52 protein-coding genes and 3 tRNA genes (2 of these 55 running past the window's edge) are annotated in these 57,671 nt (G+C 34.3%); 40 read left to right on the top strand and 15 right to left on the bottom strand.

Features of this window, described 5'->3' with window-relative positions; all coding sequences use genetic code 11:
• On the top strand, positions 1–597 hold the 3' portion of the coding sequence (gene fsa / locus H600_RS0102070; protein WP_026727220.1) for a fructose-6-phosphate aldolase. The gene continues 60 nt to the left of window position 1, outside the view; only the last 597 of its 657 coding nucleotides appear in the window; its start codon lies off the left edge, out of view; its stop codon occupies positions 595–597.
• A 449-nt stretch (positions 598–1,046) separates the two neighbouring features.
• Here fsa and H600_RS0102065 read toward each other — a convergent pair whose 3' ends face one another.
• Positions 1,047–1,736, bottom strand: a complete 690-nt coding sequence (locus tag H600_RS0102065; protein WP_026727219.1) for an NUDIX hydrolase — start codon at positions 1,734–1,736, stop codon at positions 1,047–1,049.
• A 557-nt stretch (positions 1,737–2,293) separates the two neighbouring features.
• Here H600_RS0102065 and H600_RS21770 point away from each other — a divergent pair.
• The 13 genes from H600_RS21770 to H600_RS0101995 all read left to right on the top strand — a co-directional run bounded on the left by H600_RS21770 (position 2,294) and on the right by H600_RS0101995 (position 22,857).
• On the top strand, positions 2,294–5,338 hold the full coding sequence (locus tag H600_RS21770) for a SusC/RagA family TonB-linked outer membrane protein (RefSeq protein WP_051234346.1): 3,045 nt from the start codon (positions 2,294–2,296) through the stop codon (positions 5,336–5,338).
• 30 nt (positions 5,339–5,368) lie between these two features.
• Positions 5,369–6,931 (top strand): RagB/SusD family nutrient uptake outer membrane protein, encoded by a 1,563-nt coding sequence (locus H600_RS0102050; protein ID WP_026727218.1) that lies wholly within the window; start codon positions 5,369–5,371, stop codon positions 6,929–6,931.
• Between the two features lie 148 nt (positions 6,932–7,079).
• A complete protein-coding gene (locus H600_RS0102045; protein ID WP_026727217.1) occupies positions 7,080–8,627 on the top strand; it encodes an alpha-N-arabinofuranosidase in 1,548 nt (515 codons plus the stop codon).
• Between the two features lie 11 nt (positions 8,628–8,638).
• Positions 8,639–10,264: an arabinan endo-1,5-alpha-L-arabinosidase gene (locus H600_RS0102040; protein WP_026727216.1), complete on the top strand. Its 1,626-nt coding sequence runs from the start codon at positions 8,639–8,641 to the stop codon at positions 10,262–10,264.
• Between the two features lie 183 nt (positions 10,265–10,447).
• Positions 10,448–11,392 (top strand): glycoside hydrolase family 43 protein, encoded by a 945-nt coding sequence (locus H600_RS0102035; RefSeq protein ID WP_026727215.1) that lies wholly within the window; start codon positions 10,448–10,450, stop codon positions 11,390–11,392.
• A 142-nt stretch (positions 11,393–11,534) separates the two neighbouring features.
• Positions 11,535–12,515 (top strand): arabinan endo-1,5-alpha-L-arabinosidase, encoded by a 981-nt coding sequence (locus tag H600_RS0102030; protein ID WP_035108254.1) that lies wholly within the window; start codon positions 11,535–11,537, stop codon positions 12,513–12,515.
• Between the two features lie 14 nt (positions 12,516–12,529).
• Positions 12,530–14,515 (top strand): glycoside hydrolase family 127 protein, encoded by a 1,986-nt coding sequence (locus tag H600_RS0102025; RefSeq protein ID WP_026727213.1) that lies wholly within the window; start codon positions 12,530–12,532, stop codon positions 14,513–14,515.
• Between the two features lie 174 nt (positions 14,516–14,689).
• Positions 14,690–16,675 (top strand): alpha-L-arabinofuranosidase C-terminal domain-containing protein, encoded by a 1,986-nt coding sequence (locus tag H600_RS0102020; RefSeq protein ID WP_026727212.1) that lies wholly within the window; start codon positions 14,690–14,692, stop codon positions 16,673–16,675.
• Positions 16,676–16,842: 167 nt separating this feature from the next.
• Positions 16,843–18,534, top strand: a complete 1,692-nt coding sequence (locus H600_RS0102015) for a ribulokinase (protein ID WP_026727211.1) — start codon at positions 16,843–16,845, stop codon at positions 18,532–18,534.
• A complete protein-coding gene (locus tag H600_RS0102010; protein WP_026727210.1) occupies positions 18,518–19,219 on the top strand; it encodes an L-ribulose-5-phosphate 4-epimerase in 702 nt (233 codons plus the stop codon). The genes H600_RS0102015 and H600_RS0102010 overlap by 17 nt, the downstream gene beginning before the upstream one ends.
• Positions 19,220–19,356: 137 nt before the next feature.
• Positions 19,357–20,865, top strand: a complete 1,509-nt coding sequence (gene araA / locus H600_RS0102005) for an L-arabinose isomerase (RefSeq protein ID WP_026727209.1) — start codon at positions 19,357–19,359, stop codon at positions 20,863–20,865.
• A 114-nt stretch (positions 20,866–20,979) separates the two neighbouring features.
• Positions 20,980–22,164 carry an aldose epimerase family protein gene (locus tag H600_RS0102000; protein ID WP_026727208.1) on the top strand — a complete coding sequence of 395 codons (1,185 nt, stop codon included), beginning with the start codon at positions 20,980–20,982 and terminating at the stop codon, positions 22,162–22,164.
• Between the two features lie 222 nt (positions 22,165–22,386).
• Entirely contained in the window at positions 22,387–22,857 is a 471-nt protein-coding gene (locus H600_RS0101995) for an OsmC family protein (RefSeq protein ID WP_026727207.1), read from the top strand.
• Positions 22,858–22,977: 120 nt separating this feature from the next.
• Here H600_RS0101995 and H600_RS0101990 read toward each other — a convergent pair.
• Positions 22,978–23,057 (bottom strand) — tRNA-Leu (locus H600_RS0101990).
• A gap of 286 nt (positions 23,058–23,343) precedes the next feature.
• On the opposite strand from H600_RS0101990, the gene H600_RS0101985 reads away from it, so the two are divergent.
• From H600_RS0101985 to H600_RS0101970, 4 genes are all read left to right on the top strand, one after another.
• The gene (locus H600_RS0101985; RefSeq protein WP_026727206.1) at positions 23,344–24,285 is read left to right on the top strand and encodes a ribose-phosphate pyrophosphokinase; all 942 of its coding nucleotides are present in this window, start codon (positions 23,344–23,346) and stop codon (positions 24,283–24,285) included.
• Positions 24,286–24,336: 51 nt separating this feature from the next.
• The gene (locus H600_RS0101980; protein WP_026727205.1) at positions 24,337–24,948 is read left to right on the top strand and encodes a 50S ribosomal protein L25/general stress protein Ctc; all 612 of its coding nucleotides are present in this window, start codon (positions 24,337–24,339) and stop codon (positions 24,946–24,948) included.
• 509 nt (positions 24,949–25,457) lie between these two features.
• Positions 25,458–26,087, top strand: coding sequence for an aminoacyl-tRNA hydrolase (gene pth / locus H600_RS0101975; protein ID WP_026727204.1), 630 nt, complete (start codon positions 25,458–25,460; stop codon positions 26,085–26,087).
• Between the two features lie 139 nt (positions 26,088–26,226).
• On the top strand, positions 26,227–26,838 hold the full coding sequence (locus H600_RS0101970; protein ID WP_012023214.1) for a superoxide dismutase: 612 nt from the start codon (positions 26,227–26,229) through the stop codon (positions 26,836–26,838).
• A gap of 758 nt (positions 26,839–27,596) precedes the next feature.
• Here H600_RS0101970 and H600_RS0101960 read toward each other — a convergent pair.
• Positions 27,597–29,495 carry an amidophosphoribosyltransferase gene (locus H600_RS0101960; protein ID WP_026727202.1) on the bottom strand — a complete coding sequence of 633 codons (1,899 nt, stop codon included), beginning with the start codon at positions 29,493–29,495 and terminating at the stop codon, positions 27,597–27,599.
• An 81-nt stretch (positions 29,496–29,576) separates the two neighbouring features.
• Positions 29,577–30,500, bottom strand: coding sequence for a PfkB family carbohydrate kinase (locus H600_RS0101955; protein ID WP_026727201.1), 924 nt, complete (start codon positions 30,498–30,500; stop codon positions 29,577–29,579).
• A 244-nt stretch (positions 30,501–30,744) separates the two neighbouring features.
• Between H600_RS0101955 and H600_RS0101950 the strand changes: the two genes are divergently transcribed.
• Positions 30,745–31,320: a hypothetical protein gene (locus H600_RS0101950; RefSeq protein ID WP_026727200.1), complete on the top strand. Its 576-nt coding sequence runs from the start codon at positions 30,745–30,747 to the stop codon at positions 31,318–31,320.
• A 5-nt stretch (positions 31,321–31,325) separates the two neighbouring features.
• Here the strand turns inward: H600_RS0101950 and H600_RS0101945 are convergent, their stop codons facing one another.
• Positions 31,326–31,721: a hypothetical protein gene (locus tag H600_RS0101945; RefSeq protein ID WP_026727199.1), complete on the bottom strand. Its 396-nt coding sequence runs from the start codon at positions 31,719–31,721 to the stop codon at positions 31,326–31,328.
• Entirely contained in the window at positions 31,705–32,292 is a 588-nt protein-coding gene (locus tag H600_RS0101940; protein ID WP_026727198.1) for an RNA polymerase sigma factor, read from the bottom strand. Before H600_RS0101940 ends, H600_RS0101945 begins: the two co-directional genes overlap by 17 nt.
• Before the next feature lie 284 nt (positions 32,293–32,576).
• Between H600_RS0101940 and H600_RS0101935 the strand changes: the two genes are divergently transcribed.
• On the top strand, positions 32,577–32,927 hold the full coding sequence (locus tag H600_RS0101935; protein WP_026727197.1) for a DUF6249 domain-containing protein: 351 nt from the start codon (positions 32,577–32,579) through the stop codon (positions 32,925–32,927).
• A gap of 48 nt (positions 32,928–32,975) precedes the next feature.
• Here H600_RS0101935 and rnhA read toward each other — a convergent pair whose 3' ends face one another.
• Positions 32,976–33,452, bottom strand: coding sequence for a ribonuclease HI (rnhA, locus tag H600_RS0101930; RefSeq protein ID WP_026727196.1), 477 nt, complete (start codon positions 33,450–33,452; stop codon positions 32,976–32,978).
• Positions 33,453–33,577: 125 nt separating this feature from the next.
• The gene (gene purN, locus H600_RS0101925; RefSeq protein ID WP_026727195.1) at positions 33,578–34,156 is read right to left on the bottom strand and encodes a phosphoribosylglycinamide formyltransferase; all 579 of its coding nucleotides are present in this window, start codon (positions 34,154–34,156) and stop codon (positions 33,578–33,580) included.
• A 175-nt stretch (positions 34,157–34,331) separates the two neighbouring features.
• Here purN and H600_RS0101920 point away from each other — a divergent pair, with 175 nt between their 5' ends.
• From H600_RS0101920 to H600_RS0101850, 13 genes are all read left to right on the top strand, one after another.
• The gene (locus H600_RS0101920; RefSeq protein ID WP_007137004.1) at positions 34,332–34,568 is read left to right on the top strand and encodes an acyl carrier protein; all 237 of its coding nucleotides are present in this window, start codon (positions 34,332–34,334) and stop codon (positions 34,566–34,568) included.
• A 237-nt stretch (positions 34,569–34,805) separates the two neighbouring features.
• Positions 34,806–36,059: a beta-ketoacyl-ACP synthase II gene (fabF, locus tag H600_RS0101910; protein ID WP_026727194.1), complete on the top strand. Its 1,254-nt coding sequence runs from the start codon at positions 34,806–34,808 to the stop codon at positions 36,057–36,059.
• A 9-nt stretch (positions 36,060–36,068) separates the two neighbouring features.
• Positions 36,069–36,809 (top strand): ribonuclease III, encoded by a 741-nt coding sequence (gene rnc, locus H600_RS0101905; RefSeq protein WP_026727193.1) that lies wholly within the window; start codon positions 36,069–36,071, stop codon positions 36,807–36,809.
• A 125-nt stretch (positions 36,810–36,934) separates the two neighbouring features.
• Entirely contained in the window at positions 36,935–37,423 is a 489-nt protein-coding gene (locus tag H600_RS0101900) for an IPExxxVDY family protein (protein WP_026727192.1), read from the top strand.
• A gap of 5 nt (positions 37,424–37,428) precedes the next feature.
• On the top strand, positions 37,429–38,862 hold the full coding sequence (gene pyk / locus H600_RS0101895) for a pyruvate kinase (RefSeq protein ID WP_026727191.1): 1,434 nt from the start codon (positions 37,429–37,431) through the stop codon (positions 38,860–38,862).
• A gap of 491 nt (positions 38,863–39,353) precedes the next feature.
• A complete protein-coding gene (locus H600_RS0101890) occupies positions 39,354–40,994 on the top strand; it encodes an arylsulfatase (RefSeq protein WP_245176530.1) in 1,641 nt (546 codons plus the stop codon).
• Between the two features lie 66 nt (positions 40,995–41,060).
• The gene (locus H600_RS0101885) at positions 41,061–42,077 is read left to right on the top strand and encodes an HAD family hydrolase (RefSeq protein WP_026727189.1); all 1,017 of its coding nucleotides are present in this window, start codon (positions 41,061–41,063) and stop codon (positions 42,075–42,077) included.
• A 39-nt stretch (positions 42,078–42,116) separates the two neighbouring features.
• The gene (locus tag H600_RS0101880; protein WP_026727188.1) at positions 42,117–42,947 is read left to right on the top strand and encodes a hypothetical protein; all 831 of its coding nucleotides are present in this window, start codon (positions 42,117–42,119) and stop codon (positions 42,945–42,947) included.
• Positions 42,948–42,959: 12 nt separating this feature from the next.
• Positions 42,960–44,360 (top strand): DUF2252 domain-containing protein, encoded by a 1,401-nt coding sequence (locus H600_RS0101875; RefSeq protein WP_026727187.1) that lies wholly within the window; start codon positions 42,960–42,962, stop codon positions 44,358–44,360.
• A 265-nt stretch (positions 44,361–44,625) separates the two neighbouring features.
• A complete protein-coding gene (locus tag H600_RS0101865; protein WP_026727186.1) occupies positions 44,626–45,207 on the top strand; it encodes a DUF4136 domain-containing protein in 582 nt (193 codons plus the stop codon).
• 350 nt (positions 45,208–45,557) lie between these two features.
• Positions 45,558–46,529 carry a helix-turn-helix domain-containing protein gene (locus H600_RS0101860; RefSeq protein ID WP_245176529.1) on the top strand — a complete coding sequence of 324 codons (972 nt, stop codon included), beginning with the start codon at positions 45,558–45,560 and terminating at the stop codon, positions 46,527–46,529.
• 75 nt (positions 46,530–46,604) lie between these two features.
• Positions 46,605–47,582 (top strand): SphA family protein, encoded by a 978-nt coding sequence (locus H600_RS0101855; RefSeq protein WP_026727184.1) that lies wholly within the window; start codon positions 46,605–46,607, stop codon positions 47,580–47,582.
• A gap of 33 nt (positions 47,583–47,615) precedes the next feature.
• Positions 47,616–48,818 (top strand): BamA/TamA family outer membrane protein, encoded by a 1,203-nt coding sequence (locus tag H600_RS0101850; RefSeq protein ID WP_245176528.1) that lies wholly within the window; start codon positions 47,616–47,618, stop codon positions 48,816–48,818.
• A gap of 350 nt (positions 48,819–49,168) precedes the next feature.
• Here H600_RS0101850 and H600_RS21765 read toward each other — a convergent pair whose 3' ends face one another.
• The 3 genes from H600_RS21765 to H600_RS0101835 form a co-directional block, all read right to left on the bottom strand.
• On the bottom strand, positions 49,169–49,780 hold the full coding sequence (locus tag H600_RS21765; RefSeq protein WP_051234345.1) for a CPBP family intramembrane glutamic endopeptidase: 612 nt from the start codon (positions 49,778–49,780) through the stop codon (positions 49,169–49,171).
• 78 nt (positions 49,781–49,858) lie between these two features.
• Complete coding sequence (locus tag H600_RS0101840; RefSeq protein WP_167330290.1) at positions 49,859–50,143, bottom strand: helix-turn-helix transcriptional regulator; 285 nt, start codon at positions 50,141–50,143, stop codon at positions 49,859–49,861.
• Positions 50,144–50,185: 42 nt separating this feature from the next.
• Entirely contained in the window at positions 50,186–50,656 is a 471-nt protein-coding gene (locus tag H600_RS0101835; RefSeq protein ID WP_026727181.1) for an AraC family ligand binding domain-containing protein, read from the bottom strand.
• Between the two features lie 233 nt (positions 50,657–50,889).
• Between H600_RS0101835 and H600_RS0101830 the strand changes: the two genes are divergently transcribed.
• On the top strand, positions 50,890–52,086 hold the full coding sequence (locus tag H600_RS0101830; RefSeq protein WP_026727180.1) for a C1 family peptidase: 1,197 nt from the start codon (positions 50,890–50,892) through the stop codon (positions 52,084–52,086).
• Between the two features lie 202 nt (positions 52,087–52,288).
• Positions 52,289–52,981, top strand: a complete 693-nt coding sequence (locus H600_RS0101825; protein WP_026727179.1) for a hypothetical protein — start codon at positions 52,289–52,291, stop codon at positions 52,979–52,981.
• Between the two features lie 136 nt (positions 52,982–53,117).
• Here the strand turns inward: H600_RS0101825 and H600_RS0101820 are convergent, their stop codons facing one another.
• From H600_RS0101820 to rseP, 4 genes are all read right to left on the bottom strand, one after another.
• The gene (locus tag H600_RS0101820; RefSeq protein ID WP_026727178.1) at positions 53,118–53,414 is read right to left on the bottom strand and encodes a GIY-YIG nuclease family protein; all 297 of its coding nucleotides are present in this window, start codon (positions 53,412–53,414) and stop codon (positions 53,118–53,120) included.
• 50 nt (positions 53,415–53,464) lie between these two features.
• A tRNA-Asn gene (locus tag H600_RS0101815) sits at positions 53,465–53,538 on the bottom strand.
• 38 nt (positions 53,539–53,576) lie between these two features.
• A tRNA-Asn gene (locus tag H600_RS0101810) sits at positions 53,577–53,650 on the bottom strand.
• A gap of 86 nt (positions 53,651–53,736) precedes the next feature.
• The gene (rseP, locus tag H600_RS0101805; RefSeq protein ID WP_026727177.1) at positions 53,737–55,083 is read right to left on the bottom strand and encodes an RIP metalloprotease RseP; all 1,347 of its coding nucleotides are present in this window, start codon (positions 55,081–55,083) and stop codon (positions 53,737–53,739) included.
• 344 nt (positions 55,084–55,427) lie between these two features.
• On the opposite strand from rseP, the gene H600_RS0101795 reads away from it, so the two are divergent.
• The 5 genes from H600_RS0101795 to H600_RS0101775 all read left to right on the top strand — a co-directional run.
• The gene (locus H600_RS0101795) at positions 55,428–55,748 is read left to right on the top strand and encodes a hypothetical protein (RefSeq protein WP_035108249.1); all 321 of its coding nucleotides are present in this window, start codon (positions 55,428–55,430) and stop codon (positions 55,746–55,748) included.
• A gap of 66 nt (positions 55,749–55,814) precedes the next feature.
• A complete protein-coding gene (locus H600_RS22665; RefSeq protein WP_084157331.1) occupies positions 55,815–55,952 on the top strand; it encodes a class IIb bacteriocin, lactobin A/cerein 7B family in 138 nt (45 codons plus the stop codon).
• 58 nt (positions 55,953–56,010) lie between these two features.
• Positions 56,011–56,916: a hypothetical protein gene (locus H600_RS0101785; RefSeq protein ID WP_026727174.1), complete on the top strand. Its 906-nt coding sequence runs from the start codon at positions 56,011–56,013 to the stop codon at positions 56,914–56,916.
• Entirely contained in the window at positions 56,903–57,544 is a 642-nt protein-coding gene (locus H600_RS0101780; RefSeq protein ID WP_026727173.1) for an ATP-binding cassette domain-containing protein, read from the top strand. Before H600_RS0101785 ends, H600_RS0101780 begins: the two co-directional genes overlap by 14 nt.
• A gap of 12 nt (positions 57,545–57,556) precedes the next feature.
• Positions 57,557–57,671: the start of an HlyD family secretion protein gene (locus H600_RS0101775; protein ID WP_026727172.1), read on the top strand. Its footprint extends 1,022 nt past the window's final position; 115 of the gene's 1,137 nt are visible here — the first part of the coding sequence; the start codon lies at positions 57,557–57,559; its stop codon lies off the right edge, out of view.

Raw genomic sequence — 57,671 nt, 5'->3', positions numbered from 1 at the left:
GTTTTAGACGGTGTAACCACAAATCCGTCATTGATGGCAAAAGAAGGAATTACAGGGGCTCAGAATATTTTGGATCATTATGTGAAAATCTGCGAATTGGTAGATGGTGATGTAAGTGCGGAGGTAATTTCGACCAATTTTGAAGGAATGATTGCTGAAGGAGAAAAATTAGCGGCTTTGCATCCTCAGATCGTGGTTAAAATCCCGATGATAAAAGATGGCGTAAAAGCAATCAAATATTTTTCGAGTAAAGGAATTAGAACCAATTGTACTTTGGTGTTTTCATCTGGTCAAGCACTATTGGCTGCAAAAGCTGGAGCTACTTATGTTTCTCCGTTTATTGGGCGTTTGGATGATGTTTCGACCGATGGAATGAATCTTATTGAAGAAATCAGATTGATTTATGACAACTTCGGATTTGAAACTCAAATCCTGGCAGCTTCAGTTCGCAACGTAATGCACATTATCAATTGCGCAAAAATAGGATCTGATGTTATTACTGGACCACTAAGTGCAATTGAAGGTTTGTTGAAACATCCGTTGACAGACATTGGTTTAGCACAATTTTTAGCAGATTATCAAAAAGGGAATAGCTAAAAATTTTTAGACCACAGATTTTACAGATCAAGCGGATGAAAACGGAGTGATTTGTAAAAAAATGTTTCCCGCAGATTTAGCAGATTTAGCAGAAAAAATCCCTTAAATCTGCCAGATCTGCGAGAGATTATTTTTAAAATGAAAATTTGTTTAGTTTTTTAATAGTAGTTTTATTGAAGTAAAAACCCTGAAAGTTTGTGGCTTTCAGGGTTTTGGTTTTATGGCTCGCTGATATTTCGTATAAAACGGATTCACGCGGTTTTTGTTTTTTCGGAATAAGTTTCCCGCAGATCCAACAGATTTAGCAGAAAAAATCCCTTAAATCTGCCAGATCTGCGAGAGATTTTAAATAAAAAGAAGCCCTGAAAATTTATTTTTTTCAAGGCTTCTTTTTTATAAATGTCTAGATAAAAATCATTTTAATCTGTGAAATCTGTGGCTAAACTTTTTTATAAATTCAGCACAAAATCGTTGAGTAATTTTTCTTCATATTTTTCTTTGTTGAAAGTATAGAGATAAGAACCTTTTCGAGAAGATCCCATATCTTTTTCATCGAGTTTGTTCAAGATTTCCAACGAATTGATTTTGCTGATGAAATTTCGCTTGTCCAATTCTTTGCTCAAAATGGCTTCATACAATTCTAATAATTGGCGCATAGTGAATTTCTCCGGAAGCAACTCGAATCCGATTGGTTTTATTGAAGTTCTGTAACGAAGTCTTCTGATAGCGTGTTCAACCATTTCGTTGTGGTCAAAAATCAAGTTTGGCGCATCGGTAATACTAAACCATTGTGCGTGATAATTTTTGATCAATTCGGCATTATGATTTTCGATATTAATCAAAGCATAATAGGAAACCGAAATGGTTCTTTCAACAGGGTCACGATCAATTTCAGAGTAAGCGTACAGCTGCTCCATATAGATATCGTTTAAACCGGTGTATGTATTTAAAATTCTTATCGCGGCATTGTCTAGTACTTCATCACGTTTCAAAAATCCCCCAATCAACGACCATTTGCCTTTTTCTGGCTCAAAGTCCCTTTTAATTAAAAGTATTTTCAAACCTTGATTGTCGAAACCAAAAATGATACAATCTACTGCTAATAACGCTTTATCAGCAGAGCTATAACTGTTTAGCATAATCAATATTTTGATGGTAAATATATAAACTTCCTAATACGTTTCATAATTTATTAATGTAGATTTTACACTTAAATCAAAAAAATATCAAAAAATGAAGTTACAAAAAGGAAATGAAAACATCAATCTAACGTCTTTTTAATCATTTTCAAACGTTTTCGGAACAAAAATAAGCTGTTTTTTTAAAATTAAGAGCAATTTGGTCATAAAAAGTAAATTTTATAAACAAGATTTTATTTACAAATAATTTTTTTTTCATGCTCAAATTATTCTAAAACAGCTCATTTATAATTTTTTTTCAAAAGCCATTTTTTTGCTTAAAAAGAGGCTTTTTGATAAAAAGTGTAGATTTTACACAAATAACTCTTAAAAAAGACTCTTTTTTTGAAAAAAACGTCGATTTATTAATGTAAATTTCACACTTAATTTATGATATATATTTTTTTTCAGCGTTTTTTTTATGATATTAATTTGTTTTTGAGGTTTTTTTTTAGTTAAATTTACAAATGTAAAATTAACACTTATAATTATTACACTAACCAACTTAATTAAACCTTATGATAACAAACCAACGATTATTTTTTTATTGCAATTTTTTATTGCCAAAAAAAGAATGGATTTTAGCATTAATGATGCTGTTTTTTTCTGTTAATCAAATGTCGGCTCAAGGCAAAACGATTAATGGAGTTGTTACCTCAGCTCAGGACAAACTGCCTTTGCCGGGTGTTAATATTATGATAAAAGGAACCAAGACCGTAACCACCACCGGTTTTGATGGAGAGTATTCAATTAAAGCATCTCCAAATGATGTTTTAGTTTTTTCATTTATAGGATTTCAAAATCAGGAAGTCACAGTAGGAAATCAATCAAAAATTGACTTAGCATTAGGAGAAGACACAAATAAACTTAATGAAGTAGTAGTTGTAGGTTACGGTACTCAAAAGAAAGGTGATCTTACCGGATCAATTGGTGTTGTAGATATGGAAGCTGCTAAGAAAACAGTAACTTATGATCCAGCCAAAATGCTTCAAGGACAAGTTGCAGGGGTAACAGTACAATCATCTGGAGAACCTGGAGGATTTGTAAATGTTAAAATTAGAGGTATCAATTCATTTACAAACAATAATCCATTGTTTGTAATTGACGGAATGATTGTATCAAGCCCAAATGATTTTGCGCCAGGTGATATTGAGTCTATGCAAGTTTTAAAAGATGCATCGGCGGCAGCTATTTATGGTGTTCAAGGAGCAAACGGGGTTGTTATTATTACGACTAAAAAAGGAAAAAGTGGTAAATTAGACATTAAATATAAGTCGCTTGTAGGTTTCCAAAATGTAGCTAAAACATGGGATGTAACGGATCGTGTGGGGTATCAAAAAATCACATCAGCAGCTGAACAAAATGCTGGATTAGCGATTGCTCCAGGAAACGATCCAAACAGTCCTTCGTACATTAATAATGTTGATACAAATTGGCAAAAAGAAGCTTTCGAAACAGGTCTTATTCAAAACCATTCACTTACTTTTAGTGGTGGAGCTGAAACTTTAGGATATAATTTGAATACGGACTATTTTAAAAATACAAGTTATTTGAATTCGCCTCAAGACTATGAAAGATATTCTATGAATTTGAATTTATACGGTAAAAAAGGAAAATTCAAATACGGTTCTAAAATTGGATATACCAAATCGGGTAAAGAAAACTTTAATGAATACAATGCTGGACAATCTGCAATTGTTGATTTGTTAGGTGCAGTTCCAACAATGCCTGTTTATGATGAAAATAGACTTGGTGGATACGGGGGAACTGATAACTTAACGCAGAGAGCAATCTCGATGAACGTTATTGGTTACAATAACTTGATTACAAATAATGGGCAAAGAAGCCGTTTTATTGGAGATATTTGGGGAGAACTTGAAATCATCAAAGGCTTGAAATATAAATTAGATTTAAGCTACGATAGATTAGATTTTCAAAACAGAAAATTCATTCCGCCAAGTGATTTAGGATGGTATTATATTACTACAAATGATGAAGCTTCTTTAGATGTTGATAATGGAAACCAACAAAGAACATTCGTAAACAACTTATTGACTTACGAAATTACTTTAGACAAACATAAAATCGATGCTTTAGGAGGATGGATTCAAGAAAGAAATGACTACTACAGACATTGGTCAAGAGGTGTTGGATATACTCCAGGCGAAATCAGCCAAATCCAATATGCTGATGCTACTAGCGCAGGTGAATACAAAAATACACTTACAAATATTTCATACTTAAGCCGTTTGAACTATTCTTATGATGATCGTTATTTCATTACAGGAAACTTCAGACAAGATAAAACATCACTTTTTAGTGAAGACAATAACACGGCTAATTTCTACTCTTTCTCAGGAGCATGGAAATTAAGCAACGAAAAATTCATCCATTTGCCAGATTGGTTTAACACAATCAAATTAAGAGGAGGCTATGGAGAATTAGGAAATAACACACTTGGAGTTTATGCCTATTCACCAACTATCAATGCTTTTGCAGGATATGACTTTAATAACGCATTAGCTCCTGGAACAACAGTAGTTAGTGCTATTGATCCGAATGTACACTGGGAAAAGACAGCGACTTCAAACGTTGCAGTTGAGCTTGGATTCTTAGATAATGATTTACAAATTACTGCTGAATATTATCAGAAAAAATCAACAGATTTATTGATTGGAGTTCCATTGCCATATTCAACTGGAGCATTCCCAGCAAGTATTACAACAAATGCAGGTGCGGTTAAAAACAGTGGTTTTGAGTTTACAGCAACGTACAACAACAATCACCACGAATTTAAATACAACATTTCGGCAAACTTAGGAACCCTAAAAAATGAGGTTTTACAAATTGGTCTTGATGGAAACCCAATTTATGGAGCAGCTTCAAAAACAGAAGTTGGAAGATCAATTGGAGAACTTTATACATATGAAGTTGCAGGAATTTTTCAAAATGCGGCTGATTTAGCTTCTTCGCCAACTCAGACTAACGCGGGTGTTGGAGATCTTAAATTCAGCGATTTAAATGGTGATGGACAAATCACAGATGCTGATAGAAAGTTTATGGGAGTTACAATTCCGAAATACAGCTACGGAATCAACTTTGGTGCAAATTATAAAAATTGGGATTTCTCTATGTTCTGGCAAGGTTCAGGAGGAAACAAAGTATTCAACGGATTGTATCGTAACTTAATGACAGAGCAATATGGAAATCATAGTGTTGATGCTTTGAACTATTGGACACCAACAAATACAAATACAAACGTTCCTCGTCCAATTATTGGAGATCCAAATGGAAATGCAAGAGACTCTGACAGATTTATCGAAAGCGGTGATTATATCAAATTACAGACATTGGAAATTGGATATTCACTTCCATTGCCAAAAGATTTGTTTATTCAGAGAGCGAAAGTATATGTAAATGGTCAAAACTTATGGATTATTAGCAAATACAGAGGTTACGATCCAGATTTTAATTACAATGACGGATTATTTTCTAGAGGATATGATGCAGGATCATTCCCAAATCCAAGAACAATTTCTTTGGGTGTTGAAGTAACTTTTTAATCTATCCTAACCAATTAAAAACGAATTAAAATGAAATATAAAGTATTTAATTATATAACAGTTTTCTTTTCACTAGCTCTTGTAACTACAAGTTGTGTTGATAATGAAGACTTGCTTCAAGTGGATCCTAACGTTGAAACCGCAGGTTCATTTTGGAAAACAGATCAAGACGCTATCGAAGGAGTGAATGCCGCTTACGGAAGTTTGCTTACAGATGGAACTTATATGAGAAGCACGCCGTTGCTATTAGATTTAAAAGGTGATGATACTCGTAGTAATAGCCCCTGGGGAGCGATGTACAATGTAGGGCGTTTCAATTCAAACCCTACAGATCCAGCAATTTATGGCTGGGCTTTTGAGACATACTATCAAGGAATTTATCGTGCAAATCAAGTTTTGACAAATGTGCCAGGAATTGCATTTGAAGACGCAGCACTTAAAAATAGAATTTTAGGACAAGCTTATTTCTTAAGAGGTTTATACTTGTTTCACGCTGTAAACATGTTTAAAAATGTGCCACTTCCAACAGAAATTAAATTGTATACACCTCAAAAATCAGAAGCTGATGGATGGGCACAGGTTATTGCTGATTTTAAAGCTGCAGCAGAATTGTTGCCTAATACATATGTTGGACTTTCAGGCCTTGATGCTGGTCAAAAAGGACGTGCTACAAAAGGTGCCGCTCTAGGATATTTAGGAAAAGCATATTTGTTTACTAAAGATTTTGCAAACGCAAGAACAACTTTCAAACAAGTAATTGACTTAGGCGTTTATTCATTAGTTTCAAACTATCGCGATAACTTTACTACAGCAAATGAAAACAATTCTGAATCTCTTTTTGAAGTTCAATTCAGCAGAGATGCAGGTGGTGTTGATTTAGGATGGGGTGGTGCTCCAGCTTCAGGATGGGGAAAAACATCTGCTCGTGCTATTACTTATGCGCCAAGAGCTTTTGGATGGACAGATGTGCAACCAACTTGGACATTGTTTAATGAATATCAGCAGGAAAAAACAAAAACAGGAGATGTTGACCCTCGTTTAGATGCTACGATTTTTTATAATAAACCAGGCGGAATGCAATTGTATGGTAAAGATTTTGCCACTTTTTATGCTACGAGCCCTGCAGATTTAAACGATATCTTCTGTAGAAAATATCAAAATTCAGACGGTCAATTTGCTGACGAGTACGATTGGAGATCAGGAATTAACGAGCGTTTATTGCGATATGCAGATATTTTATTGATGTATGCAGAAACGTTAAATGAAACTGGAGATACTCCTGGAGCATATACTTACATTCAAATGGTAAGAAACAGAGTTAATTTGCCTGATTTAGCGACAGCAAAACCTGGAATGACTCAAGCTCAGATGAGAGAACAAATTGGACATGAAAGATTCTTGGAATTTCCGCTTGAAGGACACCGTTTTGATGATATTCGTCGTTGGGGATGGTTGCAAGATGCAACAAAATTGGCTTGGCTGAAAGCGAGAGATGTAGAGTTTAATTCTTACGCGCCAGGAAGAGAATTTTTCCCAATTCCACAGTTAGAAATGGATAATAATCCGGGAACAAAACAGAATGATAGTTATTAAAAAAGTTTTCAATCTCGGTTTCAGTCTCAGTATATAGTGAGACTGGGACTGAAAACGGAGACTAAGAATAAATTTGAATTAGTTCAGAATACCAGATATCATGTGGAGGCTTAAAAATCTTCACATGATATTATAACATTAAAACATTATGAAAAAAGCACTTTTAGTTACCTTTTTAATTACGCTTTGTAGTCAGGTTAATTTTGCCCAAAATCAAACCACAGTTGTAACCATAAAAAATAATGCTGATGCTCCAGTGATCAACAAAAATATTTACGGGCATTTTGCTGAACACTTAGGGCGCTGTATCTATGGAGGATTTTTTGTTGGAGATACTTCAAAAATACCAAACACAAACGGAGTTAGAAATGACATTATTACTGCTTTAAAAGATTTGAAAATTCCGAATTTAAGATGGCCGGGAGGTTGTTTTGCTGATACGTACCATTGGAAGGACGGAATTGGACCAAAAGAGCAAAGACCAACAATTGTAAACAAATGGTGGGGCGGCGTGACTGAAGACAACAGTTTTGGAACACATGATTTCCTAAATATGTGTGAGCTTTTGGGAGCTGAACCGTATTTGTCCGGAAATGTTGGAAGCGGAACCGTTCAAGAATTAGCGGATTGGGTGCAGTACACCAATTTTGGAGGTAAAAGTCCGATGAGCGATTTGCGTCAAAAAAACGGAAGAAAAGAACCTTGGAAAGTTAAATTCTGGGGAATTGGAAATGAGGCTTGGGGATGCGGTGGAAATATGACTGCAGAATACTATGCAGGAGAATACCGCAAATTTGCAACGTTCATGTCGGATTGGGAAAATACAGGAGGATTGACACGCATCGCATCAGGTTCAAACAGTGCTGATTATAATTGGACAGAAGTTTTAATGAAAAACATTCCAACAAATATGTTAGGTGGACTTGGAGTACATCATTATGCTGTAATCGAATGGGCTAAAAAAGGTGATGACAGAGATTTTACAGAAGAAGGTTATTTCAAAACCATGAAATCGGCTTTGAAAATGGAAGAGCTTGTTACAAAACATGCTGCGATAATGGATAAATACGATCCACAAAAAAAAGTAGCCATGATGGTTGACGAATGGGGAGGTTGGTACGAAGTGGAGAAAGGAACAAATCCTGGATTTTTATATCAGCAAAATACAATGCGTGATGCAGTTTTGGCTGGAGCAACTCTTAATATTTTCAATAACCACGCAGATCGTGTTCGTATGGCAAACTTGGCACAATGCGTTAATGTTTTGCAAGCAGTTATTTTAACAGATAAGGCAAAAATGATCACTACGCCAACGTATCATGTAATGAAAATGTACAGCGTGCACCAGGATGCAAAATTATTGCCAGTAAGTTTCAATTCTCCAAATTACACTTTTAACGGAGAAACACTTCCTGCAGTTTCAGCATCAGCTTCAAAAGATAAAAACGGTGCAGTTCATATTTCTTTAGTAAATGTTGATGCTAAAAACAAAAACAAAGTAGAGATTGATGTAAACGAACTTGGTCTTAAAAATTTCACAGGAATAGTTTTAACATCAGCAAAATTACAAGATTACAATTCGTTCGATACCCCAAATAAAATTGTTCCAACAGTTTTTAAAGGTTTCGAAAACAAAAAAGGAAAACTTGAAATCACAATTCCTCCTTTCTCAGTTGTTGTTTTAGAAGGAAAATAAAAAGATAAAACATGAAAAAATCGAATTCCATTCTAAAAACACTGCCGTATATCGGAATGTTTTTAGGCGCGTTATTGGTGTTTGGCTGTTCAAGCGACAGTCCTGATACACCTGTAACTCCAGATCCGCCGGTAGTGGTTGATCCGCCAGTGATTACACCGGCTTTTCCGGGGCCAACTTATGCAGATAATTATACTTCAATTTCAAGTTGGGGAAGCAGATCGCAATGGAATTTGGCCAACGTACATGATCCATCGGTCGAAAAATCTGGAGACTATTATTATATGTACCAAACCGATGCTTCTTATGGAAATGCACACGAAGGAAACGGACATTTCTTTTACAGAAGATCAAAAGATTTAATCAATTGGGAATTCATGGGATCTTCAATGACTACAGCTCCGGCTTGGGTTAAGGATTCTTTGAATAATAAAAGAGCAAGAATGAATCCGGCCCTTCCTCCAATCACAAATCCGAGTTACGGATATTGGGCGCCTTGCGTTCGTAAAGTGGGCAACAAATTTAGAATGTATTATAGCATTGTTGTTACTAATCCAATTGTGGGAACAGACACCAATACTTCATGGTCAGAACGCGCTTTTATTGGTTTGGCCGAAACAGATGATTTGGCTTCAAATAATTGGGTTGATAAAGGAATGGTAGTTTGCTCTGAACCAGATGGTGTAAAAAGTTATGTTCGAAACGGAGGAAACGATTGGGATGCTTATTTTAAATTCAACGCCATCGATCCAAGTTTTATTCAGACTCCCGAAGGTGATCAATATTTAATTTATGGTTCTTGGCATTCTGGAATTGCAGCTTTAAAACTGGATCCGGCAACAGGAAAACCAGCTAAATTAAAAACCATCGACGATTACGGAACCCGAATTGCAGGCCGAGGAAACATCAGTACAAATCGTTGGCAAGCACTTGAAGGACCAGAAATCATCTATAATCCAGACACACAGTATTATTATTTGTTCTTGGCTTATGATGAATTATCAGTTGCGTATAACACGCGTGTGGCTCGTTCAAAAAATATTCTCGGACCTTATTTGACCATCAGCGGAAGCAGTATTACAAATGGTGCTGAATGTTATCCAATGGTAACACATCCGTACCAATTTAAAAATCATACGGGTTGGGTTGGGTTTGCACATTGTGCCGTTTTCCAAAATCCAGAGACAAAACAATGGTATTATGCATCTCAGGCACGTTTGCCAGAAGGTGTTCCTGGAATTGCAGTTTCAAATGCCGTAATGATGGGACATGTTCGTGCCATTCAGTGGACCGAAGATGGTTGGCCAGTTGTTGAAGCTGAGCGTTATGCAGGAGTTCCCGCAACGACTATAAGTGACGCAAATTTCATTGGAACTTGGGAACAGATTACAATGAATTACCAATACAAAACCATGCAAAAATCAGGAACAATTTATTTGACTGCCGATAAAAAAGTAAGCGGCGATGCAACAGGAACGTGGTCATACGACAGTACTAAAAAAGTATTAACGGTTAACGGAGTAAAATGCAACGTTTCTGATTCTTGGGATTGGGAATTAGCCACAAGAAAAGTAACCTTGAGTTATTCTGGATACACCGCAGCTGGATTGCCTGTTTGGGGTAAAAAGATTAATTAGAAAATTAGAAAATTAGAAAATTAGAAAATTAGAAAATTACAATTTTTTAAAATTCTAGAATAAAAATCTGCTCAATCTGCGAGAGAAAAAATAAGCCACGAATTGTACAAATTCCAACAAATTAAAATTCGAGAAAATTTGTGCATCCCGATAGCTATCGGGAGTGGCAAAAAAAAAATGATAATGAAGAACCTATTTACAAGCCTTTCTATTTTATTCTTATCGATAGCAGGAAATGCACAATCGGTAAAATTCAATAATCCAATTATTAAGGATCAATATACAGGTGATCCTGCGGCATTGGTTTATAAAGACAAAGTGTATTTATACGCCGGTCATGATGAAGCGCCAAATGATTTTAATTTTTATAAGATGAACGAATGGGTTGTCTATTCTTCGTCGGACATGAAAAAATGGGAATCGCATCCCGTACCTTTAAAAGTAACCGATTTTAAATGGGCAAAAAGTGATGCATGGGCTTCGCAAGTAATTGAAAGAAATGGGAAGTTTTATTGGTACGTAACGGTTGAACACGGAACAATTCATGGAAAATCTATTGGTGTTGCGGTTTCAGATAGCCCAATTGGACCTTTTAAAGATGCTTTAGGAAAAGCCTTGATTACAAATGATATGACCAAATATACCGATATAAGCTGGGATGATATTGATCCTACGGTTTATATCGATAATGACGGACAAGCTTATTTGTTTTGGGGAAATACAGCCTGCCATTATGCAAAATTAAAAGAAAATATGACGGAAATCGACGGAGAAATTCATCACATAAAATTGCCAAATTTTACAGAAGCGCCGTGGATTCACAAACATAAAGACTGGTATTATTTGTCATACGCTTACGAATTTCCAGAAAAAATTGCCTATGCGATGAGCAAATCAATTACTGGGCCATGGGAATTTAAAGGGATTTTGAATGAATTAGCCGGAAACAGCAACACAAATCATCAATCGATAATTGATTTTAAAGGGCAGTCGTATTTCATTTATCACAACGGAGCGTCAATTCCACACGGAGGAAGTTTTAGAAGATCAGTTTGTGTAGACAAATTATATTATAACAAAGACGGAACAATGAAACGTGTTGTAATGACATCTGAAGGAATTCAGTAGTTAGTGTTCAGTGTTCAGGTTTTTAGTATTCAGTCACAGTCGCAGTTTACAGTTTTAGCTTATATGATTTAAAAAAGTTTTCAGTCAACACAAAACTTAAATTTCCTTACATCACTTATATGGTGAAAAAATATTAATAAATATGGTTTACAAAAATATAAAACATACAATTTCTGGTTTTTTGATGCTGATTGCTTCAGTCTCTTTTGCACAGGAAATTGTAGTTCACGATCCGGTTGTTATCAAGCAAAAAGACACCTATTATTTGTATTGCACTGGAAACGGAATTAGTGTTTTCAGCTCAAAAGATTTAAAAAAATGGGACAAACAGCCTCAGGTTTTCAAAGAAAAACCAGTTTGGGCAGATGGCGTTGCAGCCGATTTCAAAAATCATATTTGGGCGCCGGATATTTCATTTCATAACAATGTTTATTACCTGTATTATTCGGTTTCGGCTTTCGCCAAAAATACTTCGGCGATTGGTGTTGCGACCAATACGACTTTAGATCCAAAGGATAAAAATTACAAATGGGTCGATCAGGGAATTGTTATTCAGTCACAGCCAAACCGTGATATGTGGAATGCCATTGATCCGAATTTAATCTTCGATGAAAACAATACGCCTTGGCTTTCATTCGGTTCTTTTTGGGAAGGATTAAAAATGGTAAAATTAAATCCCGATTTAAAGTCGATTGCTCAGCCTCAGGAATGGCATACAATTTCAAAACGTAAAAGAACTTTTGAATTAGCCGATTCTGATCCGGGTGATGGCGCGCTCGAAGCTCCATTTATCTTTAAGAAAAACGGTTATTATTATCAATTTCTTTCTTGGGATTTATGTTGCCGTGGAGAAAAAAGCACGTATAAAGTTGTCGTTGGAAGATCCAAAAATGCAACAGGACCTTATGTCGATAAAGATGGAAAATTATTAACCGAAGGCGGTGGAAGTATTGTAGTTCAAGGCGATGAAAATTACTTTGGCGTAGGCCATAACAGTGCTTATACGTTTGATGGCAAAGATTATATTTTCTATCATGCTTATGAAAAAAAATCAAACGGAACACCAAGATTAGTAGTCAAAGAAATGCAATGGGATGCTGATTTATGGCCCGTTTTAAAATAGAATAATCCAATACAATGAAAAAATTTACCTTTCCAATTACTACCATTTTCCTCTCGGTTTTGATTTTGGTTTCCTGTAAAGAAACCAAAAACAATTCTGTACAGCCGTCGGATAAAACTTCGGTATTAAAAGCAGGATATCAAATTGAACCAGTCAACATCCAAAATGTAAAATTGAACGATTCTTTTTGGTTGCCAATTATTAAGAGAGTGCAGGAAGTTACAATTGCTTACGCTATTCAAAAATGTAATGAAGAAGGTCGTTTTGAGAATTTCTTAATCGCAGGAAAACAAAAAACGGGAACAGTAAGAGGCGAAATGCCTTTTGATGATACCGATGTTTACAAAATAATTGAAGGCGCATCGAATACTTTAATTTCTGCTCCAAATCCGAAACTGGAAAGAGTTCTAGATTCGTTGATTGCCATTGTAAAAATTGGCCAAGAAGCTGATGGTTATTTGACAACTTGGAGAACAATCAATCCTGCAAAACCGCCAGCAACGTGGGTTCCTGTTATTGAAGGAAAACGTTGGGAATCATTACAAATTAGTCACGAATGTTATAATGCAGGACATTTAATTGAAGCTGCGGTGGTACATTATGAAGCAACTGGAAAAAGAAATTTCCTTGACATTGCGATCAAAAATGCCGATTTGTTTGTGAAAACTTTTGGCGACGGTCCAGGTCAGGTAAAAGGTGTTCCAGGACATCAGATTATTGAAACAGGTTTGATCAAATTGTATCAAATTACCGGAAAAGAAGATTATTTAAAATTGGCGAAATACTTTTTAGACAATCGCGGAAATCCGAACAATCATAAATTATACGGTGAATATGCACAGGATCATATTCCAGTAATTCAGCAAAACGAAGTGGTTGGTCATGCAGTTCGCGCGGTGTATATGTACGCTGGAATGACAGATATCGCTGCGATGACAAAAGACAAATCATATGAAAATGCCGTAAATAATTTATGGAATAATATGGTGAACAAAAAAATGTACATCACAGGCGGAATCGGTTCAAGACATGACGGCGAAGCTTTTGGAACTAATTATGAGCTTCCAAACTTAACAGCTTACAACGAAACTTGTGCCGCAATTGGCGATGTATATTGGAACCACAGATTACATAGTTTGTATGGTAAATCTCAATACTTTGATGTGATTGAAAGAACGATGTACAACGGATTAATTTCAGGAATTTCATTGACTGGAAAAGAGTTTTTCTATCCAAACGCGCTTGAAGCCGATGGCGTTTATAAATCAAACAGGGGTTCTTGCACACGTCAGGCTTGGTTCGACTGTTCTTGCTGTCCTACGAATTTGATTCGTTTTATTCCGTCAATTCCGGGATTGATTTATTCTAAAACAAATGATGTTTTATACGTAAATTTATATGCTTCAAGCAATTCAGCTTTCAAATTAGGAAAAACCGATTTACAGATTTCACAACAGACTTCTTATCCTTGGAATGGAAAAGTTGGAATCTCGGTTAACCCTAAAAAAGAAGGCCAATTTACGATCAAACTACGCGTTCCTGGCTGGGCAAGAAATGAAGTGCTGCCGGGGGATTTATACACCTATAAAAAAGCCTCAACTCAAAGAGCAACAATTACAATAAACGGAGAAGCGGTAGCAGTGCAGCAACAAGACGGCTATTTCACCATCAATAGAAATTGGAAAAAAGGAGACAAAATTGCGCTTAATTTCCCAATGGAAGTTCAGGAAGTTCAAACCAATTCTAAAGTTGAAACGAATAAAAATAAAGTTTCTCTAGAATACGGCCCAATCGTTTACGCAGTGGAAGAAATCGACAACAAAACCAATTTTGATAAAATAAATGTAGCTTCTGGAGATTCTTTCAAAGTAAAAAAAGAAGTGAATTTGTTGAATGGTGTGAACGTAATCGAAAACGAAAAATTCAAAGCAATTCCATACTATTCTTGGTCAAATCGAGGCGTAGGAAAAATGAAGGTTTGGTTGGATTATAAGAATTAAGAATATAGATAAAAGAGGCAAGAAGCAAGATTTAAAAAAGTTCCAGAGGAACGTTTCATATTGTAGGGCCGGATTTCAATCCGGTTTAACGTAAGGAAATAAAGATAAACAAAAATAAAACCCGTTTTATCCGCGTCATCAGCGTGCCATAAAACACATTTAAATAAATAAAAAATGAAGTCCAATTTAATTACAAAAATGACCCTTTGCGGTTTATTGCTGAGCGGCGTTTATGCATCGGCACAAAAAAATAATCTTCAAGTTGATGTTGCAAAAACAGTAACAAAAATTGAACCTACCATGTACGGAGTATTTTTTGAAGATATCAATTTTGCAGCCGATGGCGGTTTGTATGCCGAAATGATTAAAAACAGATCATTCGAATTTCAGTTTCCAATGATGGGATGGAATGAGCCAAACAGCGACCGTCATAAATTAAATACGCAATCAGGAATTGCAAATGTGATCCAGTATTCTCAAAAAGGGACAAATCATAATTACTGCAGAGTTACCATAAACGATGCAAATGGTTATGAGTTGATTAATGAAGGCTTTAGAGGAATGGGGCTTAAAAAAGATTTGAAATACAATTTGTCTTTGAAAGCATCCAAAATTTCTGGAAACATTTCAAAAATTAAATTCCAATTTATTGATAAAAACAACAAAGTTTTGGGCGAAACTTCAATTGTTCCAACTTCTAAGGATTGGTCAAATTATACGGCTCAATTAACATCTTCAGCAACGGAAGCAAAAGGAAAATTGAAAATTACTTTTGAAGGAAATGGAGTGATCGATTTAGATAATATTTCGCTTTTTCCTGAAGATACTTGGAAAGGAAGAAAAAATGGAATGCGTGCTGATTTAGTGCAATTATTATACGATTTGAAACCTGGATTTTTGCGTTTTCCTGGTGGCTGTATTGTTGAAGGAAGAACTTTAGCAGAGCGTTACCAATGGAAAAAATCAGTTGGAAATGTTGAAGACAGAGAAACAGCAGTTAACCGTTGGAACATGGAATTCAAACACAGACCAGCACCAGACTATTTCCAAAGCTTTGGTCTAGGATTTTTTGAATATTTCCAACTTGCTGAAGATATTGGAGCTTCTCCGCTTCCAATTTTGAGCTGTGGAATGGCATGTCAATTCAATACGGGAGAATTAGTTCCGATGGATCAAATCGATCCATACGTGCAGGATGCTTTGGACTTGATCGAATTTGCAAATGGAGATGTTACAACAGCTTGGGGTAAATTAAGATCAGATATGGGACATCCAAAACCATTCAATTTAAAACTTATCGGAGTTGGAAATGAGCAATGGGGGCCAGATTATATTGAGCGTTTTAAAGTATTCCAAAAAGCAATTAAAGCTAAATATCCAAACATTACGATTGTTTCTGGAACAGGCCCATTTCCTGACGGAGATTATTTCGATTACGGCATGAAAGAACTAAAAAGCCTAAATGCTGAAATCGTTGACGAGCATTATTACAAAGATCCAGCTTGGTTCCGCAAAAACGTGACGCGTTATGACAATTACGACCGTAAAGGACCAAAAATTTTCGCAGGAGAATATGCGGCACAAAGTGTTGCCATTGCAAGTCCGGAGAATAAAAACAACTGGGAATGTGCTTTCTCTGAGGCGGCTTTCATGACCGGAATGGAGCGTAATGCAGAGGTAGTTCATTTGACATCTTATGCACCTTTATTGGCACATGTTGACGGGTGGCAATGGACACCAGACATGATTTGGTTCAACAATTTGCAGTCATACGGAACGCCAAATTATTATGTACAAAAATTGTTTTCTAATAATAAAGGAACCGATTTAATCAACATTACAAAAGATGGAAAAGCAGTAATTGGTCAAAATGATTTGTTTGCTTCGGCAGTAAAAGATGTGAATACGAAAGAAGTAATCTTGAAAATTGTAAATACATCAAGTTCGACTCAAAACGTTTCTATCGACTTAAAAGGAGCAAAATTAGAGGCAAAAGGAAAGGCAGTTACATTAAAAGGTGATGGAATAAATGATGAGAATTCTTTTGAAGCCCCAACCAAAATTAGCCCAAAAGAAAGCGAATTTAAAGTAAGTGGAAACAAAGTTCAATATGATTTTCCTGCGTACTCAGTGACAGTTTTGAAAATTAAGATGAAATAATCGTAAGATAATAAGTGTAAATCACACGTTTGTTGATTTTTTGGATTCAAAATACTTGATTTTGATGCATTATTTGTAAAAATAAAGAAGCTTGTTTTTATTAAGTGTTTTTTATACACTTATAAATTAATTATATTTATATTTGTGAACAATAAAACAAATTTAGAATGAAAAATTACGTAATAGGATTGGACTACGGAACAGATTCTGTTCGAGCGGTGCTTATTGACACTGAAAATGGGCAAGAGCTGGCATCGAATGTTTCTCATTATAAAAGATGGAAAAACAAACAATATTGCGATGCATCGATCAATCAGTTTCGTCAGCATCCTTTAGATCATATTGAAGGTTTAGAAATTACAATTCAGAATGTTGTAAAAGAAAGTAATGTCGATCCGAAATTGGTTCGCGGCATCTGTATTGATACAACAGGATCTTCTCCAGTTCCAGTTACTGCAGACGGAACACCATTAGCATTAACAAAAGGTTTCGAAGAAAACCCAAATGCAATGATGGTTTTATGGAAAGATCATACTTCTATAAATGAAGCAAACGAAATCAACGAACTAGCAGTAAGCTGGGGCGGAGAAGACGTTACCAAATATGTTGGCGGAATTTATTCATCAGAATGGTTTTGGGCAAAAATCCTTCACATTGCAAGACAAGATGAAGCGGTTCGAAATGCAGCCCATACTTGGATGGAACACTGTGATTTAATGACGTATTTATTAATTGAAGATAAAGATTTAAAAACCTTCAAAAGAAGCCGTTGCGCAGCAGGTCACAAAGCAATGTGGCACACCGACTGGAACGGACTTCCTCCCGTTGAATTCTTAGAAAAATTACATCCGTATTTGGCGCAACTTCGCGGAAACTTATACGATGAAACGTATACATCTGATTTAGTTGCAGGAAATTTAAGCAAAGAATGGGCAGAGCGTTTAGGACTTTCGACAGATACGGTTGTAGCTGTTGGAACTTTCGACGCACATTCTGGAGCTGTTGGAGCAAAAATTGGAGAAAACACTTTAGTTCGTGTTATGGGAACTTCAACTTGTGATATTCTAGTTGGTTCGTATGATGAAGTCGGAACTAAAACTGTTAGAGGAATCTGCGGACAAGTTGATGGTTCAGTAATTCCAGGTTTTATTGGTCTTGAAGCAGGACAATCTGCTTTTGGCGATTTATTGGCTTGGTACAAAGAATTATTAATGTGGCCAACGGAACATTTGTTAGGTGCTTTATCACTTTTAAATGATGCTCAAAAAGAACAATTAAGAGAAGAATTCAGCGATAAATTAATTGTGGAATTGACCAAAGAAGCGGAGAAAATTCCGGTTTCAGAAAGTCTTCCAATTGCTTTAGACTGGATCAACGGACGTAGAACTCCAGATGCCAATCAGGAAGTAAAAAGTGCCATTTCAAACCTTTCTTTAGGAACAAAAGCGCCTCATATTTTTAAAGCTTTAGTAAACGCAATCTGTTTTGGAGCAAAGAAAATCGTAGATCGTTTTGAAGAAGAAGGAGTAAAAATCGACAGCGTTATCGGTATTGGTGGCGTTGCTCGCAAGTCTCCTTTTATCATGCAGACTTTGGCGAATGTTTTAAACAAGCCAATTAAAGTTGCGGCTTCAGATCAAACACCTGCTTTAGGAGCGGCAATTTACGCAGCAGTTGCAGCCGGAATTTATCCAAACGTAATCGAAGCGAGCCAAAAAATCGGAAGCGATTTTGACGGAGAATACTTCCCTCAATTAGATAAAGTAGCGGCTTATAACAAACTGCTTGTAGGATACGAACAATTAAGTGCTTTTGCAGATCCAACTATTAAAATTTCTCAAAATGAGTTCTCAGTATAAAGATTTAAAACAAGAATGTTACGAAGCCAACATGCAGTTGAATGCATTGAATTTGGTTGTCTATACTTTCGGAAATGTGAGTGCCGTGGACAGAAAAAACGGTGTTTTTGCCATTAAACCAAGCGGTGTTCCTTACGAAGATTTAAAACCAGAAGATATTGTAATTGTCGATTTTGACAATAATGTTATTGAAGGAACGATGCGTCCGTCATCTGACACGAAAACGCATGCTTATTTATATAAAAACTGGCCAAACATTGGAGGAGTGGCGCATACACACGCGACCTATTCTGTGGCTTGGGCGCAGTCACAACAAGATATTCCAATTTTTGGAACAACACATGCTGATCATTTGACAGCTGACATTCCGTGCGCGCCCCCGATGGCAGATGCTCTAATTGAAGGAAACTACGAACACAATACGGGAATTCAGATTCTAGATTGTTTCAAAGAAAAAAATCTTTCATACGAAGAAGTAGAAATGATTTTGATAGGAAACCACGGTCCATTTGCCTGGGGAAAAAACGCGGCAAAAGCGGTTTACAACAGTAAAGTTTTAGAAGTAGTTGCCGAAATGGCTTACCTGACTTTACAAATCAACCCAAATGCACCAAGATTAAAAGACTCATTAATTAAGAAACATTACAACCGCAAACACGGAAAAGATTCGTATTACGGACAATAATGATTTTAGATTTTAGAGTGTAGATTTTAGATTAAAGAAAATAGAATAAAGAACAAAGAGAAAAGATTTTCGTTAATCGTGAATTTTTAGATAAAGAAAAACGATTTGACGATTAAACAAATAAACGATTAAACAAAATGATAGATATATCTCAAAAAGAAGTATGGTTTGTAGTAGGAAGCCAGGAATTATACGGTGAAGAAACGCTTAGAAAAGTAGCAGAACATTCACAGATTATTGCAAAAGGATTAGACGCTTCGTCTTCAATTCCGGTAAAAGTAGTTTACAAAGATGTGGTAAAATCGCCTTCGCAGATTTTAGATGTTTGTTTGGCTGCGAATTCAGAGAAAAACTGTATCGGAATTATTGCTTGGATGCATACTTTCTCACCTGCAAAAATGTGGATTGGAGGATTAAATATCCTTAAAAAGCCGTTATGCCACTTGCATACACAATACAACGCTGAAATTCCATGGGGATCTATCGACATGGATTTCATGAACTTAAACCAATCGGCTCACGGAGATCGTGAATTTGGTTTCATCATGTCTAGATTACGTAAAAAACGCAAAGTGGTTGTAGGTCACTGGGAAGATCAAAGAGTTCAAAAACAATTAGGAATCTGGTCAAGAGTAGTCTTAGGATGGGACGAACTTCAAAACTTAAAAGTAGCTCGTATTGGAGACAATATGCGTGAAGTTGCGGTTACAGAAGGCGATAAAGTAGAAGCTCAAATTCGTTTTGGAGTTTCAGTAAACGGATACGATTCTTCAGACGTTACAAAACATATCGAGAAAGTAACAGACAAACAATTGGCTGATTTATTAGCAGTTTATGAGTCTTCTTACAACTTAACAGATTCTTTAAAAGAAGGTGGCGCACAAAGAAGCTCATTAGTAGAAGCGGCAAAAATTGAATTAGGTTTAAGAGCTTTCCTTGAAGAAGGAGGATTCGGCGCTTTTACAGATACATTTGAAAACCTTGGAGTTTGGAAACAATTGCCAGGAATCGCAACACAAAGATTAATGGCCGATGGTTATGGTTTTGGTGGAGAAGGAGACTGGAAAACCGCTGCAATGGTAAGAGCTTTAAAAGTGATGAATATTGGTTTGGAAGGCGGAACTTCGTTCATGGAAGATTACACGTACCACTTTACACCTCAAAAATCATATGTTTTAGGTTCTCACATGTTGGAAATTTGTCCATCTATTGCTGACGGAAAACCTTCTTGCGAAGTTCATCCACTAGGAATTGGAGGAAAAGAAGATCCAGCTCGTTTGGTATTCAATTCTCCTGCTGGTGACGCAATCAATGTTTCTTTGGTGGATATGGGAACTCGTTTCCGTTTAATCGTGAACGAAGTGGAAGCAGTAAAACCAATGGCAGAATTACCAAAACTTCCAGTTGCACGCGTTCTTTGGGATTGTAAACCAAATTTAGAGGTTGCAGCAACAGCTTGGATTTTAGCTGGAGGAGCACACCATACCGTTTACAGCCAATCGTTGACAACTGAATATATGGAAGATTTTGCTGATATCGCTGGAATTGAGTTATTAGTAATTGATGAGAAAACGACTGTAAGAGATTTCAAAGATAAAATCAACGCTAACGAAGCGTATTATCATTTGTTTCAACATGGACTATAAATTAGTCATAAAGTCAAAAGTCGAAAGTCAAAAGTGAAAAAGATTTAGTTACTTTGAGGAAAAGACTTTATGACTTTTGACTTTAAGACTTTACTAACTAAAAAATAACCATTTATGAATATATTAAAACGTTGTGTTTTCGGATTAAGCCTTTTGAGTTTGGCTGCAGTTTCAGTTCAATGTAAAAGCGATAAAAAAGCCGATACAGAAAAAGTTGCCACTGATGAAAAAGCTTTGGTTACTATTGAAAAATCAGAATATGGAACAACTGTAAAAGGCGAAAAAGTAGAAAGTTATAAACTGAAAAACCAAAATGGGATGGAAGTGGACATCATCACTTTTGGCGGAAGAATTACAGATTTGAAAGTGCCTAATAAAGAAGGAGTTTCAGAAAATGTAGTAATCGGATTCAATTCTTTGGCACAATATGAAAAGGAAAATCCTTTCTTCGGTGCTTTAATCGGAAGATACGGAAACCGAATTGCGAAAGGGAAATTTTTATTGGATGGAAAAGAATATCAATTAGCAATTAACAACGCGCCAAATGCTTTGCATGGTGGTCCGCAAGGATATTTTAACGTTGTGTGGAAAGCCGATGAGGTTAAATCTGGGGAAAACGCTTCTTTAAAATTATCTTATGTAAGTAAAGATATGGAAGAAGGTTATCCTGGAACTTTGAAAGTTTTTGTAACGTATACATTAACAAATGACAATCAGTTAGAGGTTTTATATGAAGCAACTACAGACAAGAAAACAGTGGTTAACTTGACACAACATTCGTATTTCAATTTATCTGGAGATTTTACAAAAACTATCCTAGATCACGAATTGACTTTAAATGCAGATAAATTAGTTCCGGTAGATGCAACTTTAATTCCGACAGGAAAATTAGAAGATGTTGCGGGAACTCCTTTCGATTTTAGAACTCCAAAATTAATTGGAAAAGACATCAATGCTAAAAATGACCAATTAGAAAAAGGAAAAGGCTACGATCACTGCTGGGTGTTGAACAATCCTGAAAAAGGAAAAACAATCATTGCAAAAGTATACCACGCAGCAAGCGGTAGAATAATGGAAATGACAACAGATGAACCTGGAATCCAGTTCTACTCAGGAAATTTCCTTGACGGAACGTTGCCAATGCCAAACGGAGGTACATTTGCACACAGAACAGGATTATGTCTAGAAACAGAACATTATCCAGATTCTCCAAACCAGAAAAATTTCCCAACAACGGTTTTGAACCCGGGAGAAAATTATAAAACGAAAACTACTTTTAAATTTTCGGTTCAAAAATAATCTTTAGAATTTGTTTAGTTAGTTCTAATTCTCTGAAAAACCTCGAAAGTGTCGGCTTTCGAGGTTTTTTTATTTGTGGTCTGCAGTGTAATAAGTAAGTTTTTTTGAATCTTGCAAAGTCGCAGAGTCGCAAAGAAATAAAAACTTTGCGTCTTCGCGACTTTGCGAGATTAATTGATTTTCTGCATCATAAAAAACTTAACTTAGCAATAAAAAGGCAAAATGAAACATCTATTCAAAGCAACGCTAAATTGGACTTCTCAACAAAATCAGAATAAATTATCTGAAAGGTACTACAGCAAAACCCATCAAATTAAAATTGAAGGAAAACCAGTTTTAGATATTTCAGCAGCAAAAGCATTCAAAGGCGATCCGTCATTATACAATCCTGAAGATTTATTATTGAGCAGTTTAGTTTCCTGCCACATGATGTCCTACTTATATGTCTGTTCTCAAAACGGAATAGAAATTCTTGAATATTCAGATCATGCCGAAGCAATTTTAGAAGTTTCTCCAGACGGAAGCGGACGTTTTGTTGAAGTAAAATTATTTCCGAAGGTAAAAATCTCAAATTCAGACCAAATTGAATTGGCATTACAATTACATCAAAAAGCAAATCAATTGTGTTTTATTGCTAATTCCTGCAATTTTTCTGTTTTGCATGAGGCGAGTTGTGAGGTTGCAATCATATAACTAATACAGGTTCATTTAATAAAATGAGGACTTAGGCGCAAAGTTATATTTACTTATATGACTTATATGGTTTAAAAAAAAGCCATAAAAAAACCTCTTCCGTTAAGAAGAGGTTTTAAGTACCCGGAGCCGGAGTCGAACCGGCACGGTTTCCCACAGGTGTTTGAGACCAGCGCGTCTACCAATTCCGCCATCCGGGCTTAGCAGACGAAAAAACAATCAAAAGTGATTATTTTAACGCAATAGAACGAAGTCATAAATGATGTCGTTCCTTTAACACGGTGCAAATGTAAAAAATAAATTTAAACATTCTAATAAAAATACTTAATTTTTTGCTTTCAGTGTTCAATAAATTTTATAAATTTGCAGCTCGTTAAAACGACGCACACACAACTAACTACAACCGAGGCAAATACATCATCTGGCTAAAACAAAAAAAAATTAGCTCAATTGACGGAAAGTCGCGGAATAAAACAACAAATTATAATGTCGCACCTAGAACCAGAAGCTAAAATTTTTGCTTGTTCACAAAGTGTTTATCTTGCAGAAAAGATTGCAAAAGACTACGGAATTCCGTTAGGAAAAGTAACGATGTCAACGTATAGTGATGGAGAATTTCAGCCATCTTACGAAGAATCAATTAGGGGTTTACGAGTATTCATCGTATGTTCAACTTTCCCATCGGCAGATAATTTGATGGAATTGTTATTAATGATTGATGCTGCAAAACGCGCATCAGCAAGACACATTACAGCTGTTATGCCTTATTTTGGTTGGGCAAGACAGGATAGAAAAGACAAACCAAGAGTTCCAATTGGAGCTAAGTTAGTAGCAAATCTGCTAACAGCTGCAGGAGCAACAAGAATCATGACGATGGATCTGCACGCAGACCAAATTCAAGGATTCTTTGAAAAACCAGTAGATCATTTATTTGCATCTACAATCTTTTTGCCTTACGTGCAAAGTTTGAATTTAGAAAATTTGACTATTGCATCTCCAGACATGGGAGGTTCAAAAAGAGCATATGCTTACTCTAAGTTTTTAGAATCAGACGTAGTAATCTGTTACAAACAAAGAAAAGCAGCCAACGTTATCGACACTATGGAATTGATTGGTGAAGTAAAAGGTCGTAACGTAATCTTAGTAGACGACATGATCGATACAGGAGGAACTTTAGCAAAAGCAGCCGACCTGATGATCGAAAAAGGAGCACTAAGCGTTCGAGCAATTTGTACACATGCGATATTATCTGGCGGTGCGTATGAAAAAATCGAAAACTCAAAATTGACAGAATTAATCGTAACCGATTCTATTCCGTTAAAAAGAGAGTCAAATAAAATTAGAGTAGTGAGTTGTGCACCTCTTTTCGCAGAAGTTATGCACATGGTGCACCACAACAATTCTATTAGCGGAAAATTCATTATGTAATTTTCGCCATAGCAAACAAGAATATTTATTTAATAACTATATTTTTTTACAATGAAATCGATTACAATTAAAGGATCAGAAAGAGAAAGCGTGGGCAAAGTGTCAACTAAAGCCTTACGTAATGCTGGAGCGGTTCCTTGCGTGTTATACGGAGGAAATCAAGCAGTACACTTCTCAGCAGACGCTGCAGCGTTCAAAAACTTGGTTTACACTCCAAACGCACACACAGTTGTGATTGAGCTTGGAAAAGGAAAATCATTCAATGCAATTTTGCAAGATATCCAAGTTCACCCTGTAACTGACAAAATTTTACACATCGACTTCTTCCAATTATTTGATGATAAAGAAATCACAATGGAAGTTCCTGTGAAAATCGTTGGTACATCTAAAGGTGTTCTTGCGGGAGGTGTTTTACGTTTAAACCAACGTAAACTAAAAGTTAAAGCTTTACCAGCAAATCTTCCTGATTTTGTTGAAGCTGACATCACTCCACTTGAAATGGGTAACAAATTATACGTTACTAAAGTTGGAAAACCAGAGTACAAAATTATGCACCCAGACAACACTGTTGTTTGTCAAGTAAGAATCTCTCGTGCTGCTATGAAAGCTGCTCAAGAGGCTGCAAAAGCTGCAAAAGCTCCTGCAAAAGGAAAGAAAAAATAATTTTTTTTCAAACTCTATACAAAAGCCTCAATCTTTCGATTGGGGCTTTTTTCTTTTTAAGCTTCTAAGTTCCTAAGATGCTAAGATGCTAAGTTTTTTTTTCTCAATATCGGGCTGGGTGAAGTCGAAGTCTTTTTAAATCATTTAATTATCATATTCTCTAATTGTCGCATTAATAATTTTTTGAAGCAGAAAATCTCCGTTTTTAAAAGTAGTGACGTTCCTGCCATCCACTAAATCTTTTCCTGGCTAAAGAAGCCAGAAAAAGGATACCGCTCCTGTCAGGGCTAGCGAGAAAGTATCTTTTTCATAAGCTTCTATCCCGATAGCTATCGGGACTAAGATGCTAAGGAAAAATCAGCTAAATCTGCGAGAGATATTTTCTTAGCGACTTTATGCAAAACCCTTGCGACCCCTGTGGTTAAAATCAACCAACAGATAATTATCTAATTTTCACATTTTCAAATTATCTAATTGTTACATTCCCTAATTAAACTTATTTTTGCCAAATGATAAAATGGATCGCAAAACTGTTTTCATCAACACAAAACGAAGAGAACACAGAAGACAATATGAAAAAATATTTAATCGTAGGATTAGGAAACATCGGCGCTGAATACGTAAACACACGACACAATATCGGATTTAAAGTACTGGATTTTTTAGCAAGAAAAGAAGGTTTGTCTTTCGAAACTGTAAAACTAGGATCTTTAGCCGAATATAAGTTTAAAGGAAGAACCTTTCTTCTTTTAAAACCAAACACTTACATGAACTTAAGTGGAAAAGCCGTAAAATATTGGATGGATAAAGAAAATATTCCGTTAGAGAATGTTTTAGTAATTACAGACGATTTAAATCTTTCATTCGGAACAATCCGAATCAAGCCAAAGGGAAGCGACGGAGGTCATAACGGACTTAAAAACATCAATTTGGTTTTAAATACACAAAACTATACTCGTTTTAGATTCGGAATCAGCGATCAATTCAAAAAAGGCCAACAAGTTGATTATGTTTTAGGAGAATGGAACGATGAAGAAAATTCGAAATTGCCTGAAAGATTAGAAATTTCATCTGAAATCATAAAATCTTTTGGAACTGCCGGTTTAGAAAATACAATGACAGCTTTCAACGGAAAGTAAATATTTTCAGGTATTTAACGTTTAAAAAAACAATTTATCGATTATTTTAATTGAATTATAACTAAATAGTATTTTCAATTCCAAAGTTAAATGTCTAAATTTGGAATAAATTATTATAAACAATAAAAATCCTAATATCATGGCTTTTGAATTACCACAATTACCTTATGCATATGATGCATTAGAACCACATATTGATGCACGTACAATGGAAATCCATCATACAAAGCACCACAATGCATATACAACAAATCTTAACGCTGCAATTGCAGGTACAGATTTAGAAGGAAAAACAATTGAAAACATATTGATTAACTTAGATAAATCTAACGCTGCAGTTCGTAACAATGGTGGAGGTTTTTACAACCACAATTTATTCTGGACGGTAATGTCTCCAAACGGAGGAGGATTGCCAACAGGTGATTTGTTAGCGGCTATTGAGTCTTCTTTTGGATCTTTCGAAGAATTTAAAGCAAAATTTGCTAAAGCTGGAGCAACTCAATTCGGTTCTGGATGGGCTTGGTTAACAGTTCAAAAAGGAGGAAAATTAGAAGTTGTAGGAACTCCAAATCAAGATAATCCATTAATGCCAGAAGTTGCTGGTCACGGTGGAACTCCAATCTTAGGAATGGATGTTTGGGAGCACGCTTACTACTTAAACTACCAAAACAGAAGACCAGATTATATTGAAGCTTTCTTCAGCGTAATTAACTGGACAGAAGTTGCAAGAAGATTTGCTTTAGATAAATAAGAAGATAGAGTAAAGAACAAAGAAAAAAGACGGATGACTTAATTGTTATTCGTCTTTTTTTGTGTTTTATATTTTCGTCTTTATTCTATTCTCTATAATCTATTTTCTTTTATCTAAAAAGGAAAAAATAAAAAAGGCGGAATCTCTTCCGCCTTTTTTGCCCCAAATCTACCATAAACTTAACCTACTAATGTTATGGTTCAGTAAATGTATGATGACTATATTTTATAAAAAACTTTTTTAGACGAATGGCAAATATATCCGATTAAGTAAGCTAAAAAGAAAATAGAGTAAAGAATATAGATTATAAAAAAAAGACGAGCACACAGTGTTCGTTTTTTTATACTCATTTTTTAAAATTCTTTCTTCTATTTTCTTTGTTCTTTTATCTAAAAAAAGAAAATAAAAAAGGCGGAATCTCTTCCGCCTTTTTTGCCCCAAATCTACCATAAACTTAACCTACTAATGTTATGGTTCAGTAAATGTATGGCGAGTATATTTGAAAAAAAAACTTTTTAGATGAATGGTCGATATTTTCGACGAAGTGATTGTAGGAGTCTGTTTTGTAAGTACTTATCTGAATAAAATAAAAAAGGTGCAATTGCTTGCACCCTTTTTGCCCCAAATCTACCATAAACTTAACCTACTAATGTTATGGTTTCCCAAAAGTATTGTAGCTTTTCATTTTTACCAAACAAACAGGATGAACGGCAAAAATAATCGATGAAATGCACAAATTAACTTTTCATTAATAGTTTTTAGTATGCTCTAGCGTCTTTTCCTTCGTAAAAATTCATGAATGCACGATTCACAACACGGTTTCCTCCAGGAGTTGGATAATCTCCTGTAAAGTACCAATCTCCTAAATTTTTAGGACATGCAACGTGAAGATCTTCTACTGTCTGGAAAATAATCTTTACTTCGGCATTAATCTCTGGAGAGCTTAACATTTCTGCAATTTTATCTGAAATTTCTTCATCTGTAAATTGGCTGTAAATTTCAGTTACATAATTTACAACATCTTGATCTGCGAAATTTTCTTGTGCTTTACATTTAGCGTAAACTTCATCTACAATATGGTAAAGGTTTCTTTCTTTCAATAAAGCGAGTGCTGCTCTAAAGGCAACTAAACCTTCTAATTTTGCCATATCAATTCCGTAACAATCCGGGTAGCGGATTTGCGGAGCAGAAGAAACAATTACGATACGTTTTGGATTCAAACGATCCATCATTTTGATGATGCTCATTTTTAATGTCGTACCACGAACGATACTGTCGTCAATAATAACCAAATTGTCTTCTGGTTTGATTACGCCGTAAGTAACGTCATAAACGTGTGCGACCAAATCGTCACGACTGCTGTCTTCAGTAATAAAAGTTCTAAGTTTAGCGTCTTTAATTGCCACTTTTTCTGTACGTATTTTTACAGCTAAAAGTTCCTGAAGTGTTTCTGCAGTAAGCGTATTCCTATTTTCTAGAATATAATTGTTTTTTCTTTGGTTCAAGAAATCTTGCGCAGCTTCAACTAAACCATAAAATGAAGTTTCAGCTGTATTTGGAATATAAGAGAAAACTGTATTGTCTGTATCGTTGTCAATTGCTTTAAGAACAGCAGGCAAAATTAATTTTCCTAAGTTTTTACGTTCTTGATAAATTTCAGCATCACTTCCTCTTGAGAAATAAATTCTTTCAAATGAACATGCTTTTTTAACGGTTGGTTCTAAGATCTGATTCATAGAAACATTTCCATTTTTCTTAATGATCAAAGCATTTCCTGGATCGATTTCCTGAACACTTTCAAAAGGTACATTAAATACAGTTTGAATAACTGGTCTTTCAGAAGCTACTACTACTACTTCATCATCCTGATAGAAGTAAGCTGGACGAATTCCTGCAGGATCTCTAAAAACGAATGCATCACCATGACCTAATAATCCGGCCATTGCGTAACCTCCATCTAAATTTTTAGCAGAACGAGCTAATATTTTTGCAATATCTAATCTTTCTGCAATTACAGGCGAAGCTTCTCTTTTAGAATAACCTTCAGCTTTGCAGTCTTGGTACAATTGCATTACTTCTTTATCTAAAAAGTGACCAATTTTTTCCATTACCGTAACAGTATCCGCCATTTCTTTTGGATGTTGTCCCAGCTCAACAAGATTTTCGAAAAGTTCTTTAACATTTGTCATGTTAAAGTTACCTGCTAAAATCAGATTACGGTGCATCCAGTTGCTTTGACGCAAAAATGGGTGAACACTTTCGATGCTGTTTTTTCCGAAAGTTCCGTAACGAACGTGTCCTAAAAACAATTCGCCAACATATGGAATTTCTGATTTTATTTTATGAATATCGTCAGCGATTTCAGGTTTTGCTTTTAACTCCTCGCTGATTCGCTCATTGATTTGTTTAAAAACATCCTGAATTGGCTGTGAATGATTAGAACGAACTCTGCTGATATAGCGTTGCCCAGGTTCAACATCCAGTTTAATGCTTGCAAAACCAGCTCCGTCTTGCCCACGGTTGTGCTGTTTTTCCATCATTAAATACATTTTCTGGATTCCGTAGAAAGCAGTTCCGTATTTTTCTTTATAATATTCAAGCGGTTTAAGAAGTCTAACTAAGGCTATACCACATTCGTGTTTTAAAGCGTCGCTCATTGTTTTTTGTTTTGTGTTGTTGTGTAAGTTGTGTGTATTAACGTAATAAAAAAAGCCCCGTTTGACCGAGGCTCTTAGGCATTATATTTCTATGTCAAACTGAGTTAACGACTTAAATTGCTGTAATCGAATCGCTACTTCGGCTTTGCTTAAATTTTCCATCCTTTCGGTTCCAAATTTCTCTACGCAGAACGAAGCTAAATTTGAACCGTAAATAATTGCATTCTTCATGTTGCCAAACGAAATGTTTTCGCTTTGTGCAATGAATCCTGAGAAACCACCTGCGAAAGTGTCTCCTGCTCCAGTTGGATCAAAAACATCTTCTAGTGGTAAAGCTGGTGCAAAAAACACTTCTCTATTATGGAATAAAAGTGCGCCGTGCTCTCCTTTTTTGATCACCACATATTTTGGTCCCATGTCCTGGATTTTAGCTGCAGCTTTCACTAATGAATATTCACCGGAAAGTTGTCTTGCTTCTTCGTCATTGATTGTAATAACATCTACACGTTTGATAACGTCTAATAGTTCAGGAAGAGCGCAGTCCATCCAAAAGTTCATTGTGTCTAAAACAACTAATTTTGGTTTTTTCTCCATTTGGTCTAAAACACTGCTTTGAACTAATGGATGTAAGTTTCCTAACATCACAACATCAGCATCTTTGTAGTTTTGAGGAACTTTTGGCTGAAAATCAGCTAAAACGTTCAGCTCAGTTACAAGAGTGTCTCTAGAATTTAAATCGTTGTGGTATAAACCACTCCAGAAAAAAGTTTTACCGCCTTTTACAATTTCGATACCAGAGATATCGATATTTTTTGAAGTCAATAAATCTAAATGTTCTTGAGGAAAATCATCACCAACTACAGAAACAATAGCCGATTGCAAGTTAAAAAATGACGCTGATAATCCGATGTAGGTTGCAGCACCACCTAAAATTTTATCTGTTTTTCCGAAAGGAGTTTCAATCGCGTCGAAAGCAACTGTTCCAACAATCAATAGTTTATTCATTTTATGAATTTCGAATTAGGGTGCAAAGATACTCTATAAGTTACAATATTGCAATGCTTTAGGTTCTCAAAATTTTCTTAAAAAAAAGATATCGATTTCGGGCTTAAAACTATTGTAAATGAGTAAATTATCTGAGGTTCTTTTGAGTGCTCAAAATATCATTTTCAGAATTAAATTGCAATATTTATTTTGGAAAAAACGCTGAAAATTTTCATTAGATTTGTTTCAACCTCAAATCTCATTTATGAAGAAAATTATAACCTTAATAATGCTGTTTTGTCTTTTGATTTCTTGTGAACGAAAAGAGCTTAATTTTTCTGAGGAAATGATTGAGAAGTTGGCTGATCCAGGTGAAGTTAAAAATGGAGTCATAAGATTACCGCCACCTCCGGCATCATTTTCAGATTTATATGTCCTAACAAATAATAATGAAATTTTGTTAAGTAGTGTGGGTGAATTATTATTCCTTTATAAAGGATATTATTCTAAAGAATTTAATTCATTTGAAAGCTTTTTAGATGCTGTTTTAAATCATGAATTTGTTTTAGATAAGAGATTATATAAAAAACCAACTTATTTAGAAAGTTTTAAACTAAACCCAAATATAGAAGAAGAATATACCGATTTAGGTTTTAATAGTTTTTTGAAAAAGTATTCAAGAGAAACAGTTTCAAAAAGATTAGCACTTAATAGGAAAATCATAAAAGAAGATGAATACTCAACTGTAGTTTATATTTTATTTAAAAATGGTTATGATATAAGTTCAGATTGTTATCTGGGAATCGATTATATTCGAAAAAGAGAAGATTCTTTTAAATAATAATTCTACAACTGATACTTCTTATCGAAATAATTTTTCAAAACCCCAATTTGAATCAGCATCATAAAAGGAACAATCATAAAAGCATACAATATGTTTTTAGAAATATGAATTCCCGAAAAGATTGAGGTAATTTTATCTGTGTACTCTTTTCCTATTTCTAAATTAGTTTCTGTTCCCGCAAAAAGAATATTATAAAGGACCAAAAGTGCTATGCTAGTTCCAATAAATATCCACATTGATGTTGAAATCAAAGGTTTATAAGGTTTGATTTTTGCTTTTTCGGCAACAAGAATTTGCGACATTAAGTTCGAAGTAAAGTCGGCAGATGGCGATTGCAAAGTGTTTTCGGCCATCATTTTATCAATAAGATTTTCTAAGTTTTTATCGCTCTCTTTCATAATACTCAACTATTTCGGGTTCTAACTGCTTCTTTAAAATGGTAGCTAATTTTTGTCGGCTTCTAAATAATTTCACTTTGACATTATTAGCATTTATATTCATGATTTTGCCAATTTCTTCTAAACTTTGATCTTCAAAATAAAACAACGTTAAAAGAAAATTGTCATCACTTGGTAACAAATTTAAACAATTTTGAATTGCCTGCTTTCGTTCTGTGTCCACTAAAGCGCTCAAAGCATTGTCCATTGTTTTTACTAAATGCGAGGAAAATTCATCTATGGAAATATTTAAATCTTCTTTTTTGTTTTTCTTCAATCGGTCTAAACAATTATTATAAGAGATTTTATAAATCCAGGTTGAAAATTTAGAATCGCCTTTAAACTTGCTCAAAGAATTATATACTTTAATAAAAGTGTCTTGCGCTGCTTCTTCGGCTTCTTCTCTATTTTTAACCATTTTGAGCGACAATGTAAAAATCATATCCTTATAACGGTCGATCAGCACGGCAAACAAATTTGTTTCGCCCTGCAGGATTCTATCGATATAATGTTGATCATTCAAAGTACTCATATTATATAGGACGACGGTTTATTATTTTAGGTTACAAGAATTTTGAAAAATAAATTGCAATTATTTAAAATCCCAAATTCTAATGTTAGATCGGTTAGAACTTTGTCAAAGTTTTAAACTTTGACAAAGTTGGCAATACGAAAAAACACACTCAAAATTAACTCATAATCAGCATGTTTTGGAATTTAAGATTTAAATTTTGAAATTTTTTCCGAAAAGCTGTAACCTCAATTTAAAAGGTATCGTCATATCGAGTATCAATCAATTATAAAAACATAAAAATTATGGGACCACAAGTTTTAGTACCACTTAGCCTTTTTGCGATGATCTTTGGGATTGTCTATCTTTTTTACTCAACAAGAAACAGAGAACGTTTGGCTCTTATAGAAAAAGGTGCCGATGCGAGTATATTTTTAAAAGGAAGAACCAAAGGAAGTTCGGCATGGAAAATCTTTGTTGTAAACGTTGCCTTCCTATTAATAGGAAGCGGTGTTGGAATTTTCCTTGCTTTGTTAATAACAACTTATACATCTCTAGACGATGATGCCGTTTATCCTTCAATTATTTTTATAATGGCCGGAATAGGTCTTTTAACAGGATTTAAAACAGCAAAAGACATAGATAAAGAAGAATAGATTTTTAAGTTAGAAATGAAAAACGCATCAAATATTTGATGCGTTTTTTTATTCTTTAGAACCAATGGTTTCATAATATTCATCAATAGAAAGTTTCGATTGCATAGATGCCATAACGGCAAGTTGATCACAGCGCTCATTTTGCGGATGATTGTTGTGGCCTTTGATCCACTTGAAATCTACCTGATGTTTTCGATATGAAACTAAAAAGCGTTTCCATAAATCTGGATTTTTTCTTCCGGCAAATTTCTTTTTTTCCCAGCCCAAAACCCATTTTTTTTCGACAGAATCGACAACGTATTTGGAATCAGAAATTACCAAAACTTTCATGTTTTCTTTTTTCAGTTTTTCCAAGCCAACAATTACAGCCAAAAGTTCCATTCGGTTATTAGTTGTCAAGCGAAAGCCTTCGTAGAATTCTTTTTTATGTGGAGTTCCTACCAATTCCATAACCACGCCGTAACCGCCGTTGCCAGGATTTCCTTTTGCCGCGCCATCTGTATATATATGTACTTCGTGATTCATTTATTTATTTTTTTACCATATAAGTGATATAAGTTCATTGAAATATTAAGGCTTATATTACTTTGTCAAATATGATAATAATTATTTATGCGTAAACTTAAATTGTCTTATATAACTTATATGGTTTAAATTTTAGAATTTGAATCTTCTAATATTCGGTGAATAATTTCAGGAAAGTGTTTTTGTTCCAGTTCATGAATCTTTTCTGCCACTGTTTCTGGTGTGTCTTCGTCTGTTAGTGCTACATTGGCTTGAAAGATAATAGCGCCTTCATCGTAGTTTTCATTTACATAATGAATAGAGATTCCGGTTTCTTTCTCCTTATTATTAACAATTGCTCTATGAATGTGCATTCCGTACATTCCCTTGCCTCCATAATTAGGCAAAAGTGCTGGGTGTATGTTGATTATCTTATTAGGATATTGTTCGATTATGTTTTCTGGAAATTTCAGTAAAAAACCAGCCAAGATTATCAAATCTGGGTCGATTTCCTGTACTTTTTGTAATACAATTCCTTCTAAAAGTTCATTTTTTGAGAAGATTTCGACAGGAATTTGATGATTTTTTGCTCTTTCAATCACTTTTGCCGAAGCATTATTTGTAAAAACAGAAACCACCTTTGCAATTTCGGTGTTCGAAAAATATTTTATAATGTTCTCTGCGTTACTTCCTGATCCTGAGGCAAAAACAATAATTTTTTTCATAAAGTTGTGTGTTTTGAGAATGCAAAAAACGGAATAAAAATCGAAAATAAATAGCTTTAAAAGACCTTTCTTGAAATTAATTTTATAAATTAGTGTTACATTTATAAACTAAATAGTTGTTTTAAAATAAAGTTTTTTATTTTTGCCAACAAATTAAATTCTAAAATTAAAGATTATGTCAGACATTGCATCAAGAGTAAAAGCGATTATCGTAGACAAATTAGGTGTTGACGAAAACGAAGTTGTAACAGAAGCAAGCTTCACTAATGATTTAGGAGCTGACTCATTAGACACTGTTGAGCTTATTATGGAATTCGAAAAAGAATTTGATATTCAAATTCCAGACGATCAAGCAGAAAACATTGCTACTGTAGGTCAAGCTATTTCTTATATCGAGGAAGCAAAAAAATAATAATACCACACCCGATTTCTAAAAATCCCAATTTTTGAAATTCCATATTCCAGTTGGAATTTGTTTTTTGATTTTTGAAATTTTTAAGAGTCGGGTGTTATTATTTTTTTTTAAAATTAAAATTCGATTGATTTTCAATCAATAAGATATATTTATATTGTAATGCCCATGGCTCTTAAGTAACATTATGTTAAGAAAGCGTGGGTTTTATTTGTTTAAAGTACAAAATACAAATTTATGGCATTAAGGCGAGTTGTTGTAACAGGATTAGGTGCACTTACTCCTATTGGGAATAATATCCAGGAATATTGGAATGCACTTGTGAATGGAGTAAGCGGAGCCGCTCCTATCACATATTATGATACAGAGAAGCATAAAACGAAATTTGCCTGCGAAGTGAAAAACTTCAATATTGAAGATTACATGGATCGCAAGGAATCTCGAAGACTAGATAAATTTGCTCAATATGCAATTGCTGCCAGTGATGAAGCTATTAAAGATGCTGGAATCACAAATGATAACCTAAACAAACAAAGAGTTGGTGTTATCTGGGGAGCAGGTATTGGCGGTTTAGAGACTTTTCAAGAAGAAGTAATGTATTATGCGAAAGGCGATGGGACTCCAAAATTCAATCCGTTTTTTATTCCAAAAATGATCGCTGATATTGCGCCTGCACATATTTCTATGCGTAATGGTTATATGGGGCCAAATTATACAACAGTTTCTGCATGTGCATCTTCTGCAAATGCATTAATTGATGCTTTCAACTACATTCGTTTAGGAATGTGTGATGTTATTGTATCTGGAGGATCTGAAGCTGCTGTTACCATTGCAGGTATGGGAGGTTTTAGCTCAATGCACGCTTTATCTACAAGAAACGAAAGTCCAGAAACAGCTTCAAGACCTTTTGACGCAACCAGAGATGGTTTTGTTTTAGGTGAAGGAGCAGGAGCTTTGGTTCTTGAAGATTATGAGCATGCAAAAGCAAGAGGTGCAAAAATCTATTGCGAAATTGGTGGCGGTGGAATGTCATCTGATGCATACCACTTAACAGCGCCACACCCAGAAGGAATTGGAGTTATTGCCGTAATGGAAAATACTTTAAGAGATGCTGGAATGACACCTGATCAAGTTGATCACATCAACACTCACGGAACTTCAACTCCTCTAGGAGACGTTGCCGAGTTAAAAGCAATTAGTGCAGTTTTTGGTGATCACGCTAAAAATATCAATATCAATTCAACAAAATCAATGACAGGACATTTGCTTGGTGCAGCTGGAGCTATTGAGGCTATTGCTTCGATTTTGGCAATGCAACATGGAATTGTTCCTCCAACGATTAACCATAGTGTTGTGGATGAAAAAATTGATCCATCTTTGAATCTTACCTTAAACAAACCTCAAAAAAGAGAGGTTAATGTTGCTATGAGCAATACTTTTGGTTTTGGTGGGCACAATGCATGTGTATTGTTTAAAAAATTTGTTGACTAATTTTCGTATATGAATATTATCAAAAAAATATTTTCTAAATCCCGTTCTCTAGAAGACGGGATTTTTTTTGACACTATTCAGAAAATTCTTGGTTTTCCGCCGGTCAATATTGAATTTTATAGAAAAGCCTTTACACATCGATCATCAAATAAGTTAGATGAACACGGACAACCAATAAATTACGAGCGATTGGAGTTTTTGGGTGATGCCATGTTAAGTGCCGTAATTGCTGCACATTTATTTAATAAAGCGCCAAATGGAGACGAAGGGTATTTGACAAAAATGCGTTCGAAAATCGTGAGTCGCGAACATTTGAATGAACTCGGAAAAGATTTAAATTTGGTTCGCTTTGTGGAGAGCAAAGTGCCAATTCAACATTTTGGAGAAAACATTCATGGCAATATTTTCGAATCATTAGTTGGAGCCATTTATTTGGACAAAGGATATTCCTTCTGCGAGCGTTTTATTCAAAAAAGAGTGATTACGCCTTATGTTGATATTGCTCGACTTGAAGGAAAAGTAATTAGTTATAAAAGTTTGGTTATCGAATGGTGTCAGAAAGAAAAGAGAGTCTTTCATTATGACATTTTTGAGGATAACGGTATTGATGGTCAGCGCTTATTTGGAGTAAAATTAAGTATAGACAATAAAGTAATCGCAAGAGCGCGAGCAACTTCAAAAAAGAAGGCAGAAGAAAAAGCATCACAAAGGGCTTATTTTGCATTTCAGGAGAAAATAGACAAGAAATAGCTACAAAAATGCTGTAACTATCTTAAAGCTATAACGTTTTCGTTTATAAATTAACAAAAACAACCACGTCATAACTATTTATGCTCCGTTAGAAATAGTATATTTACAACTTGATTTTTCATGACATGGCTATTCATAGATTGGATTTAGACGAATTTGACGAAATTGATTATTATTTAATGGCGATTCATACTTCATTAGAAGATTATAGACTGGCCTATTTTATCAATAAAATCCTTCCGATAAACTTAAGTAAGAGCAAAAACGAGATTCATGCTCAGACTAAAGAAGGAGAGGCAAATTTTTCGAGGTTTTATTATTATGATTCCGAAAAAGCAGTTTCATGGAATTTAATTCAGAATAAAAATGAAATCATTTCAGTGAGTACAAATGATTTCCAGAATTTGTTTTCTAATGAAACAAGTGAGGTTTCAACAACAATTCATTTACTTCCTGAATTCAAAAAAGTAGATTTTTTCCTGAAAATAGAGAATAGCGAGGAAACTCTAAATTTTTCAGAAATTCAACAACAATTAAATACCATAGAGAGTGTTGCAGCTATTTATGCTGTCGATACAAACAAAATAAAATCAAAAAACAATCTAATTTTTTAAAAAAAATGTTAACAAACAAGAAAACCAAAATTGTTGCTACACTTGGTCCCGCATGTAGTACAAGAGAGATTATCAAGGATATGATCGAGGCAGGGGTTAATGTGTTTAGAATCAATTTTTCGCATGCAGATTACGAAGGAGTAAAGGAAAAAATCGATATCATTAGAGGCTTAAATGAAGAGTTTGGTTATACCACAGCAATCCTTGGAGATTTGCAAGGACCAAAACTTAGAGTTGGTGTAATGGAAGAAGGAACAGTAGTACACGATGGAGACGAAATCACTTTTACTACTGCTGAAGATATTATAGGAACATCAAAAAGAGTGTTCATGAAATATCAAAACTTCCCAAATGATGTGAATCCGGGAGAGCGTATTTTGCTTGACGATGGTAAACTTATTTTTGAAATTGTTTCAACAGACAAAAAAACAGAAGTTGTTGCTAGAGTTATTCAAGGTGGAGAATTAAAATCTAAAAAAGGAGTTAATCTTCCAAACACTAAAATCTCTTTGCCAGCTTTAACTGAAAAAGATATTGCTGACGCGATTTTTGCAATCGAGCAAAAAGTAGACTGGATTGCACTTTCATTTGTGAAAACACCACGCGATTTACAAGATTTACAAGAATTAATCGCTAAGCATTCTGAGTACAAAATTCCAATCGTTGCTAAAATTGAAATGCCAGAAGCTCTTGAGAACATGGACAAAATTGTAGCATATTGCGATGGTTTGATGGTTGCTCGTGGAGATCTTGGAGTTGAACTTCCTGCTCACGAAGTGCCATTGGTACAAAAAGATTTGATCCGCAGAGCTAAAACGGCTAGAATTCCTGTTATCGTTGCAACACAAATGATGGAAACAATGATTACAAGTTTGACTCCAACAAGAGCTGAAGTAAACGACGTAGCAAACTCTGTAATGGATGGTGCTGATGCTGTAATGCTGTCTGGAGAAACTGCAACAGGAAATTATCCAGTTCAAGTAATTCAAAAAATGGCGCAAATTTGCGAAGCTGTAGAAAACTCTCCGCTTATCCAAGTGCCTCAAAATACACCACAAATCAAAACAAAACGTTTTGTTACTAAAACAGTTTGTCACCAAGCCGCTTTATTGGCAAATGAAATTGATGCAAAAGCAATTTGTACTTTGACAAACAGCGGTTATACAGCTTTTCAAATTTCAGCTTGGAGACCATCAACAGCTCATATTTTGGTATTTACTTCAAACAGAAGAATCTTAACACAATTGAATTTATTATGGGGAGTTAAATCTTTCTATTATGATAATGAAGAAAGCACAGATGATACTGTAACTGACGTAAACAAAATTGCAGTTGATAAAGGATATGCAACAAAAGGGGATTATTTAATTAACCTTGCAGCTATGCCAATTAAAGATAAAGGAATGGTGAATACCATGAGAGTTTCTGAAATAGAATAGTTTTCTTTTTTAAGATATACTAAAAGCCATTCGAAAGAATGGCTTTTTTTTTGCCTTTTTTAGGATGCTTAATTAAAGTTTAATAATTGGCGCAAAAAATTTCTTCTTTAAAAATAATAATCTACAATAATTAAAATTTTCTGTTTTGTTCAATCTCTTTTGCTAGATGGTATAACAATTTGTTGCAAAGTTCCTTTTTTAACGTTTCATTTTATAAAATGAAACCATGTCAGGGGGAAAAAAGACGGTTCTCGGTTTTTTTATTAGTTAATTTTGAGTTGCTTAAATAAAAGTTAAGAAAATCTTGTTTTTAGTTCCAACATTTTTTAGGGATCATAAAAACTTTGAAACAGCGATTTCTTAGAAAATTTTATTTATGAAAAAGTCCTGATTTTTTTTGCTTTTATAAGTACATCTCTTTATAACACTAATTATTAACGAATTTTATTACCATGAAACAATTTAAGTTTTACTGTAGATTTAATAATGCGATGATAATAGTTGCATTAATATGTTCGAGCCTCTCACTTTCGGCCCAAAACAAAAAACCAAATATTCTGGTACTTTGGGGCGATGATATTGGAACTACTAATATTAGTGCTTATAGTGATGGAGTAATGGGTTATACAACACCTAATATCGACCGCTTGGCCAATGAAGGATTACGATTTCTTCATTATTACGGAGAGCAGAGCTGTACCGCTGGACGTGCCGCTTTTTTAACTGGACAACATGGTCTTAGAACCGGACTTACAAAAGTTGGTTTCCCTGGAGCACCAATGGGAATGAGCCAGTTGGATCCTTCCGTGGGAGGAATCATGAAAAGTCTGGGTTATGTAACAGGCCAGTTTGGTAAAAACCACGTGGGTGACCGCAACGAAAGTTTGCCTACTGTAAATGGTTTTGATGAATTCTTTGGAAACCTGTATCACTTAAATGCAGAGGAAGAACCAGAATTACCAGATTACCCAAAAGATCCCGAATATTTGAAAAAATTTGGACCAAGAGGAGTTTTAAGATGTACGGCAACCAATGTTGATGATGCAACAACTGACCCTCGTTTTGGAAGAGTTGGAAAACAAAAAATTGAAGATACCGGAGCACTTACTAAAAAAAGAATGGAAACTGTAGATGATGAAACATCAGCAGCTGCTATTGACTTTATTAAAAGACAAAGTGCATCCGGAAAGCCATTTTTCTGCTGGTTTAATGCCACTCGTATGCATCTTCGCACACATGTTAGAAAAGAACATAGAGGGAGATACACACACGGAGATAGTGAATATATTGATGGTATGATTGAGCATGACGAAACTATCGGAAGTATTTTAAAAGCGTTAGATGATTTAGGAATTGCTGATAATACGATTGTTGTGTACTCTACAGATAATGGTCCTCACATGAATACATGGCCTGATGCTGCTATGACACCATATCGTTCAGAAAAAAACACAAACTGGGAAGGAGCTTTCCGTGTTCCTTGTATCGTTCGTTGGCCAGGACATATCAAACCTGGAACAGTAACTACGGAGTTAATGAGCCATAATGACTGGATTCCAACTTTTGCTTCAATTGCAGGCGAACCAGATATTGTAAATAAACTTTTAAAAGGTTATTCAGCAAACGGAAAAACTTACAAAGTGCATTTAGATGGTTTTGATCAAAGTAAATTTTTAGAAGGCAAAACACCAAAAAGTGCCAGAGATAAATTCTTCTATACAGATGATGACGGTTTATTAGTTGGTTTAAGAGAAGGCGATTACAAATATGTTTTTGCAGAACAACGTCTTGAAGGTACAATGGGAGTTTGGGCAGAACCATTTACGAAACTGCGTTTGCAAAAAATATTCAATTTGTACCAAGATCCTTATGAAAGAGCAGATATAACTTCTAATTCATTTTGGGAATGGCAGTTGAATCACGTGCAAATGATGTATGGTGCGATACAAGATGTAGTGGTATTTGCAGAAACATTTAAGGAATATCCTCCAAGATCAATTCCGCCAAGTTTCTCTGCTTACACGATTATGGAAGAAGCTATGAAAGATATTAAGGCAAAACAATATATAGAAAAAAATGTGATGCCTAAATTAAAAGAAGAGGCAGACGACGCTCCAAAAAAGAAAAAATAAAATAAAGATAATTAAAGGAAACAGGGCTTTTTTACGTCCTGTTTCTTTCACTTAATATTATTTGTTATGCAAAAAAAAATAGTACTAATTTCGATGCTTCTTTTTTTATTTGTTTCCTGTAAAAAATCAGAAGAGAAGACGGCTGTAAATCCAAAAGACAGCACAGCAGTCGTTGCTACAAGTGGTGATCCATTACCAAGTTGGAACGACGGAGCATTAAAAAAAGACATTATTGCTTATGTTGAAAAAGTAACAAAAGAAGGAAGCCCAGATTTTATTCCGGTAGAAAACAGAATAGCAACCTTTGATAATGATGGAACGCTTTGGGCTGAAAAACCATACGTTCAAGAACTTTTTGCTTTTTATAGAGTTAAAAAAATGGTCGAAGCTAATCCTGCTTTAGCACAAAAACAGCCTTTTAAAGCCGTAATCGAAAAAGATAAAACTTTCTTTGAAAAAGGTGGAGATAAAACGCTTATAGAATTAGTTGCCGCAACGCATACTGGCATGACCGAAGATGAGTTTGAAGCGTCGACAAAAGAGTTTTTCTCTGGAGCAAAATATCCTGGCAAAAATGTTCCGATAAAAAAAATCAGATACCAGCCTCAATTAGAGTTATTGGATTATCTCCGTGCAAACGGATTCAAAACTTTTATCGTTACAGGTGGAACGATTGAATTGGTTCGTGCTATATCTCAGGATTTTTACGGAATTCCGAAAGATCAAGTTGTTGGAACTTCTTTCAAATATAAATTTGATGATGCTAAAAATGCAGTTGTCAGAGAACCGGCTTTAGATCATTTTAATGATAAAGAAGGAAAACCTGTTGGTATACAATTGCATATTGGCCAACGACCAGTTTTTGCCTGCGGAAATGAAGGCGGCGCAGGAGACCTTGCTATGTTGAGATATTCTTCAGGAAATAAATATCCTTCTTTTCAATTAATCTTAAACCATAATGATTCGATTAGAGAATACAACTATCAGGAAAAAGATAATTTATCATTAAGTACCGCAGCAAAATATAAATATCATGTTGTGAGTATCAAAGATGACTGGAAAAAGGTTTTTGCAGATAAGTAATCTGATTTTTAAAGAGATAAAACTTTTAAATAAATAGTCATGAAACAAAATAAGCATTTTATAAGCCATAAGTTATTTTTTAGTGTTCTCTTTTTTGCAATATCGATGGGATGTTTTGCACAGGAAGCCGAACCAAAAGCTGGAGCAAGTGCACAAGAACTCGCTGATAAAATGGCAAATCCAGTAGCGAGTTTAATTAGCGTTCCGTTGCAAAACAATCTTACTTATGGAATTGGTCCTTATAATGGAATAAAATATCAGATCAATATTCAACCTGTGGTGCCTTTTAAATTAAGTGAAAATCTTAATTTAATTACCCGTTACATTCTTCCAGTTGTAGATCAGCAGGATGTTACTGGACAAGATACGCATGAGTTTGGTTTAAGTGATGCAACCGTAACCGCTTTTTTTGCTCCTAAAACTAAAGGAATCATCTTTGGTGCCGGTCCTGCTTTTTTAGTGCCAACCGCTACAGAAAAACTTTTAGGAACAGAAAAATTCGGAATTGGGCCAAGCGTTTTGGTCATGCATCAAGGAAAAGGACTTTCTATTGGTTTTCTAGCCAATCAAATTTGGTCTGTCGCAGGAAATGCCGATAGAGCCGATTTCAATCAGTTTTATACTCAAATATTTCTAACACATAGCTATAAAAGTGGCGCGAGTTTGGGAATTACTTCCGAAATTACGCAAAACTGGCAAGGAAATACTACCCTAATTACCGTGAGTCCAAATGTTGGTGCGATTACAAAATTGGGAGGTCAAACGATGCAATTTGCTGTTATGCCTTTAATACCAGTTGTTGGGCATCAATCTATAAAACCTGATTGGGGATTAAGAGCGGTTGTGGCATTTATATTTCCAGGGGCATAATAAATAATTTTCATGGCAGAAAAAGAATCAGATAGTACCGAAAGTTTTTTTGATCGATTAGCATCGAAAGCAGAACGCTACGATAATGGTGCAGCGATCAGAAAACAGGTGCCTCGTTCTTCGCATCAAGAATGGATACCGACTGAAAAACGTGAAGATCCTGTCGATATTTTGATTCAAACAAGTATCGGAAGGCTTGAACATTTATTGCCTATTCGCTATCGAAGAATGATCGAATCGCCATTTGCTTTTTACAGAGGAGCAGCGGCAATTATGGCGGCAGATTTAGCAAATACGCCAAATACAGGAATACAACTCCAGCTTTGTGGCGATTGTCATTTAATGAATTTTGGCGGTTTTGCAACTCCTGAACGCAAATTGGTTTTTGATATTAATGATTTTGATGAAACATTTCAAGGGCCATGGGAATGGGATGTAAAAAGATTGGCAACAAGTTTTGCAATTGCAGGAAAATGGCGAAAGTTTTCTACTAAAGATTGCAAAGCATTTGCTTGGCATGTTGCAGACAGTTACAAACGGCACATGCTCGATTACAGTAAATTATCGGCACTTCAAATTTGGTATGCTGATATTGATTTGGCTGAGCTTATCGATCTCGGAAAAGATGAAGAACTAAAAGAATTTCAGCAAAAGCGAATAAAAAAAGCAGCCGAATCTATCGCTCATGAAAAAGAATTTGCAAAAATGACGTATTTAGATGGGATTCGAGCTAGAATAAAAGATGATCCACCATTGATTTATCATCCTTCGGGTCCCGAAGAAAGTTATACCTTAAGAGAAGCTAAACAAGTTCATAAACGCTATATAGAATCTCTTCCAGAAGACAAACAAGTTTTGTTAAGCAGATATACTATGCATGATTTTGCAATAAAAGTTGTAGGTGTAGGAAGTGTTGGAACGCTCTGTGGCATAAGTTTATTAATGTCGGCAACAGGGGAACCTATTTTTTTGCAATTTAAGGAAGCGCGAAAAAGTGTATTAGAAATCAATGTAAAAAAGAGAGGCAAATATTCTCATCAAGGAGAGCGGATTGTAATGGGGCAAAAATTAATGCAGTCAGCGCCGGATATGTTTTTAGGATGGACAAATGATGATAAAGGCAAATATTTTTATATCCGCCAGCTTCGAGATGCCAAGATAAAACCAGTCATAGAAATAATGAAATCCGAAAATATGGCAGATTACGCAAAAGCCTGCGGATGGGCTCTTGCAAGGGCACACGCAAGATCTGGTGATCCGTCGATTTTATCAGGATATATTGGAAACAATAATGAGTTTGCCAATGCAATTGCTAAATTTTCAATGCTATATGCACATCAAAATGAATTGGATTACAATAAAATGGTCGATGCTGTAAAAGAAGGACGTTTGCCAATTTCAGCAGAAGTCTAATTTACGCAACCTACTTGTTTAAATTAAACAAAAGAGATTTAAAAGGAATCAAAATTTCAGAAATGAAATGCTTTAAACATTTTAAGTAAGATTTTTTGCAATAAACTATGTTAATTAAAGAAAAAAATATATCTTTAGGAGATATTAAAGCGCTGTTAGTGTTGGCTTTACAATTAATTCACATTGCTTTAACGCCCAAAGATTTTTTTTGATTTTAATACATTCGAGTTAAACTAATTTAATTATTAATTTAAATACCACAACAATGAATATTAAAAGAACAAATCTTCGTATAATTCCGTTAGTTTTATTGGGATTATTTTACAGTTGTTCCCCTACTGTAAAAGTCACCACCGATTATGATCACGCTGCAAATTTTAGTGAATATAAAACTTTCACAGTATATGATCTGAGAGCTCAAGAAGGTCAAGTAAATCAATTAAATGTTGATCGTGTTGCTAAAGCAATTCGTGCCGAAATGACTGCAAAAGGATTTGTAGAATCTTCTGATAATCCTGATTTAAAAGTAAATGCAGTTTCTATATTAAAAAACAAAACTCAAGTTACAGCCGATACTAATTTTTATGGGTACGGCGGAATGTATCGCCCATACGGATATTGGGGCGGTGGCGCTATGATGGGCGGTGGTACAACAACATTTAATTCGTACGATTATGTTGATGGCTCGCTTGTAATTGATATTGTTTCTACAAAAACCCAAAAATTGGTTTGGCAAGGAATTGGAAATGCTCAAATTGATAGCAAACCAGATAATCCGGAAGAATTTATTGCCGGTGCAATCAAAAAAATATTAGAAGGCTTTCCCCCAGGTCTCACTAAAAAATAACTTATAAATTTTTCTATAAAGCGTTATACTTATCTGAAACAAGATAAGTATAGCCTTTATGAGTTATGGTACATCACTTTCTTTTAAATTTTATTTTAAGAAAGAGCAATTATTAATTATAAAAAAACTAATATATGCTGGAAATAGTACTTTCTCTTTTCTTCGTTATGGCTACAATGGTAGGATTTGCAACATCATTTATGGTGCTGTTTTCTAAAAAAAATTACTCAAAGAGCTTTTTTTTAGGTCTGTTTCTATTTAGTCTAGCTGTTGTCAGTGTATATAATTTTTACTTGTCAGCAAATGTTTTTAATTTTTTTCCTGATCTGTTTATGATCACGAAAGCTTTTATGTTTTTAGTAGCACCATGTGCATTTTTGTATGTGCGAAATTTGTTGTTTACAGAAAATGCATTTAAAAAATATGATTGGCTTCATTTTGTGCCTTTCCTTGTTTATTTTGGTTTGACCTTTTGCGTATGGATAGGAAATATTACTCACTTTCCATTTGCACAAAGTATTTCAGCTAAAATCCAAAGTCCGTTTTCAACGTTGAGTTTGTCAGTATGGCTTATTTATGCATTTTGCCAAACTATGATGGTTTTGAATTATGATTTGGAAAAATTTAAAAAGAATCATTTCAACCGATTACAAATTATAAACTGGGTAAGAGTTTATAATTTAATGGTATTGTTTTTGTTTTCGGCACTTTTTGTCCATTACTTTTTAGTGAATAATGTTTACACAGTGGACCTGTCTTGTTATGTATTAATTTCATTTGTTCTGATTTTTACCGTGGGTTGGCTTTATTTTAAACCTCAGATATTTTATGATAATGTAGATACAAACGAGATCAGCGATAATTTTGAAATTGTTGAGGAAAATCTTATGGCAGTAAAGGAAAATGAAATAAAAAACGTAATGCCATTGGTCAAAGAATTGACAATTGAAAAAAAAGGGCAATACCTGATACAATTGGAAGAAATTTTTGCTTCAAAGGAATTGTTTCTTAAAAAAGATTTGGTTATTAGAGATATTGCCGATGAAACTGGAATATCTGTACATCATCTTTCAAATTTAATCAATTCTGAATTTGGTCTTCATTTTCAAGATTATGTCAACTTGAAAAGAATTGAATATTTTAAAGAAAAAATTAATGACCCAGACTGGAAAGATCTTTCTTTAGAAGGAATGGCTTGGGGTTCTGGTTTTAAATCAAGAACAACGTGTTTTAGAGCTTTTATCAAACACACCGGAAAATCACCTTCAGAATATTTTAAAGTAATCAGAATGAATCCCGAAAAACGAGTGCGTATTATGTAAAAAAATCAAACTGATCTTTGCATAGTTTAGACATGATTGTGATTATCAAGTATCATTAATTTTAATTGTAAAAAAATGAAAAAGAAATTAGATTCATATAGACAAATCAAGAAATCAGCTTTAGTGTTTTTATTGATGATAATGTGTTTTTCAGGATATTCTCAACTTAAGGGCGGGCACATTCTTGGGTCTTCTGGACTGCAGTCCGGAACGCAGTCTCCAGAAAACATGCTCACAGTATATGTGCCTGGATATTTTTATGGGGCAGGTTCTTTAAGAAATGCCGATGGAGATAAATCCATTGCAAATCCAGATATTAATATGTTTTTAACTGGTGTAGGCGCAAATTATGTGAGTGATTTTAAAATTCTTGGTGCAAATTATGGTGCAACTATTTTGGTTGCTTTTGCTTCAAACACGATTCAGGGGAGTTATGTAGATTCAAAAAGTTCTTTTGCTTTTACAGACATGCTTGTACAGCCCATTCAATTAGGCTGGCATCATAAAAGGGCAGACTTTGTTTTTAGTTATCAATTGTATCTTCCTACGGGAGAATATGAGTTGGGAGGAAGCAACAACAGCGGATTAGGAATGTTCATGAACGAATTTTCAGGAGGAACTACTTTGTTTTTTAATGACAAAAAAACAACTCATTTCTCGATTTTGGCCGCTTATGAAATTAACGGAAAAAAGAAAGATACTAATATAAAAACAGGAGACATTTTAAGTATTGAAGGAGGTTTGGGTAAAACTTTTTATACAATGAATGCTGACAAAACTGCCCCAACTGGAATTTTGAATGCAGGATTAATTTATTATCTACAGTATAAAGTATCAAATGATGAAATACCAGCTGGGACACTGCTTTTGGAACCACACAAAGACAGAGTTGGAGCTTTAGGCGCTGAGATGAATTATTTTCATATTGGGTGCAAAACGACAGCAGGACTGCGCTGGGTTTCAGAGATTGGAGCTGTGAACAGATTTCAGGGGAATACCTTTTTTGTAACACTTGCGCATGTATTTAGTTTTCAAAAAGAACAATCGAAATAATCAATTTTTATTTACAGGTAAAACATATTTGCAATGAAAAAAAAGGCTCTTTTTGATCGAATAAGTATTTGGAAAATGAGATTAATTATCGCTGTATTTCTCCTGTCCTATACCGAAATGTTTTCACAGACAATAGCAGCAACGACATCACAAACACCCAAAAATATGCGCTTCAAAGATTCTCTTGATGGCGCTGTCGATTTAAGTAATTTTCTTATTTATGCAAACGGTTTTCTGGTAGTTCCTGCCATTATATCTGAACCCGCTTTAGGAGGTTTTGGAGGTGCTTTGGCACCAATATTTCTTAAAAAACGCGCGCCAGTAATTGATGAAGATGGCAAAAAACGCTTTATAAATCCAGATATAACTGGAGGATTCGGAATGTATACTGCAAATAAAAGCTGGATGGCAGGGGCATTTCGTTCTGCAACTTTAGCAAAACCAAAAATATTATATCGTGTCGCAGCAGCTTATGGTGATATAAATTTGTCTTTTTATGCTAATAATTTCCCTTCGGGAAATGATCAGGAATTTAAACTGAATTTCAGATCGACCGTTTTTTATACACAATGGTTAAAGCAATTTAAAAATGAAAAATGGAGCGCAGGACCGCAATATTTGTTTTTAAATTCTAAAATAAATCTGCCAGATTTTAATCTTCCGCCTCCGTTTGTTAAGCCCGGTGATATTAAAAGTACGGTAAGTCAGTTAGGAGCAGCGATTCAATTTGACGGGCGCGATAATATATTTACACCAGATAAAGGAATCCGACTTCAGTCAGATTTCTTTTGGTCGGACAAAGGAATAGGAAGTGATTATAATTCCTGGCGCATTAATTTGTCTGCAATAGGATATTACCCAATCACTGATAAATTAATTGGCGGGCTCAGGATTGAGGGTGAGCAGGCGTTGGGGAGTCCGCCTTTTTATCTTAAACCAGGAGTTAATTTAAGAGGTATTCCGGCAGCTAGATATATGGGAAATACTAGTATTGTAAACGAACTTGAGTTTCGCTGGGATTTGTATCGACGATGGAGCTTAATGGGATTTGGTGGTCTTGCAAGTGCATTTGATGATTGGGATAAAGCATTTGCCAAACCAGTTGTTTACAGCTACGGAACAGGTTTCAGGTATTTAATAGCTCGAAAATTTAAACTTCGAATGGGAATTGATGTGGCAAAAGGAAATGAAGATTGGGCGTATTATGTTGTTTTTGGAAGTAATTGGATGAGGTAGTTTTCAGTCTCAGTTTTCAGTCTCAGTTTTGATCTGAGTTGGAACTTTGTCAAAGTTTCAAAACTTTGACAAAGTTGAATAGTTGCTTATTGTATAACTTTTATTGTTTCCAATAAGGTTTGATAATTTTCTTTTGTTTAGCGTTTAATACTAAAAGAATAACAGTTGCAATCAAACAAATTATTATAGCTTGAATACTGCCTTCAGGACCAAATTCACCACCTGTAATAAAGGTTGGACCTTGTATTTTTAGCTTCTAGCAAACTATTTGTTTTTTCGTTGCCAGAGGTAATAGCACCAAAAATTCCGGATTGAGTAAAATTCCATGCAAAATGTAACGCGATTGGCACCTATAAATTACGGCTGTAAATAAAAATAGCACCAAATAAAAATCCCGCCGTCGTAATGCATATGCTGGAAAGAATCGTGCTGTGTGCATTCCCGAGATGTAAAATTCCAAACAACAACGATGAAATGGTAAGCGCAATATAGCTTCCCAGCTTTTCTTCAATGATTCTAAAGATAATGCCACGAACCAATACTTCTTCAATAATAGCAACGGTAAACATTAGAGCAAACGGAATCAGAATAAATGAAACAGGATTTACTGATAAGACGCTATAATTTCCAGTAAGGTAAATTATCAAAATAGTCAGCGATTGCATAACAAAACCTAGTAAGGTGCCGATGGCAAGATTTTGAACAAGACCTTTTGACGAAAATTCAGTGATCTGTCTTTTCTCAAAATTTTTAAAGAAAAGAATATAGCTCAAGATACAGGCAGAAGAAACAAAAAATCCTTTTAGAAGATTTCTGACGTTTTTGTCGAACGGCGTCAAAGAAAGTAATTTTGAGGCAATCTGTTGGCCAATCACGACAACTATTATAAAAATAAGTAAGGCAAGAAGCATTTTAGTTGCCGAAGAATTGAATATTTTTTGTTTTGCAGTAAGGGTTTCCATTTTAAATTTGGTTTAAGTATTAATTTGAAACAAATGTAAATCGCCTTATTACCAAAAAATAGAATGAAATTTGCCTCCCTATAATTTTTGAAATTGTTTGGGCAAAAATCCAGTTTGATTTTTAAAAGTTCGGATAAAATGACTCTGATCAGCAAAACCGCAATACAGACTAATTTCAGTTAAATTGCTCTCTGCGGACTGAATCAATGAAAGCGAACGATTTATTTTGATGCGACGCATGTATTCGCCTAAAGTACAGCCAAAATATTTCGGAAAATGTTTTGAAATCGTAATCGGATTTAGATTTAAAACTTGGGCAAGATCTTTGAAATTTGGATTTTCATTCCAACAATCATTCAACAATTCGTTCAGGCTTTTAACCCAAAACGGACTTTTTTCATAATGTTAAATATGATTATTGGTTTGGGATAATTGCGAAAACAACATTGTTACATTGTCATTTGTAAAAATATCTGCAGACTGAGATTCTTTAAAAATCTTCAGAATCAGAAATTTGGCCATCGCACTATTTTGTACCGATTTTTCAATTATCGCTTCATTAATCTGAAGTTCTTTTAAAAGATTTTCTTCAATTTCAATATTAATATTTCGAGAAGGAAAAAGCGTATTTTGATTCAAATGCAATTCATCACTATGATAAAACAATAAAGAACCAGGGCCTAATGTTTGGCTGGAATTTTTTCTTTTTTCAGTAGTACCACCTTTCAAGAAAAGAGTAATATGTGCATTATTGTGTGAATGCCAGCCTTCAAAAACCTTTTTTTGATATTCAGTTTCAACAACTGCAATTCCCTGTTGGGTATTGAAGATGTTTTTAGTAGTACCTAAATAAGTTTCTTTTTCGAGTTCGTACATTTCGTAAAGTGGCGTTTATGAGAACTAAAATACGACTTATTTGATTATAAAAATTTAAATATCGATAATTTCCATAGAATTCATTGTTGCATTATTTGTAGGGTTTTAATGAATAATAAAAACATTGTATAAAAATTAACGCAAAAACAATAGTTTTTTTACTTGATATTTAATTGTTTTGTAACAAAAATAAAATTAGGCTACTAATAAGTATCTATTTAAATCTTTTGATTATGTATAAAAATACAATGAAATCAGTTTTTGCAGCATCTGCTTTTTTAGTGAGTATGGGTGGCTGTTTTGCACAAGACGTTTTGGTAAACTCATTAAAGTTGAATGCAAGTGATAAAAGTAAAGAGAACTTTAAATTCACTGAAGTAGTTAACTTAGGAACAACATCTGTAAAAGCTCAAGGATCTTCGGGAACTTGTTGGAGTTATTCGACAAACTCATTCTTGGAATCAGAGATGATTCGTTTAGGAAAGCAGCCGGTAGAATTGTCTCAAATTTATTCTGCAAGAAATGTTTATGTTGAAAAAGGAATAAATTACGTTCGCATGCATGGTGCGATTACTTTAGGCGATGGAGGAGCTTTGCATGATGTAATCAATATGTATAAAAAATATGGAACTGTTCCAAGAGAAGTCTACACAGGTTTAAACTATGGAACAGATAAAAATAAATTTGCTGAAATGGCTGCTCTTATCGAAGGAGTTCTTGCAGCAGTTGTTAAAAACCCAAATGGAGAATTGACTCCAAACTGGCAAAAAGCATACGCAGCAGTTATTGATTCTTATCTAGGAAAAGTGCCGGATAATTTCACTTACAAAGGAAAAAACTACACGCCACAATCATTTGCTAAAGAAATGGTTGGAATTAATCCAGACGAGTATATTGAAATGTCTTCATTTACAACATCTCCTTATTACCAAAAAACAACTATGATGGTACCTGATAACTGGTCACTAGATCAAGTTTACAATGTAAAAGTTAATGACATGACAGATGTTATTGACAATGCTTTGAAAAAAGGATATACCGTAGCTTGGGCAACAGATGTAAGCGAGAAAAGCTTTAGTTGGAAAAATGGTGTAGCGTATGTTCCAACAAAAAAATACGATGACATGACAGCTGAAGAAAAAGCTGATATGTTCAACGGACCAAAAGCTGAGCCAGAAATTACACCAGAAATGCGTCAAGCGGCGTTTGACAATTACACAACAACAGACGACCACGGAATGCATATTATTGGTTTGGCAAAAGATCAAACTGGAAAAGAATATTATATCGTAAAAAATTCTTGGGGAGAAACAAACGACTACAAAGGTTTCTTGTTTGTGACCAAAAATTTCGTGAAATATAAAACTACTGCATTACTAGTAAATAAAGGCGGAATTCCTGCTGAGATTGCTAAGAAATTAGGAGTTTAATTTTATTCTGATTTTAAAAATATAAAAAGCGCTGCAAGTAATTGCGGCGCTTTTTTTGTGTGGTTATTGAAGTTTAAAATGTTAAAAAGCAGTACTTAAACGTCTTTTAAGGTCGTTTGTGGGTTAAATAAATAAAAAAAAAGGAACTATAACTACCTTTATATGAGATTTTACATTTTGCAGCAACTTAATCAAAATTATCATGAAAAATTATGCAGAAATTTTTGTGGCAATTGTGTGTGTTGTTCCCTTTAGCTGTTTTGCTCAGAAAACAGTTTCAAAAGCCCCTGTTATTGCATCGGCTGGAAGTACACATTTACAATCAGACAAGAAATCAGATAATGATCTTGTTATAGAAGCTTACTACGTTGAAGAAACAATCAATATGACTTTTGGGAGAAGAGTTACAAAATATGAAGTTTCAAAACTAGACATGGTTAACACATATGATCTTGGTCCCAATAATACTAGAACTGTAACTCCAATTTACAGAAAACCGAAATTGAAACAAACTGAAGTACCTCTAATGGCAAAAGTAGTCATTGATATTCCTGATGAAAAGGTAGAGCCGGTGAAAGTAGCTGTAGCACGCCCGTCTGAAGCGCCAAAATATATTGATATTGATATTTCAAAAACATATACAAAAGTGGTAGATAAAGGCTATAAAAACAGCGATATGCTCAAAAAAGTAGCCGACAAATCCTATTTTGAAGATGACATGGAATCAGCGGCGAAATATTATGCTGAATTGATTGAAGTAACCAAAAATTTAGACCCAATCTATTATTATCGTTATGCTGAATCGTTAAAAGCAATCAATCAGCCTGAAAAAGCAAACGAGATGATGGTTTTGTTTGAAAGTAAAAACTTAAACAATAAAGTAGCTAAGCAATAGAAAGAGATGCATGAAGAAATAACTTTACATTATAAGCAAAAAAAAGACGATCAATTTGATCGTCTTTTTTTTAAGCTCCCCCTCTTGTCCCGATAGCTATCGGGAGAACCAACCCCGATAGCTATCGGGGCTCTGATTAACAGTCAGCTTTATATTTCGTAAGAAGTTTTTCGGATAATTCAGGATATCGAGCTAGATTCTCAATATATATTTTACTCTTCATGCTTTTAATGTGTTTTTCTATGGAAAGTGCTTGGGGTTTGTTTGTGCATATTAAGCTGAAAAATAAAGTCCAATCATTTGCATTGGCAGTAAACTTATTGGAAAGGGCATTTTTATGAAATTCCAATCTTAAATCAAAATTAGAGGTATAGCCGATATAATATCGATTTAGTTTTTTAGAGTGCAGAATATATACGATATGATTAGTCATGATATCTAAAAAAAAATACCACTTACAATTTGTAAGTGGTATTTAATAAGCTCCCCCTCTTGGGCTCGAACCAAGGACCCTCTGATTAACAGTCAGATGCTCTAACCAACTGAGCTAAGGAGGAATCACCTTAAAGGTAAATATGTTTGCTAAAAAAAGTTGCTCCCCCTCTTGGGCTCGAACCAAGGACCCTCTGATTAACAGTCAGATGCTCTAACCAACTGAGCTAAGGAGGAAAGTGTTGCTCTTTTTAGCGAGTGCAAATATAATCGAATTTTTAGTTTCTCAAAAATATTTTAACTCTTTTTATTCATTTTTTTTTCTACTTCATAATTGCCTTGTAAATATCGTTTCCGTTTGCAAACAAAAGTAACGCTATAAGTAGTACGAAGCCAACCATTTGGGCGTTTTCAAGGAATTTATCGCTTGGTTTTTTGCCACTGATAATTTCGTATAATAAAAACATCACATGACCACCATCAAGAGCCGGAATTGGCAATAAATTCATTACACCAAGCATAATTGACAATAAAGCAGTGATCGACCAGAAAGCTTCCCAGCTCCAAGAATCTGGAAAAACATTAAAAATAGCCGCAAAACCACCCACCTCTTTATAAGCTTCCGTTTTAGGATTGAATATTTTTTTCAACTGAGTTCCGTAATCGATAAGTCCATTTACACCCATATTGATTCCAATTGGGATTGATTCAAAGAAACCAAATTTTTGACGGTTTACTTTATATATATTCAATTTTTCAATATTAGAATAAGGTATTCTAGTTGCATAAGCCACTCCAGATTTGGACTTATTATTAAATTTTAAAGTAGTCTGAATGATTTTATCACCTCTTTTAATTGTAATTGGAACTATTTTTCCTTCATGATTTTTAAATCTTGCAACAGCTTCATCGGCATAATTTAAAGGAGCGCCATCAAAATGCGTAATAATATCAGCTGTTTTTAAATCTTTATTGTTTGGAGAATCTTTTTCGAATCCTGCAACAATAAATGGAATTCTCATTTCAACTAAAGAATGTTTTACTCCAGAGTTGCTGATTTTATTAATGATATTGATAGGAAACTTAATTGTTTTTTCTTCGTTGTTTCTTTCAATGGTAACTTCATTTGCCATATACAAATTTTTGGAGATATCGTCATATCGATCCATTTTTTTACCATTAACGGCAATAATTTTATCTCCAGTTTGAACACCTGCTTTTTCAATCGCAGGATTAGTTACCCAAACACCATCTTTCAAATCAGCATTTGCTATGTAATTATCGCCATATACAAAAGCCATTCCTATATATATAATAAAAGCCAAGATAAAGTTTACCGTAACACCGCCAAGCATAATAATTAAACGTTGCCAAGCTGGTTTAGAACGAAATTCCCACGGCTGAGGTGGTAAAGCCATTTGTTCTTTGTCCATACTTTCGTCGATCATTCCAGAAATCTTCACATAACCTCCCAACGGAAGCCATCCAATTCCGTATTCTGTTTCACCGATTTTCTTTTTTAATAGAGAATATTTAACATCAAAAAATAAGTAAAATTTTTCGACTCTTGTTTTAAACAATTTTGCAGGGATAAAATGCCCTAATTCGTGAAGAATAATAAGTAAAGATAAACTCAATAGAAATTGAGAGAGTTTGATAACTATATCCATTTTATAATTTTAGTTCGTATTTAACGCACAAAAGTAACGTTTTAAAATTTAATTTAAGCCCGCAATATAATACTTAAGGTTTTAAATGTTTGTTAATAATTAAGCTTAGTTTTTTTTAAAGTAAAAGTGCCATGTATCTCGTGCTTGCTTTATTAGTAACTTATTAGTTTGTAACGTTACAAATGTCTTATTCTGATATTTTAAAAACCTATTTTCTCCTGTTTTTAAAGCCTTCCATTTTAATTTCACGATTCCACAAAAAACATGACAATTATTAATTATTAAAAAAAAAATCAAAACCATCGAATTATTTAAATGATTTATTAATTTTTAAACTTCATGTCATGAACTTTATTAAACAAATTGAAAGAATTAAAAGGATTCACAAATTAATTTGTGGAGAAAAAACGGGTGCACCAATTGCTTTTGCTCGAAAACTTCATTTAAGCAGAAGCCAGCTTTATAATGAGTTAGAGGCAATAAAAGAATTGAATGCTCCTATTAAATATTGTAAAAAACGTGAAACCTTTTACTACGAAACTCCATTTGAATTAGTATTGAATTTTTCGCTTAAAACAATTAAAGATGATGAATCTAAAGAAATTTTTGGAGGCTCTAATTTCCGTCCAATTTTATTAGACGGAACTCTGATAAGTTTGCTATAACAAAATACTTCTCGAGAAAAATGATTTTGTTAAAACTTATTTATTAACATTTTAAATTTTAGAATTATGGAATTAGAATTAGTGAATTTCGAAGATTTTGGCTTAGTCGAGCTAAATACTCAGGAAATACAGGAAATTGAAGGAGGAATTATTCCTTTAATAATTGCTGTTTTCTTATGCTGGGGCACACAGGCTGCATATTAATTAATATAAATTTTAGAGCGAATTAATAAACAATAATTCGCTCTATTTTTAATAAAATATGATACAAGTAATTCAAAAATTAGTTCTAATTCGTCTTCGAAAATTTTTACCACCTAAAGACGAATGGGCAATTGTCATTTTTCTTTGTGGTTGTTTATTGTATCTTTTTTGTTTAAATGAAAAATTTCAAGTTTTACGAAACTATGCTCTTCTATTTTCTTTAGACATTTTTTTCTATCATATTACAAGGAAAGATATTGAATTGTTAAAGCTAAATAGAAAATGGAGATTAATATTATTTTGGGAATACTTTGTTTACGGCCTACTTTATTTGGTTTTGTTTATTATAAATAGAGAATATTTACTTGCTTTAATATATCTTGTTTTAATAACAGTTTATATCTATATTGTCCCTCAGTTTTATGGTAAAGTAATTAAATATCCGTTTAGCTTGTTTGATCCATTTTGGCACATTTGCTGGAGGAGAAACAAATTAATTTTCTTTCTTCCAATAACTATTTTTTTGGTTATTGTTGGAGATTTATATAATAATGAAAATCTTATTATAGCATCTCTTTTCGCAGCTTCGATTTTTGGAATTATACCTTCTTTTCAAAGGGAAGCTTTCGAGAATATAACGATGAGTTATTATATCGGAAAGGATTATTTAAACCAACAATTTAAAACATCAATTAAAAATTCTCTATTAGTAGCAATACCGTTAATTATTGCTTTATGCTTATTTAAGAAATGGGAACTGTTATGTTTTTCTCCTATAATTTTTTTGATTCCATTACTTAATATCGTATTCAAATATTCATTTTTTAAGAATCAATTATTACATCAACTTATGCTTGCGATTTTTGTGAGTATGCTTCCATTAGGTATATCTCTTATTGCTATTCCATTTCTGTATTTAAAATCTGTCAAAACTATTAAAGTCATTCAGTATGTTTCAAATTAACATAATAAACAAATCTTACAAAGACAAAACGGCTTTGGAAGACATTTCGATTTCGATACCTCAAAATGGAATTTATGGCGTTATAGGAAAAAATGGTGCTGGTAAGACAACGTTATTTCGTTGCATAATGGGTTTAACTTCTTTTAAAGGTTCTATTATTCACAAGACAGAATCTTCTCTTCATGGCAAAATTGCATGGTGCCCTACTGAGCCAGTGATTTACGATGAATTAACAGCCAAAGAATTTGTCGTTTTTTACCAAGAATTATTACACATTCAAAATAACGTTTTTCAAATATTTGATGTTCCTCAAAATAAATTTATAAAGGAGTTTTCTACTGGAATGAAAAAGAAAGCTTACATGAATGCTATTTTTCAGAAAACATATACCATCTATATTTTTGACGAACCCTTTAACGGATTAGATCTGGAATCTAATTATGTATTGATGAACTATATCAGACAATTATCAAAAACTAGCATCATCTTTATATCTTCTCATATTCTAGAAGTCCTATACAAAGATTGCGATCGTATTTTTTTGATACAAAATGCTAAAGTAACCGAATTTGAAAAATTTCAATATGGCGAAATTGAAGAGAAACTTTTCTCAAATAACGTGCAGTAATTCAAAAAAACAATGAATTTCAGTTCAGACCCTATAAGCAACCTTGAAAATCTTATTGCAAAAAACAAAACGAAGAGCTTTTCAATTTACTTTATTATTCTTTTAGCAATCCTTATTTTTTTAGGAT

This window comes from Flavobacterium denitrificans DSM 15936 (assembly GCF_000425445.1).
GTDB classification, from domain to species: domain Bacteria; phylum Bacteroidota; class Bacteroidia; order Flavobacteriales; family Flavobacteriaceae; genus Flavobacterium; species Flavobacterium denitrificans.
The sequence above is the reverse complement of the archived record's forward strand: the minus strand, read 5'-3'. Positions and strand labels throughout refer to the sequence as shown.

Excerpts from the sequence above, each read along its gene's own strand:
- H600_RS0102065 (WP_026727219.1), bottom strand. The coding sequence starts at position 1,736 with ATGCTAAACAGTTATAGCTCTGCTGATAAAGCGTTATTAGCAGTAGAT.
- H600_RS21770 (WP_051234346.1), top strand. The coding sequence starts at position 2,294 with ATGATAACAAACCAACGATTATTTTTTTATTGCAATTTTTTATTGCCA.
- H600_RS0102050 (WP_026727218.1), top strand. The coding sequence starts at position 5,369 with ATGAAATATAAAGTATTTAATTATATAACAGTTTTCTTTTCACTAGCT.
- H600_RS0102045 (WP_026727217.1), top strand. The coding sequence starts at position 7,080 with ATGAAAAAAGCACTTTTAGTTACCTTTTTAATTACGCTTTGTAGTCAG.
- H600_RS0102040 (WP_026727216.1), top strand. The coding sequence starts at position 8,639 with ATGAAAAAATCGAATTCCATTCTAAAAACACTGCCGTATATCGGAATG.
- H600_RS0102035 (WP_026727215.1), top strand. The coding sequence starts at position 10,448 with ATGAAGAACCTATTTACAAGCCTTTCTATTTTATTCTTATCGATAGCA.
- H600_RS0102030 (WP_035108254.1), top strand. The coding sequence starts at position 11,535 with ATGGTTTACAAAAATATAAAACATACAATTTCTGGTTTTTTGATGCTG.
- H600_RS0102025 (WP_026727213.1), top strand. The coding sequence starts at position 12,530 with ATGAAAAAATTTACCTTTCCAATTACTACCATTTTCCTCTCGGTTTTG.
- H600_RS0102020 (WP_026727212.1), top strand. The coding sequence starts at position 14,690 with ATGAAGTCCAATTTAATTACAAAAATGACCCTTTGCGGTTTATTGCTG.
- H600_RS0102015 (WP_026727211.1), top strand. The coding sequence starts at position 16,843 with ATGAAAAATTACGTAATAGGATTGGACTACGGAACAGATTCTGTTCGA.
- H600_RS0102010 (WP_026727210.1), top strand. The coding sequence starts at position 18,518 with ATGAGTTCTCAGTATAAAGATTTAAAACAAGAATGTTACGAAGCCAAC.
- araA (WP_026727209.1), top strand. The coding sequence starts at position 19,357 with ATGATAGATATATCTCAAAAAGAAGTATGGTTTGTAGTAGGAAGCCAG.
- H600_RS0102000 (WP_026727208.1), top strand. The coding sequence starts at position 20,980 with ATGAATATATTAAAACGTTGTGTTTTCGGATTAAGCCTTTTGAGTTTG.
- H600_RS0101995 (WP_026727207.1), top strand. The coding sequence starts at position 22,387 with ATGAAACATCTATTCAAAGCAACGCTAAATTGGACTTCTCAACAAAAT.
- H600_RS0101985 (WP_026727206.1), top strand. The coding sequence starts at position 23,344 with ATGTCGCACCTAGAACCAGAAGCTAAAATTTTTGCTTGTTCACAAAGT.
- H600_RS0101980 (WP_026727205.1), top strand. The coding sequence starts at position 24,337 with ATGAAATCGATTACAATTAAAGGATCAGAAAGAGAAAGCGTGGGCAAA.
- pth (WP_026727204.1), top strand. The coding sequence starts at position 25,458 with ATGATAAAATGGATCGCAAAACTGTTTTCATCAACACAAAACGAAGAG.
- H600_RS0101970 (WP_012023214.1), top strand. The coding sequence starts at position 26,227 with ATGGCTTTTGAATTACCACAATTACCTTATGCATATGATGCATTAGAA.
- H600_RS0101960 (WP_026727202.1), bottom strand. The coding sequence starts at position 29,495 with ATGAGCGACGCTTTAAAACACGAATGTGGTATAGCCTTAGTTAGACTT.
- H600_RS0101955 (WP_026727201.1), bottom strand. The coding sequence starts at position 30,500 with ATGAATAAACTATTGATTGTTGGAACAGTTGCTTTCGACGCGATTGAA.
- H600_RS0101950 (WP_026727200.1), top strand. The coding sequence starts at position 30,745 with ATGAAGAAAATTATAACCTTAATAATGCTGTTTTGTCTTTTGATTTCT.
- H600_RS0101945 (WP_026727199.1), bottom strand. The coding sequence starts at position 31,721 with ATGAAAGAGAGCGATAAAAACTTAGAAAATCTTATTGATAAAATGATG.
- H600_RS0101940 (WP_026727198.1), bottom strand. The coding sequence starts at position 32,292 with ATGAGTACTTTGAATGATCAACATTATATCGATAGAATCCTGCAGGGC.
- H600_RS0101935 (WP_026727197.1), top strand. The coding sequence starts at position 32,577 with ATGGGACCACAAGTTTTAGTACCACTTAGCCTTTTTGCGATGATCTTT.
- rnhA (WP_026727196.1), bottom strand. The coding sequence starts at position 33,452 with ATGAATCACGAAGTACATATATATACAGATGGCGCGGCAAAAGGAAAT.
- purN (WP_026727195.1), bottom strand. The coding sequence starts at position 34,156 with ATGAAAAAAATTATTGTTTTTGCCTCAGGATCAGGAAGTAACGCAGAG.
- H600_RS0101920 (WP_007137004.1), top strand. The coding sequence starts at position 34,332 with ATGTCAGACATTGCATCAAGAGTAAAAGCGATTATCGTAGACAAATTA.
- fabF (WP_026727194.1), top strand. The coding sequence starts at position 34,806 with ATGGCATTAAGGCGAGTTGTTGTAACAGGATTAGGTGCACTTACTCCT.
- rnc (WP_026727193.1), top strand. The coding sequence starts at position 36,069 with ATGAATATTATCAAAAAAATATTTTCTAAATCCCGTTCTCTAGAAGAC.
- H600_RS0101900 (WP_026727192.1), top strand. The coding sequence starts at position 36,935 with ATGGCTATTCATAGATTGGATTTAGACGAATTTGACGAAATTGATTAT.
- pyk (WP_026727191.1), top strand. The coding sequence starts at position 37,429 with ATGTTAACAAACAAGAAAACCAAAATTGTTGCTACACTTGGTCCCGCA.
- H600_RS0101890 (WP_245176530.1), top strand. The coding sequence starts at position 39,354 with ATGATAATAGTTGCATTAATATGTTCGAGCCTCTCACTTTCGGCCCAA.
- H600_RS0101885 (WP_026727189.1), top strand. The coding sequence starts at position 41,061 with ATGCAAAAAAAAATAGTACTAATTTCGATGCTTCTTTTTTTATTTGTT.
- H600_RS0101880 (WP_026727188.1), top strand. The coding sequence starts at position 42,117 with ATGAAACAAAATAAGCATTTTATAAGCCATAAGTTATTTTTTAGTGTT.
- H600_RS0101875 (WP_026727187.1), top strand. The coding sequence starts at position 42,960 with ATGGCAGAAAAAGAATCAGATAGTACCGAAAGTTTTTTTGATCGATTA.
- H600_RS0101865 (WP_026727186.1), top strand. The coding sequence starts at position 44,626 with ATGAATATTAAAAGAACAAATCTTCGTATAATTCCGTTAGTTTTATTG.
- H600_RS0101860 (WP_245176529.1), top strand. The coding sequence starts at position 45,558 with ATGTTTTTAGTAGCACCATGTGCATTTTTGTATGTGCGAAATTTGTTG.
- H600_RS0101855 (WP_026727184.1), top strand. The coding sequence starts at position 46,605 with ATGAAAAAGAAATTAGATTCATATAGACAAATCAAGAAATCAGCTTTA.
- H600_RS0101850 (WP_245176528.1), top strand. The coding sequence starts at position 47,616 with ATGAAAAAAAAGGCTCTTTTTGATCGAATAAGTATTTGGAAAATGAGA.
- H600_RS21765 (WP_051234345.1), bottom strand. The coding sequence starts at position 49,780 with ATGGAAACCCTTACTGCAAAACAAAAAATATTCAATTCTTCGGCAACT.
- H600_RS0101835 (WP_026727181.1), bottom strand. The coding sequence starts at position 50,656 with ATGTACGAACTCGAAAAAGAAACTTATTTAGGTACTACTAAAAACATC.
- H600_RS0101830 (WP_026727180.1), top strand. The coding sequence starts at position 50,890 with ATGTATAAAAATACAATGAAATCAGTTTTTGCAGCATCTGCTTTTTTA.
- H600_RS0101825 (WP_026727179.1), top strand. The coding sequence starts at position 52,289 with ATGAAAAATTATGCAGAAATTTTTGTGGCAATTGTGTGTGTTGTTCCC.
- H600_RS0101820 (WP_026727178.1), bottom strand. The coding sequence starts at position 53,414 with ATGACTAATCATATCGTATATATTCTGCACTCTAAAAAACTAAATCGA.
- rseP (WP_026727177.1), bottom strand. The coding sequence starts at position 55,083 with ATGGATATAGTTATCAAACTCTCTCAATTTCTATTGAGTTTATCTTTA.
- H600_RS0101795 (WP_035108249.1), top strand. The coding sequence starts at position 55,428 with ATGAACTTTATTAAACAAATTGAAAGAATTAAAAGGATTCACAAATTA.
- H600_RS22665 (WP_084157331.1), top strand. The coding sequence starts at position 55,815 with ATGGAATTAGAATTAGTGAATTTCGAAGATTTTGGCTTAGTCGAGCTA.
- H600_RS0101785 (WP_026727174.1), top strand. The coding sequence starts at position 56,011 with ATGATACAAGTAATTCAAAAATTAGTTCTAATTCGTCTTCGAAAATTT.
- H600_RS0101780 (WP_026727173.1), top strand. The coding sequence starts at position 56,903 with ATGTTTCAAATTAACATAATAAACAAATCTTACAAAGACAAAACGGCT.